This window comes from Shinella sp. (assembly GCF_052438155.1).
Lineage (GTDB): Bacteria > Pseudomonadota > Alphaproteobacteria > Rhizobiales > Rhizobiaceae > Shinella.
Window position 1 is genome coordinate 244,697 of the sequence record NZ_JBQVPI010000005.1, and the last position, 55,804, is coordinate 300,500.

General features: G+C 63.5%; 56 protein-coding genes and 2 pseudogenes (1 of these 58 only partly in view). 22 read left to right on the top strand and 36 right to left on the bottom strand.

Features of this window, described 5'->3' with window-relative positions; genetic code table 11:
• Positions 1–641 (bottom strand): metallophosphoesterase family protein (locus tag ACT6VE_RS12020; protein ID WP_444798840.1); only part of this gene is annotated, 641 nt, incomplete at its 3' end.
• 34 nt (positions 642–675) lie between these two features.
• Entirely contained in the window at positions 676–1,767 is a 1,092-nt protein-coding gene (locus ACT6VE_RS12025) for a glycoside hydrolase family 25 protein (protein WP_444798841.1), read from the bottom strand.
• A gap of 196 nt (positions 1,768–1,963) precedes the next feature.
• Here ACT6VE_RS12025 and ACT6VE_RS12030 point away from each other — a divergent pair, with 196 nt between their 5' ends.
• From ACT6VE_RS12030 to ACT6VE_RS12050, 5 genes are all read left to right on the top strand, one after another.
• The gene (locus ACT6VE_RS12030) at positions 1,964–2,509 is read left to right on the top strand and encodes a BA14K family protein (protein ID WP_444798989.1); all 546 of its coding nucleotides are present in this window, start codon (positions 1,964–1,966) and stop codon (positions 2,507–2,509) included.
• Between the two features lie 189 nt (positions 2,510–2,698).
• Positions 2,699–4,471: an acyl-CoA dehydrogenase gene (locus ACT6VE_RS12035; protein WP_444798842.1), complete on the top strand. Its 1,773-nt coding sequence runs from the start codon at positions 2,699–2,701 to the stop codon at positions 4,469–4,471.
• Between the two features lie 10 nt (positions 4,472–4,481).
• The gene (locus ACT6VE_RS12040) at positions 4,482–5,237 is read left to right on the top strand and encodes a crotonase/enoyl-CoA hydratase family protein (RefSeq protein WP_444798843.1); all 756 of its coding nucleotides are present in this window, start codon (positions 4,482–4,484) and stop codon (positions 5,235–5,237) included.
• A gap of 199 nt (positions 5,238–5,436) precedes the next feature.
• Positions 5,437–7,530 (top strand): methyl-accepting chemotaxis protein McpU, encoded by a 2,094-nt coding sequence (gene mcpU, locus ACT6VE_RS12045; RefSeq protein WP_444798844.1) that lies wholly within the window; start codon positions 5,437–5,439, stop codon positions 7,528–7,530.
• A 151-nt stretch (positions 7,531–7,681) separates the two neighbouring features.
• Entirely contained in the window at positions 7,682–8,440 is a 759-nt protein-coding gene (locus ACT6VE_RS12050) for an SDR family oxidoreductase (RefSeq protein WP_444798845.1), read from the top strand.
• A 16-nt stretch (positions 8,441–8,456) separates the two neighbouring features.
• Here the strand turns inward: ACT6VE_RS12050 and ACT6VE_RS12055 are convergent, their stop codons facing one another.
• The gene (locus ACT6VE_RS12055; protein ID WP_444798846.1) at positions 8,457–9,707 is read right to left on the bottom strand and encodes a class I SAM-dependent RNA methyltransferase; all 1,251 of its coding nucleotides are present in this window, start codon (positions 9,705–9,707) and stop codon (positions 8,457–8,459) included.
• Positions 9,704–10,456, bottom strand: coding sequence for a TlyA family RNA methyltransferase (locus tag ACT6VE_RS12060; RefSeq protein WP_444798847.1), 753 nt, complete (start codon positions 10,454–10,456; stop codon positions 9,704–9,706). The genes ACT6VE_RS12055 and ACT6VE_RS12060 overlap by 4 nt, the downstream gene beginning before the upstream one ends.
• Before the next feature lie 246 nt (positions 10,457–10,702).
• Here ACT6VE_RS12060 and ACT6VE_RS12065 point away from each other — a divergent pair, with 246 nt between their 5' ends.
• Positions 10,703–12,892 (top strand): methyl-accepting chemotaxis protein, encoded by a 2,190-nt coding sequence (locus ACT6VE_RS12065; protein WP_444798848.1) that lies wholly within the window; start codon positions 10,703–10,705, stop codon positions 12,890–12,892.
• Positions 12,893–12,955: 63 nt separating this feature from the next.
• On the opposite strand, the gene ACT6VE_RS12070 is transcribed toward ACT6VE_RS12065, so the two are convergent.
• The gene (locus tag ACT6VE_RS12070; protein ID WP_444798849.1) at positions 12,956–13,273 is read right to left on the bottom strand and encodes a hypothetical protein; all 318 of its coding nucleotides are present in this window, start codon (positions 13,271–13,273) and stop codon (positions 12,956–12,958) included.
• 220 nt (positions 13,274–13,493) lie between these two features.
• Complete coding sequence (locus ACT6VE_RS12075; RefSeq protein ID WP_444798850.1) at positions 13,494–13,952, bottom strand: hypothetical protein; 459 nt, start codon at positions 13,950–13,952, stop codon at positions 13,494–13,496.
• 295 nt (positions 13,953–14,247) lie between these two features.
• Between ACT6VE_RS12075 and ACT6VE_RS12080 the strand changes: the two genes are divergently transcribed.
• The 3 genes from ACT6VE_RS12080 to ACT6VE_RS12090 all read left to right on the top strand — a co-directional run bounded on the left by ACT6VE_RS12080 (position 14,248) and on the right by ACT6VE_RS12090 (position 16,080).
• On the top strand, positions 14,248–15,258 hold the full coding sequence (locus tag ACT6VE_RS12080; protein WP_444798851.1) for a DUF4424 domain-containing protein: 1,011 nt from the start codon (positions 14,248–14,250) through the stop codon (positions 15,256–15,258).
• Positions 15,259–15,334: 76 nt separating this feature from the next.
• Entirely contained in the window at positions 15,335–15,556 is a 222-nt protein-coding gene (locus ACT6VE_RS12085; RefSeq protein WP_444798852.1) for a hypothetical protein, read from the top strand.
• Positions 15,557–15,567: 11 nt separating this feature from the next.
• Positions 15,568–16,080 (top strand): Clp protease N-terminal domain-containing protein, encoded by a 513-nt coding sequence (locus ACT6VE_RS12090; RefSeq protein ID WP_444798853.1) that lies wholly within the window; start codon positions 15,568–15,570, stop codon positions 16,078–16,080.
• 12 nt (positions 16,081–16,092) lie between these two features.
• On the opposite strand, the gene dxs is transcribed toward ACT6VE_RS12090, so the two are convergent.
• From dxs to ACT6VE_RS12125, 7 genes are all read right to left on the bottom strand, one after another.
• Positions 16,093–18,012: a 1-deoxy-D-xylulose-5-phosphate synthase gene (dxs, locus tag ACT6VE_RS12095; protein ID WP_444798854.1), complete on the bottom strand. Its 1,920-nt coding sequence runs from the start codon at positions 18,010–18,012 to the stop codon at positions 16,093–16,095.
• Positions 18,013–18,275: 263 nt separating this feature from the next.
• Positions 18,276–18,680: a DUF1801 domain-containing protein gene (locus tag ACT6VE_RS12100; RefSeq protein WP_444798855.1), complete on the bottom strand. Its 405-nt coding sequence runs from the start codon at positions 18,678–18,680 to the stop codon at positions 18,276–18,278.
• 19 nt (positions 18,681–18,699) lie between these two features.
• Entirely contained in the window at positions 18,700–19,122 is a 423-nt protein-coding gene (locus ACT6VE_RS12105; RefSeq protein ID WP_444798856.1) for a DUF1801 domain-containing protein, read from the bottom strand.
• A 9-nt stretch (positions 19,123–19,131) separates the two neighbouring features.
• Positions 19,132–19,338 (bottom strand): hypothetical protein, encoded by a 207-nt coding sequence (locus ACT6VE_RS12110; RefSeq protein ID WP_444798857.1) that lies wholly within the window; start codon positions 19,336–19,338, stop codon positions 19,132–19,134.
• Positions 19,339–19,350: 12 nt separating this feature from the next.
• Entirely contained in the window at positions 19,351–19,779 is a 429-nt protein-coding gene (locus ACT6VE_RS12115) for an SRPBCC family protein (protein WP_444798858.1), read from the bottom strand.
• On the bottom strand, positions 19,776–20,099 hold the full coding sequence (locus tag ACT6VE_RS12120; protein WP_444798859.1) for an ArsR/SmtB family transcription factor: 324 nt from the start codon (positions 20,097–20,099) through the stop codon (positions 19,776–19,778). Before ACT6VE_RS12120 ends, ACT6VE_RS12115 begins: the two co-directional genes overlap by 4 nt.
• Positions 20,100–20,281: 182 nt before the next feature.
• Positions 20,282–21,205, bottom strand: a complete 924-nt coding sequence (locus tag ACT6VE_RS12125; RefSeq protein ID WP_069059590.1) for a pirin family protein — start codon at positions 21,203–21,205, stop codon at positions 20,282–20,284.
• A 161-nt stretch (positions 21,206–21,366) separates the two neighbouring features.
• Here ACT6VE_RS12125 and ACT6VE_RS12130 point away from each other — a divergent pair, with 161 nt between their 5' ends.
• On the top strand, positions 21,367–21,753 hold the full coding sequence (locus ACT6VE_RS12130) for an ester cyclase (protein WP_444798860.1): 387 nt from the start codon (positions 21,367–21,369) through the stop codon (positions 21,751–21,753).
• A gap of 91 nt (positions 21,754–21,844) precedes the next feature.
• Here the strand turns inward: ACT6VE_RS12130 and ACT6VE_RS12135 are convergent, their stop codons facing one another.
• From ACT6VE_RS12135 to ACT6VE_RS12150, 4 genes are all read right to left on the bottom strand, one after another.
• Entirely contained in the window at positions 21,845–24,001 is a 2,157-nt protein-coding gene (locus ACT6VE_RS12135) for a calcium-binding protein (RefSeq protein WP_444798861.1), read from the bottom strand.
• 232 nt (positions 24,002–24,233) lie between these two features.
• On the bottom strand, positions 24,234–24,491 hold the full coding sequence (locus ACT6VE_RS12140) for an exodeoxyribonuclease VII small subunit (RefSeq protein ID WP_069059587.1): 258 nt from the start codon (positions 24,489–24,491) through the stop codon (positions 24,234–24,236).
• A 2-nt stretch (positions 24,492–24,493) separates the two neighbouring features.
• Positions 24,494–25,420, bottom strand: a complete 927-nt coding sequence (locus ACT6VE_RS12145; protein ID WP_444798862.1) for a histone deacetylase family protein — start codon at positions 25,418–25,420, stop codon at positions 24,494–24,496.
• A 69-nt stretch (positions 25,421–25,489) separates the two neighbouring features.
• Positions 25,490–26,440 (bottom strand): zinc-dependent alcohol dehydrogenase family protein, encoded by a 951-nt coding sequence (locus tag ACT6VE_RS12150; protein WP_444798863.1) that lies wholly within the window; start codon positions 26,438–26,440, stop codon positions 25,490–25,492.
• Positions 26,441–26,460: 20 nt separating this feature from the next.
• Here ACT6VE_RS12150 and ACT6VE_RS12155 point away from each other — a divergent pair, with 20 nt between their 5' ends.
• Positions 26,461–26,862, top strand: coding sequence for an acyl-CoA thioesterase (locus ACT6VE_RS12155; protein ID WP_444798864.1), 402 nt, complete (start codon positions 26,461–26,463; stop codon positions 26,860–26,862).
• On the opposite strand, the gene ACT6VE_RS12160 is transcribed toward ACT6VE_RS12155, so the two are convergent.
• From ACT6VE_RS12160 to ACT6VE_RS12185, 6 genes are read right to left on the bottom strand one after another with little or no spacing between them, the layout of a single operon-like run.
• The gene (locus ACT6VE_RS12160) at positions 26,848–27,243 is read right to left on the bottom strand and encodes a GFA family protein (protein ID WP_444798865.1); all 396 of its coding nucleotides are present in this window, start codon (positions 27,241–27,243) and stop codon (positions 26,848–26,850) included. The two genes, ACT6VE_RS12155 and ACT6VE_RS12160, sit on opposite strands and share 15 nt — an antisense overlap.
• Positions 27,240–28,433 carry a thiolase family protein gene (locus ACT6VE_RS12165; RefSeq protein ID WP_444798866.1) on the bottom strand — a complete coding sequence of 398 codons (1,194 nt, stop codon included), beginning with the start codon at positions 28,431–28,433 and terminating at the stop codon, positions 27,240–27,242. The genes ACT6VE_RS12160 and ACT6VE_RS12165 overlap by 4 nt, the downstream gene beginning before the upstream one ends.
• Positions 28,411–29,898 carry a class I adenylate-forming enzyme family protein gene (locus ACT6VE_RS12170; protein ID WP_444798867.1) on the bottom strand — a complete coding sequence of 496 codons (1,488 nt, stop codon included), beginning with the start codon at positions 29,896–29,898 and terminating at the stop codon, positions 28,411–28,413. The genes ACT6VE_RS12165 and ACT6VE_RS12170 overlap by 23 nt, the downstream gene beginning before the upstream one ends.
• A gap of 4 nt (positions 29,899–29,902) precedes the next feature.
• The gene (locus tag ACT6VE_RS12175) at positions 29,903–30,466 is read right to left on the bottom strand and encodes a biotin transporter BioY (protein ID WP_444798868.1); all 564 of its coding nucleotides are present in this window, start codon (positions 30,464–30,466) and stop codon (positions 29,903–29,905) included.
• Positions 30,467–30,502: 36 nt separating this feature from the next.
• Positions 30,503–31,108, bottom strand: a complete 606-nt coding sequence (locus ACT6VE_RS12180) for an energy-coupling factor transporter transmembrane component T family protein (protein ID WP_069059579.1) — start codon at positions 31,106–31,108, stop codon at positions 30,503–30,505.
• Positions 31,102–31,782 carry an energy-coupling factor ABC transporter ATP-binding protein gene (locus tag ACT6VE_RS12185; protein ID WP_444798869.1) on the bottom strand — a complete coding sequence of 227 codons (681 nt, stop codon included), beginning with the start codon at positions 31,780–31,782 and terminating at the stop codon, positions 31,102–31,104. Before ACT6VE_RS12185 ends, ACT6VE_RS12180 begins: the two co-directional genes overlap by 7 nt.
• A 193-nt stretch (positions 31,783–31,975) precedes the next feature.
• Here ACT6VE_RS12185 and ACT6VE_RS12190 point away from each other — a divergent pair, with 193 nt between their 5' ends.
• Both ACT6VE_RS12190 and ACT6VE_RS12195 read left to right on the top strand, forming a co-directional pair.
• Positions 31,976–33,175, top strand: coding sequence for a winged helix-turn-helix domain-containing protein (locus tag ACT6VE_RS12190; protein ID WP_444798870.1), 1,200 nt, complete (start codon positions 31,976–31,978; stop codon positions 33,173–33,175).
• Between the two features lie 102 nt (positions 33,176–33,277).
• Positions 33,278–34,177, top strand: a complete 900-nt coding sequence (locus ACT6VE_RS12195) for a hypothetical protein (RefSeq protein WP_444798871.1) — start codon at positions 33,278–33,280, stop codon at positions 34,175–34,177.
• Between the two features lie 17 nt (positions 34,178–34,194).
• On the opposite strand, the pseudogene ACT6VE_RS12200 reads toward ACT6VE_RS12195, so the two are convergent.
• The 5 genes and pseudogenes from ACT6VE_RS12200 to ACT6VE_RS12220 all read right to left on the bottom strand — a co-directional run bounded on the left by ACT6VE_RS12200 (position 34,195) and on the right by ACT6VE_RS12220 (position 41,764).
• Positions 34,195–35,153: pseudogene (locus ACT6VE_RS12200) on the bottom strand (hypothetical protein).
• Positions 35,154–35,249: 96 nt separating this feature from the next.
• A complete protein-coding gene (gene ribB, locus ACT6VE_RS12205) occupies positions 35,250–36,350 on the bottom strand; it encodes a 3,4-dihydroxy-2-butanone-4-phosphate synthase (RefSeq protein ID WP_444798872.1) in 1,101 nt (366 codons plus the stop codon).
• 9 nt (positions 36,351–36,359) lie between these two features.
• A complete protein-coding gene (gene aroC, locus ACT6VE_RS12210) occupies positions 36,360–37,457 on the bottom strand; it encodes a chorismate synthase (protein WP_444798873.1) in 1,098 nt (365 codons plus the stop codon).
• A gap of 108 nt (positions 37,458–37,565) precedes the next feature.
• Positions 37,566–38,045 (bottom strand): hypothetical protein, encoded by a 480-nt coding sequence (locus ACT6VE_RS12215; RefSeq protein ID WP_444798874.1) that lies wholly within the window; start codon positions 38,043–38,045, stop codon positions 37,566–37,568.
• Between the two features lie 170 nt (positions 38,046–38,215).
• The gene (locus tag ACT6VE_RS12220) at positions 38,216–41,764 is read right to left on the bottom strand and encodes a bifunctional diguanylate cyclase/phosphodiesterase (RefSeq protein WP_444798875.1); all 3,549 of its coding nucleotides are present in this window, start codon (positions 41,762–41,764) and stop codon (positions 38,216–38,218) included.
• 276 nt (positions 41,765–42,040) lie between these two features.
• Between ACT6VE_RS12220 and ACT6VE_RS12225 the strand changes: the two genes are divergently transcribed.
• Positions 42,041–42,301: a DUF1344 domain-containing protein gene (locus ACT6VE_RS12225; RefSeq protein WP_069061489.1), complete on the top strand. Its 261-nt coding sequence runs from the start codon at positions 42,041–42,043 to the stop codon at positions 42,299–42,301.
• Between the two features lie 15 nt (positions 42,302–42,316).
• Here ACT6VE_RS12225 and ACT6VE_RS12230 read toward each other — a convergent pair whose 3' ends face one another.
• The 4 genes from ACT6VE_RS12230 to ACT6VE_RS12245 all read right to left on the bottom strand — a co-directional run bounded on the left by ACT6VE_RS12230 (position 42,317) and on the right by ACT6VE_RS12245 (position 45,476).
• The gene (locus ACT6VE_RS12230; protein ID WP_444798876.1) at positions 42,317–42,898 is read right to left on the bottom strand and encodes a histidine phosphatase family protein; all 582 of its coding nucleotides are present in this window, start codon (positions 42,896–42,898) and stop codon (positions 42,317–42,319) included.
• Positions 42,899–42,920: 22 nt separating this feature from the next.
• Positions 42,921–43,739 (bottom strand): enoyl-ACP reductase FabI, encoded by an 819-nt coding sequence (gene fabI, locus ACT6VE_RS12235; RefSeq protein ID WP_069059569.1) that lies wholly within the window; start codon positions 43,737–43,739, stop codon positions 42,921–42,923.
• A 132-nt stretch (positions 43,740–43,871) separates the two neighbouring features.
• Positions 43,872–44,918: a DnaJ C-terminal domain-containing protein gene (locus ACT6VE_RS12240; RefSeq protein ID WP_444798877.1), complete on the bottom strand. Its 1,047-nt coding sequence runs from the start codon at positions 44,916–44,918 to the stop codon at positions 43,872–43,874.
• Positions 44,919–45,032: 114 nt separating this feature from the next.
• Positions 45,033–45,476: an RT0821/Lpp0805 family surface protein gene (locus tag ACT6VE_RS12245; RefSeq protein WP_444798878.1), complete on the bottom strand. Its 444-nt coding sequence runs from the start codon at positions 45,474–45,476 to the stop codon at positions 45,033–45,035.
• Between the two features lie 44 nt (positions 45,477–45,520).
• Between ACT6VE_RS12245 and pdxH the strand changes: the two genes are divergently transcribed.
• A complete protein-coding gene (pdxH, locus tag ACT6VE_RS12250) occupies positions 45,521–46,141 on the top strand; it encodes a pyridoxamine 5'-phosphate oxidase (protein ID WP_444798879.1) in 621 nt (206 codons plus the stop codon).
• Between the two features lie 6 nt (positions 46,142–46,147).
• Here pdxH and ACT6VE_RS12255 read toward each other — a convergent pair whose 3' ends face one another.
• A complete protein-coding gene (locus ACT6VE_RS12255; RefSeq protein WP_444798880.1) occupies positions 46,148–47,203 on the bottom strand; it encodes a polysaccharide deacetylase family protein in 1,056 nt (351 codons plus the stop codon).
• 33 nt (positions 47,204–47,236) lie between these two features.
• Positions 47,237–47,395 (bottom strand): hypothetical protein, encoded by a 159-nt coding sequence (locus ACT6VE_RS12260; RefSeq protein ID WP_171902406.1) that lies wholly within the window; start codon positions 47,393–47,395, stop codon positions 47,237–47,239.
• A 72-nt stretch (positions 47,396–47,467) separates the two neighbouring features.
• On the opposite strand from ACT6VE_RS12260, the gene ACT6VE_RS12265 reads away from it, so the two are divergent.
• Positions 47,468–48,373, top strand: a complete 906-nt coding sequence (locus ACT6VE_RS12265) for a LysR substrate-binding domain-containing protein (RefSeq protein WP_069059564.1) — start codon at positions 47,468–47,470, stop codon at positions 48,371–48,373.
• Here the strand turns inward: ACT6VE_RS12265 and tldD are convergent.
• Both tldD and ACT6VE_RS12275 read right to left on the bottom strand, forming a co-directional pair.
• Positions 48,370–49,785: a metalloprotease TldD gene (tldD, locus tag ACT6VE_RS12270; protein ID WP_444798881.1), complete on the bottom strand. Its 1,416-nt coding sequence runs from the start codon at positions 49,783–49,785 to the stop codon at positions 48,370–48,372. The two genes, ACT6VE_RS12265 and tldD, sit on opposite strands and share 4 nt — an antisense overlap.
• A 78-nt stretch (positions 49,786–49,863) precedes the next feature.
• Positions 49,864–50,298, bottom strand: a pseudogene (locus tag ACT6VE_RS12275) (invasion associated locus B family protein); the annotation flags it as partial.
• Positions 50,299–50,790: 492 nt separating this feature from the next.
• Between ACT6VE_RS12275 and coxB the strand changes: the two are divergent.
• From coxB to ACT6VE_RS12305, 6 genes are all read left to right on the top strand, one after another.
• Entirely contained in the window at positions 50,791–51,675 is an 885-nt protein-coding gene (gene coxB, locus ACT6VE_RS12280; RefSeq protein WP_444798882.1) for a cytochrome c oxidase subunit II, read from the top strand.
• A gap of 19 nt (positions 51,676–51,694) precedes the next feature.
• Positions 51,695–53,362, top strand: a complete 1,668-nt coding sequence (gene ctaD, locus ACT6VE_RS12285) for a cytochrome c oxidase subunit I (RefSeq protein WP_444798883.1) — start codon at positions 51,695–51,697, stop codon at positions 53,360–53,362.
• Positions 53,363–53,428: 66 nt separating this feature from the next.
• Entirely contained in the window at positions 53,429–54,370 is a 942-nt protein-coding gene (locus ACT6VE_RS12290) for a heme o synthase (RefSeq protein WP_444798884.1), read from the top strand.
• 2 nt (positions 54,371–54,372) lie between these two features.
• The gene (locus ACT6VE_RS12295) at positions 54,373–54,513 is read left to right on the top strand and encodes a hypothetical protein (protein ID WP_444798885.1); all 141 of its coding nucleotides are present in this window, start codon (positions 54,373–54,375) and stop codon (positions 54,511–54,513) included.
• A 2-nt stretch (positions 54,514–54,515) separates the two neighbouring features.
• On the top strand, positions 54,516–55,121 hold the full coding sequence (locus tag ACT6VE_RS12300; RefSeq protein ID WP_444798886.1) for a cytochrome c oxidase assembly protein: 606 nt from the start codon (positions 54,516–54,518) through the stop codon (positions 55,119–55,121).
• A gap of 58 nt (positions 55,122–55,179) precedes the next feature.
• A protein-coding gene (locus ACT6VE_RS12305) for a cytochrome c oxidase subunit 3 (protein ID WP_444798887.1) crosses the window boundary here: on the top strand, positions 55,180–55,804 show its 5' portion. It continues 254 nt past the right edge of the window; 625 of the gene's 879 nt are visible here — the first part of the coding sequence; it begins with the start codon at positions 55,180–55,182; the stop codon falls past the right edge of the window.

Here is a 55,804-nt window from a genome sequence, read left to right on the forward strand (position 1 = left end):
CCCCCCCCTATTGTTTGTAGTCCGCCGGCCCCCCCGGCGATCGCGTCGTCGAAAACCGCGCAGACCAGTTTTCCGCCGAAAACACAGGCACCATCGATATTCGTGCGGTTGTGAACCGTCACCGGATTGGATTTCGACGGCGTGTGTCCGTGTACCAGGTGCTTGCCCCAATAGTCTTCTGGCTCATCGGATCGAAACCGTAGCCACAGCAGGTCGCGCCTGCCTTGCTGATCCAGCGGGAAGGCGGGGGATACGCCGGCGTGGACGAACAGCGTGTGCGCGTCGACATGCATGAGCGGCAGCTTTGCCGCCCAGCCGAGACAGGTGGCCGGCACCCTGCCGCCGAACGACATTTCGGTTTCGAGGCCGCCATTGTCGAGCCACCAGTCGCGGTCACTGCGCCCGTAATAGGCCCCGCACATCATGTCCTCATGGTTGCCCATCAGGCATATCCACCGGAAATTGGCGGAGGGGCCGGCCATCAGCCGGTCGAGCACCGCGCTGCTGTCCGGCCCGCGATCGATATAGTCTCCCAGAAAGACCACTGTGCCCGACGCGGCATAGGCGTCGATACGGGCGAGCAGCCTGTTCAGCGGGTCGATGCAGCCATGGATGTCGCCGACGGCGAACGTATAGGTCATTCGGACACTGTTCTTGCGGGACCGGAGCTGGTCCTCAGAAATCCTGGTAGTTCATCGGCGTGACCTCGACCATGCGAGGCCCGAGCAGGGTGGTCGTGGTGCCGTTCGCCATGATGCCGGCGTGAACCTCCGCGCTGACCGTCATCGGGAACGGCGTCTTACCGTCGGCGAGCGTGACGATGCCAGTCGTTTGAGCCCCCGTGCCGACAGAGGCGGTCGCTTCGGCCGTGACGTTGAGCGCGCCACCGCTCGGAATGGAAGCAGTGAGAATGTCGTCCACAGGCTCCAACGGTTTTTCCGGCAGTAGCGCCCCGAACGTCCACGCCTTTTGCAGCTCTGCTTTGGTCATAGGCGCGACATTGACGTCGATGTCGTTTTCCGCCCCCTTGACGCGATAGGGGCAGCGGCGCTTGGAGCAGTTTGCGGCGGCGGAGAACTGCCAGAGCGCATAATTGTCCCAGTTGCCCATAGGGAACGCGCCCTCGATGCCCGGCTTGTAGCGGGCATACCAGAGCGGCAGGCGCGAGAGGATGCGGTATTTGTCGCGGTTGAGCGCGATGTGCCGAGCGGTGGAATGGTTGGTATAGAGTACCGGGTAACGGCCGGTGCGCGTCTTCACATGGCCGGCAAAGACCTGCGCATCCTCGAGCGACATATAGTTTTCCGCATCGATGCCCTCGATGTCGAGCACCATCATCTCGTCGTCCTGCGGCTTGGCATAGTCGAGGAAATGATTGGCCTGGTCGATGGGATTGCCCGGGCGGGCGAGGTGATAGGCGCCCCACAGCAGCCCTTTGGCGCGGGCAAGCAGGCGGCGCGTTTCGTAGAGTTCGCGGCTCACGGCATATTTGCGCCACATGGTCTTGCAGTGCGCCACCGTGTCGCCGCTGTGCTCGCCCTTGCAGCTATAGCTTTCCGGCAGGCCGTCGGAGGCTTTCGAAATGAAGCCGGCGATGCGCTTGTCGGACAGCATCTCGGACCAGTCGATCTCGTTCAGCTCGTAGGCGTCGATGACGATGGCGTTTTCCGGCGCCTTCCACGGTTCCACATCCGCCGCCTCGGCGGGAAAAGACAGGGCCGCCAGCGCCATGAAGGCGGCCAGGCCGGAAAGGTGCTTGGGGTTCATGGACGCTCCTGTAGGGTTCCTGCGCCTCCGCAAGCGGCTATCGTGCGACAGACATGGTTAACGGATGGCTAATGCTGGCGGCGCATTGAATAGGAAGGCCGGCAAACACATATGGAACGAAAGGGACTTCAAGGCGTTTCAGGTTCAAATTGCCGTTTGAGCAAGGCTTGAGAGGCATTGACTAGGGAGAAGTGTGATGAAGTTGCTGAGAAAAGTTATCGTCGTCGCGATGTCGGCTTTGTTTGCCGCAACGCCCGTCGTGCCCGCAAACGCGATGCCGGTCGCGAGTTCCGTCAGCCAGCCCATCACGTCCGCCGGCGGAAGCGATGTGCAATTGGTGCGTGATCGCGATCACCGCCGCTGGATCAAACGTGGCGATCGCGGATGGCGCGGCGATCGCGGCTGGCGTGGTGACCGCGGATGGCGGGAGGGCCGTAGATGGGACCGGAATCGCCATGTCGGCTGGCGTGATCGCGGCGATCGTCGTGGCTGGTACAGCGGCCATAGAGGCTATCGTTACCAGCGCCGCGGCTATCGTTATCATGACGGCTATTGGTTCCCGCTGGCAGCGTTTGGCGCCGGTGCCATTATCGGTGGCGCAATTGCCAACGACCGCGGTTATGTCGGCGGCGGTTCGCATGTGAACTGGTGCGCCAATCGCTATCGTTCCTATCGCGCATACGACAACACGTTCCAGCCTTACAACGGCCCGCGCCAGCAGTGCATTTCGCCGTATAGCTGACGGGCTTTCATAAAGGTGCCGGATTGCCCCGGCACAGCAAACAGGTCGACCGGTTCACCAACCGGCCGGCCTTTTTGCATTCCAGGCTTTGGTCTGCATTATTGACGTTTACGTAAAAATCAATAATCTGCCGGCCAGCAAATCGCCGTGCCCGCTTGTTCGGGGAGGGCGCATGGGAGGAGGATAGAGATGTACAAGGCGCCGGTCGAGGAGATTGCGTTCACGCTGAAACACGTCGCGGGGCTGACGCCGGCGCTTGACGGGGGCCATCTCGGCGACCTCACCGACGACCTCGTGGATGCCATCCTGTCCGAAGCCGGCCGGTTCGCCACCGAGGAAGTCGCGCCGCTCGCGGCGATCGGTGACACGCAAGGTGCGCGTTTCGTCGATGGCAAGGTCTCCATGCCCGATGGCTGGCCGGCGCTCTACAAGGCCTGGGCGGAAGGCGGCTGGAATTCGCTGACGGCCTCGCCGGATTTCGGCGGCCAGGGTCTGCCGCATATGCTGCATGTCGCAGCGCTTGAAATGTGGAACAGCGGCTCCATGGCCTTTGCCATCGGCCCGACGCTGACGATCGGCGCGATCGAGGCGCTGACGGCGCACGGTTCCGACCACCTCAAGAACACCTACCTGCCCAAAATGGTCTCCGGCGAGTGGATGGGTTCGATGAACCTCACCGAACCGCATGCCGGCTCGGATCTCGGCGTCATGAAGACCCGCGCCGAACGCCGCGACGACGGCACCTACCGTCTCTTTGGCCAGAAGATCTTCATCACCTATGGCGAGCACGATTTTACCGACAATATCGTGCATCTGGTGCTTGCCCGCCTGCCGGATGCGCCGGCCGGCACGCGCGGCATCTCGCTCTTCCTCGTACCGAAATTCCTTGTGAACGAAGACGGTTCGCTGGGGCCTCGCAACGATGCGCATTGCCATTCCATCGAACACAAGCTCGGCATCCACGGTTCGCCGACCTGCACCATGATCTACGGCGACGGCCGCTTCGGTGACGAGCCGGGCGCCATCGGCTGGCTGATCGGCGAGGAGAACCGCGGCCTCGCCTGCATGTTCACCATGATGAACAACGCCCGCCTTGCCGTCGGCATGCAGGGCGTGGCGATTGCCGAAGCCGCGACGCAGAAGGCGATCGCCTATGCGAAGGAGCGCACGCAGGGCAAGGCGCCCGGCTGGCAGGGGTCCGGCATGAGCCCGATCATCGAGCACCCGGACGTCGCCCGCATGCTGCTGACCATGAAGGTGCTGACCCAGGGTGCGCGGGCCATCACCTATGCCTGCGCCCACGCCGTCGATCTGTCGCATGGCGATGATGCAAAACACTGGGTCGACCGCGCCAGCCTGCTCACCCCCATCGCGAAAAGTTTTGCCACGGATGCCGGCGTCGATGTTTCCTCGCTCGGCGTGCAGGTGCATGGCGGCATGGGCTTCATCGAGGAGACGGGTGCCGCCCGCCTCTATCGCGACGCCCGTATCGCGCCGATCTACGAGGGCACGAACGGCATCCAGGCCATCGACCTCGTGACCCGCAAGCTGCCGCTCGCCGAGGGTAGTCACATCCGCGGCTTCATCGCCGAACTGCGCGACATTGCAGCGAGGGCCCGCGCGGCGAACACGCCTGAACTCGGCGACACCGGCGCGCGCCTGGAAGCCAGCATCGCAGACCTCGAAGCCGCCACCGAATGGCTGCTTGCCACGCTCGCCGAGGGCAAGCAGGCCGAAGCGCTGGCCGGCGCCACGCCGTATCAACGGCTCTTCGGTCTGGTGCTGACCGGCGCCTATCTCGCCAAGGGCGCGCTCGCCGATGGCGGCGATGGCCGCAATGGCGAACGCGCAGCACTCTGCCGCTTTGCGGCGGAGAATGTCATCGGGGAAACGGTCGCGCTCAAGGACCGTGTCATGAGCGGTGCCGCAAGCCTTGCGGCGGCGCGCGCGGTTCTGGGCTGAAGGAAAAAACATGACCGACCATATTCTGATCGAGCGCCCGGAAAATGCTCCCGGTGTGCAGGTAATCCGCCTCAACCGCGTGGAAAAGAAGAACGCCATCACCCGCGCCATGTACCAGGCGATGACGGATGCGCTGAAGTCGGGCGACGCGGATGAAAGCGTGCGCGCCACCGTCTTCCTCGGCTCGGAAGGCTGCTTTTCCGCCGGCAACGACCTCAACGATTTCATGGCGTTTGCCATGGGCGGCACGATGGGCCGCGAGGTCATCGACTTTCTCCATGCGCTTGCCGCCCATACGAAGCCGCTCGTCTCCGGCGTCGATGGCCTGGCGATCGGCATCGGCACGACGATCCATCTGCATTGCGACCTGACCTACGCCTCGATCCGCACGGAATTCCGCACGCCCTTTGTCGATCTGGCGCTGGTGCCGGAAGCGGCCTCCAGCCTGCTTGCACCACGCCTGATGGGTCACCAGCGCGCCTTCGCACTGCTTGCTGCGGGTGACGGTTTTTCCGCGACGGCCGCGCGTGACGCGGGGCTCATCTACGCCGTCGTCGAGCCGGCCGCGGTGGAAGAGCAGGCGCTGGCGGCCGCAAAGCGCTTGGCCGCCAAGCCCCCGCAGGCGCTGGCCATCGCGCGCAACCTCATCCGCGGCGACCGGGCCGACATTGCCGCCCGGATCGACGAGGAGGCGGGACACTTCGCGGCACAGCTAAAAAGCCCGGAAGCCCGCGCCGCCTTCGAGGCCTTTATGGCGCGGCGCTGAGGGTGCATTCGGCAAGCCGCTTGCGATTTGTGGTCTGTCAATTTTAACAGGCCCTTAAACACGTTTTCCTATGGTACGGCCATTCTCCGGCGTCCTGCCGGCGGCCGCATGATGCGTCCGATCCTCGCCCTCCGGCATGCCATTCAGCATCGCGTTCCCGCCCTCTGGCGGAGCGCGCCCCGAAGGAACATCGCGCCCCATGTCCAAGCGCTCCAATCTGATGACGCGCATCCTCGTCGTCGCGTCTCTCGTCGTCATTGCCGCCTTTACCGGCTTCTCCCTTTACATCGATAGCCTGCAACGCAGCGTGCTGACGAATTCCGTCGAGGAAAGCATCGACAGCTCCGGCAAGCAAGCCGCCCAGAGCATCGCCAACTGGCTGAACGCCCGCATGGCGCTGACCGAAATGGCGGGCAATGCCGCAGGCAAGGCCGCCGATCCCGCCGGCATCGAGGCGGTGCTGCAAAACGACGTGCTGGTCGGCCAGTTCATGACCACCTACGTCGGCGATGAAGCGGGCATCTTCACCCAATGGCCGAAGTCGGAAATGCCGGAGGGCTACGATCCGCGCCAGCGCCCCTGGTATCAGGATGCCGTCAAGGCGAACGGCAGCGTGCTGACGGAGCCCTATATCGATGCCTCCACCAACGACCTGATCATCAGCGCCGCCGTGCCGGTCAAGCGCGATGGCACGCTCGTCGGTGTCGCCGGCAGCGACTTCTCGCTGAAATCCCTCGTCGAGATGGTCAATTCGGTCGATCTCGGCGGCATGGGCTTCGCCTTTCTGGTCAACAAGGACGGTCAGGTTCTCGTCCACCAGGACAAGGCGCTCGTCACCAAGACGCTTGGCGATGCCTTCCCGGAGGCGACGCCCGCGATCGGCGGCGGCATCGCGCACACGACCTATGCCGGCAAGCCGGTGCTCGTCTCCTTCGTGCCGGTCACGCGCCTGCCGTCGGTGGAATGGTATCTCGGTTTCACCATCGACAGCGGCATGGCTTTCGCGGCCATCGACCAGTTCCGCATTGCCGCGACGATCGCCACCGTGCTCGCCGTCATCGTTATGATGGGCTTCCTCGCCACCGTGCTGTCGCGCCTCGTCGTGCGCCCGGTCAAGGAGATGACCCTCGCCATGGACAAGCTTGCTTCGGGTGACGTGCGCACGGAAATCCCTGGCCAGGACCGCACCGACGAGATCGGCCAGATGGCCGCCGCCGTCGCCGTGTTCCGCGACAATGCCATCGAGCGCACCCGCCTCGAAAACGCCGCCGAGGAGGGCCGCGTGCTGTCCGAAAGCGAGCGCCGCGAGCGCGAGGCCGCCAAGGCCCGCGAAGCCGCCGAAATCCACCACGCCGTCGAAGCGCTGGCGGACGGTCTCGGGCGTCTGGCGGATGGCGATCTCGCCCACCGCATCGATGCCCCCTTCGCCGGCCATCTCGATCGCCTGCGCACAGACTTCAACCACTCCGTCACCAAGCTGCACACGGCGATGACGACGGTCGGCCAGAATGCCCGCGCCATCGACGCCGGCGCCATGGAAATCCGCACGGCTGCCGACGACCTCGCCCGCCGGACGGAGCAGCAGGCCGCCTCCGTCGAGGAGACCGCCGCCGCGCTGGAGGAGATCACCACCACCGTGAAGGATTCCACCCGCCGCGCGGAAGAGGTCGGCTCGCTGGTCTCGCGCACCCGCACCGGTGCCGAAAAGTCGGGCGAGGTGGTGCGTCGCGCCGTCTCCGCCATGCAGGGCATCGAAAGGTCCTCGAGCGAGATCACCAACATCATCGGCGTGATCGACGACATCGCCTTCCAGACCAACCTGCTGGCGCTGAATGCCGGCGTGGAAGCGGCGCGTGCCGGCGAAGCCGGCAAGGGCTTTGCGGTCGTCGCACAGGAGGTGCGCGAGCTTGCCCAGCGCTCGGCCAATGCCGCCAAGGAGATCAAGGCGCTGATCACCACGTCCAGCGATCAGGTCCGCTCAGGCGTGTCGCTGGTCGATGAGACGGGCGCTGCTCTCGAAGCCATCGTGCGCGAGGTGCAGGAGATCAACGGCCACGTCAACGCCATTGTCACCGCCGCCCGCGAGCAGTCGACTGGTCTCCAGGAGATCAACACCGCCGTCAACACGATGGACCAGGGCACGCAGCAGAACGCCGCCATGGTGGAGGAACAGACCGCCGCCAGCCACGGCCTCGCCGCCGAAGCCGCAGCGCTCAACGCACTGCTGGCGCAGTTCCGGCTCGGGCAGGGTGGCGCAACCTACGCCGCCAACCCGGTACGCCGCGCGGCCTGATTGGCTGAATCTCAGAAAGAAAGGCCCGGGATCGCTCCCGGGCTTTTTAGTTTTTTGAGTTATCTAATGATGCCAAGGGGTTGTGCCCGCGACGGCGGCTGCCCATCTATGAGCCGATAGATCACTTTGCAGATATTCGGAGACTCGGAAATTGGCTGAATTGCTGGGGCGAACGGTCGTCATCACGGGTGCCGGCCGTGGGTTAGGGGCGGCGCTTGCCATGTCTCTGGCGGAGGCTGGGTGCAATATCGTCCTGTGCGGCCGCACCCTCGCGGCGCTTGAAGCGGTGGCTGACGGGATTGCGGGCGCGACGGGTCGACGCCCCGCCTGCATCACCGTCGATCTGGCCGAGAGCACAAGCGTGCGCCAGGCGGTCGAGGCGATCGTCGGCGCGCATGAACATATCGACCTGCTGATCAACAACGGCGCGATGTGGCTGGAGGCGCGCGACGAGCCGTACACGGCCGAGGAGGTCCTCGGCGTTATCAACTCCGCCGTCACCGGCACATTCCTGTTCAGCCAGGGTCTTCTGCCGCTTCTCCGGCGCTCCGCCAACCCGGATATCGTGACCATCGGCTCGGTAAGCGGCCTGCCGAATGGGCTGCTCGATGGCGTTTCCGTTCCCTTCTACGCCGCCAAGCGGGGCCAGACGGCGGTTGCGGAAGGGCTGCGGCAAATGCTGGCGGGGACACCGGTCCGCTCGATCATCCTGCACCCACCCGACCTGGACGACATCCAGCCGGGCGAACCGGCATGGGCCGAGGCGCCCGAGCGAGCCAAGAGCGCGCGCGCCACCAACCGCGATGTGGTGGAAGCAGTCCTCTTCGCCGTCACGCGTCCGCGCAACATCTCGCTCTCCATCGTGCTGGACGCGGATGATGGCGGGGTGTTTCCCACGCAGATACGCTGAGGCGGATTGCGGTCGCCTACCTGTCGAGAACCGCCACGGCCTCGACATGGGCCGACCAGAGGAACTGGTCGATCGGCGTCACCATGCGAATGCGATAGCCGGCAGCGGTCAGGATCGACAGGTCGCGGGCAAGGCTGACGGGATTGCACGACACGGCGACGATGGTTTTGACGCCGGAACGGGCGAGTTCCTTGCACTGGTCTTCTGCCCCCGCGCGCGGCGGATCGAACACGACGGCGTCGTAGACCTTCAGTTCGGAGGCCATCAGCGGTCGGCGGAAGAGGTCGCGCCTTTCCACCGTCACGGGCTTCAGGCCCTGCGTGTTCCGGGCAGCATGATCCAGCGCCTTCAGCGCCTTTTCCTCGCCTTCCACCGCATGCACCTTGGCCTGCCGGGCGATGCGCAAGGCAAACGTGCCGGAGCCGGCGAACAGGTCGGCAACGCGCTTGGCCTTGCCGAGGGCCGCCAGCACCAGTTCGGACATGGCATCCTCGGCGGGCTTCGTCGCCTGCGTGAAACCGCCGGCGGGCGGCGAGACGCGCACTCCGGCGAAATCGATCTCCGGTTTCTGGGGCTCGATGAGGATTTCACCGTCGCTGGAAACGCGCGCGATGCCACGCAGGGCCAGCACACATTCGGTGACGGTGCGGCGCTCCTTGTCTCCCACCTTCTTCACGCCTTCGAAGGCGAGGTCGAGGCCGGGGGCGGTTTCAAGTACGGTCACGCGGAACGGTTCGGCCGAGGTCGCGATAGCGCCGGCGACCCGGCGGATCGCCTCGAGCTGAGAGATGATGCCGTCACTGCTGATCGGACAGTGGTCGATCGAGACGATATGGTGGCTGCCGGCCTGGTTGAAGCCGAGCAGCACGCCCTTTTCCGTCTTGCGCGCGGTGAAGACGACGCGGCGGCGTTCACCCGGCCGGGCGATGACAAGCGGCGCCACATCCGGCGTCAGGCCCTTCGACTTGAGCGCCTGCACGAGCAGGCTGCGCTTGAAATCGTGGTAGAGCGCATCGCCGGCATGCTGCAAGGTGCAGCCGCCGCAGGTGCCGTTCTTTCCATCAGGTCCGAAATGCACGCAGGGCGGCTCGACCCGTTCTGGCGAGGCGACCGACATGGACATGACGGTGCCATGGTTCTTCGCGCGTGCGACGGCGACCGTCTCGCCGGGCAGGGTGAAGGGCACGTAGACCGGGCCGTCCGCCGTCTCGGCAATGCCGTCACCGCCACTGCCAAGGCGGGCGATGGTGAGCGTCTCCGCCGTCATGGCTTGCGGCCTCCGAGAAGAAATTCGACATTGCCGTCGCCACCGGTGATGGGCGAGGGGATGAGACCGAGGCTCTGCCAGCCCATGTCTTCCGTGAGCCAGCGTTCCAGCTCGGCTGCAACCGCAGGCGCGCTTTCAGGATCCTTGAGGAGCCCCGCCTTGCTGATCGCCTCGCGGCCCGCTTCGAACTGCGGCTTGACGAGCAGCACGCAGAAGGCGCCCGGTTCGGCAAAGGTCAGGGCCGGCGGCAGCGCCAGCTTCAGCGAGATGAAGGAAACGTCCGAGACGACCGCGCCGATCGTGCGGCCTTCGAGATCGTCCTCGTCGAGCACGCGCGCGTTCAGGCCCTCGTAATTGGTGATGCGCTCGTCCGCTCGCAGTCGCGGGTGAAGCTGGTCATGGCCGACATCGACCGCGATGACATGCGCAGCACCCCGCTCCAGCAGGATATCCGTGAAGCCGCCCGTCGAGGCGCCGATGTCGAGACAGTCGAGGCCGGCGGGATCGAGCCCGAATTCGTCGAGCGCAGCCTTCAGCTTCAGCGCCGCGCGCGAGACATAGGCCTGGGCGGGATCGTCGATTTCGATGACGGCGGAGGCGGGGAAGGTGGAACTCGGCTTGGTGACGACGCGGCCGTTGACGCGCACGGTACCGCGCGAAATTGCATCGCGCGCCCGCGAACGGCTGGCAACGAGGCCGGCATTCAGCAGGAGCTGGTCGAGGCGGATGGTTTCTACAGATTGGGACATTGCCTCTCATGACGCCTTGCGCCGCGGGTGGCAAGCCCCGTCCGGCGCATTCCACCTCACATGATTCGTTGAGGGCGGGCGGAAACACAAGAAGCGGCAATCCTACATTCACGTTTCCTTAAATTATGACAGTCAGGATTCATTAAGCATATGCTGGCATGAGGCCGGTGCCTGGCCCCATGCGACGGGGACTTTTCGAACATTTTTGTGGATTGGACCCGTGGCGAGCGGGCGCAAGGAGCACGCATGACCCTACGTCTGTCCCACCGGATCGGCCTGATGGCGCCGATTGCCGTCGCGGGCATTCTTCTTATAGTCGGCATCTTTTCCGTCGAGCAGCGTATTGCCGATGACTATCGCACAAGGGTGGAGCGCCATCGCAGCGCCGAGACGGAGCTGCGCGCGCTGGAGATCGAGTTCCTGCAAAACCGCCGGGCTGAAAAGGATTTTCTGCTGCGGCGCGATGAAAAATACGTCGCCGCCCACAAGGAGATTTCTGCCCGCGCGGAAACGACGCTCGCCACGCTGGGTGGTCTTGTCGAGAACCCCGCGACCCGCGCCGACCTCCAGAAAATTTCCGACGGCTACACCACCTATCAGCAGAGCTTTGCAACGCTCGCTGAGGCCAGCATCGCGCTTGGCCTCGATCCGTCCTCGGGTCGCGAAGGCGCCATGCGCGCGGCGGTGCACTCCATCGAGGAACTGCTGAAATCCGTCGATGACAAGGGCCTTCAGGCGAGCATGCTGACAATGCGCCGCCACGAGAAGGATTTTATCATGCGGCGCGATGCGAAATACCTCGCCAAGCATGCGGAAGAGCGCGCGGCCTTTGCCAAGACGCCGGCCGAAAAATTCGGCGGCGCGGCAAACCAGGCGACGATCCTCAAGGCGCTCGACGACTACGGCAAGGCCTTCGATGACTATGCCGCCATCGCCGGCACGGAAGCCGCCGCCAGCAAGGGCGTTTCCGACGCCTTCGCCGCCGTCGAACCGATCTTCGACCAGATGGCATCCGGCATTGCGAGCGACAAGGCGAAGGCCGAAGCGGACAGCGCGGCTGCCCTCGCCAAGACCCGTAGCATCGCGATTGCCGCTATTCTTGCCGCCATCGCCGCCATTGCCGCGACCGTCCTTCTCATCGGCCGGTCGGTCTCCCGGCCGATCGTCGCCACAACGAAGGCGATGACGCTGCTTGCTGGCGGTGACACGGCTTCGGCCATCCCCTATGCCGGCCGCCGCGACGAGATCGGCGAGATGGCCGGCGCGGTGGAAGTCTTCCGCCAGGCCGCCATCGCCAATCGCCGACTGGAAGCGGAAGCTGCGGAAAACCGCAGCCGCGCCGAAGCGGAGCGGATTCGCCTGCAGGAAGATGCGGAAGCCGCCGCCCAGGCGCGGCTCCAGCAGGCGACCTCCGGCCTTGCCGGCGGCCTGCGCCGCCTGGCTGCCGGCGATCTCAGCTTCCAGCTCACCGAATCCTTCGCTCCGGATTTCGAGCAGTTGCGCCACGACCTCAACACGGCGGTCGCCCAGCTTGGCGAGACGCTCGGCGCGGTGGCGGCCTCGAGCGGCTCGATCGACAGCGGCTCGCGCGAGATCAGCATGAGCGCCGACGACCTTTCCAAGCGTACCGAGCAGCAGGCCGCCTCGCTGGAAGAGACCGCCGCAGCTCTCGACGAGATCACCGCCAACGTCGCCAATTCGACGAAGCGGGCCGACGAGGCGCGCACCGTCGCCGGCGAAGCCAACAGCAGTGCCCAGAAATCCGGCGAGATCGTCGCCGGTGCCATCGAGGCGATGAAGCGCATCGAGCACTCGTCCGGCCAGATTTCCAACATCATCGGGGTGATCGACGAGATCGCCTTCCAGACCAACCTGCTCGCCCTCAACGCCGGCGTCGAGGCGGCACGAGCTGGCGAGGCAGGCAAGGGGTTTGCGGTCGTGGCGCAGGAGGTGCGGGAACTGGCGCAGCGTTCGGCTCAGGCCGCCCGCGAAATCAAGGAACTCATCCGCAAGTCCAGCACCGAGGTCGAGGGCGGCGTGCGGCTGGTGCAGGATACCGGCGCCTCGCTCCAGGCAATCAGCGTGCATGTCGGGACCATCAACCAGCACATGGATGCCATTGCCATTTCCGCCCGCGAGCAGTCGGTCGGCCTCAGCGAAGTCAACACGGCGGTCAACCAGATGGACCAGGTGACGCAGCGCAACGCCGCGATGGTTGAGGAGACGAATGCCGCCAGCGCGTCTCTTGCCAACGAAGCCGTGCGGCTGCGCGAGCAGATTTCCCGCTTCGCGCTGCCCAATGCCGCCAACGACACTGGAGCGCGCGACTTGCGCGCCGTCCATCGCCAGATGGAGACGGCAGCGCGGCCCGCCTACCGATCTGCACCGGCGGCCCGCGGAAATGCCGCTGTCGCACAGGAATGGACGGAATTCTGAGGCAGTAAAAAACCAAGCAAAACGCCCCGGTGATAGGCCGGAGCGTTTTGCTTGGAACAGGGCTCAGAGCCAGATGATGCGGCCGGCGAAACCAGCCAGCGAATCGAGGTCGGCGAGGGCGGAAATGCCCTGCGGCTGCATCTCGCGCCGGGCTTCGCGCACGAGCCCCGGATCATCGCCGATATTATGCGTCTTGCGAATATCCGGCAGCTTCTTCTGCAGGATGGCGATCGCCGCCGCCTCGATGGCGGGGTCGTGCGCTGGCCGCTCTTCGGCGGCTGCGATGGAGGCATGGCAAAGCGTGGCGGCAAGAGCCGCAAGCAACGCATATCGCATGGTGGAAATCCCTGTCCGGTCGTTCTTGTCGTTGCTGCAACTCATAACAGCCGGAGGTTTCCGGACGCCCAAGGGACGTGGTTACGGGGTGGCAAAACGGCATGGTTGAGAAAGCGTGCACCATGTACCGCAGACTGGACGGCGAACTGCGGTCGCACCGCCGGGTTCGCCGTGACCGGGTTTCTAGGGCTCCATCAAAAGCGTTCTTCCGCGAATGCGGGGACCGTTCAAACCGCGGCACGCGCGCCCGACCAGATGGCGCGGTTTAGTTTGGGCCGTCCTGGATGGTCTCCACCTTTACATCAAAATTCTTGCAGTCATTGTCCGTGCAGATGCCGCTAATCCAGACCTGGCCATCGCCGAACATGACGCCCTGATAGTTGACGAAGAGATCCCCATACTTCTGGTCGGTGACCGCCTTGGCAATGCGGGGGGTGATGATGCCGCTATAGTGTTTCTCGAACGCGGCTGCGGATTTGACGTTGGTTTCCTTGCCGTTGATCTTGACGCCGATCGGGTAGCTCACCAGTGCGGCGACGCCTTTGGCATCCTGTGCTGCGACAGCCTTTTGCAGGGCGACGATGACCGCCTGGTACTTCGTGTGATCTCCCAGCAGTTGATCAATCGACTGATTGACGCTGCTTTCATCGGCAAAGGCGGGCGCCATGCCGGCGATGATCAGTGGCGCAGCGAGAAGCAGATGACGAATTCGGTTAGCGTTCATAGCCTTGTCCTTTGATGGATTCCGATTTCACGACGCGACAGGAAAGGGCGTTGGAGGTGGGTGACATCAACATCATAGAGGCCGATGTCTGGGAGGGCGTGGTCTTTCGGTTTCAGTGTTATCAAGCGCTTTAAAGCTGTTTTGCAATCTTAGCGTGTTGAAACACCTTGTCACGCACAAATGTGATCCCCGTCTTTGACGGCACGAAACGGGGCTGTGCTGGCATCGCGCCTTCGGCTTGCCGCGACCGAGGAATTCGGCTCATATCGCACGCACCAATGCTTCGAGGACGCCCATGAAAAATGCTCTGCGCCTTCTACCGCTTCTCCTTGCCCTCTCGGCGACGCCGGCCTTTGCCAACGATACGATGGCGGAGCTGAAGACCGGCGGGCTGACCTTCGTGCGCACGCCGGACGTGGAGATGACGAGCGAGGCACTGTTCATTTCGCCGGAGGAAATCCGCGTCGACTACGTGTTCACCAACACGTCAGGCAAGGAGGTCTCCGGCCTCGTCGCCTTCCCGATGCCCGATATCGGCGGCGATCCCTATGCCAACATCGCGATCGACGATTTCGAGACGGACAACTACCTCGCCTTCACGGCGTCGCAGGATGGCAAGGCAGTCACCACCAATCTCCAGCAGCGCGCCTATGCCTCCGACATCGACGTAACCGAGGACCTGAAGGCACAGGGCATTCCGCTGCTGCCCTACGCCAAGGCGACGAAGGAAGCGTTGAAGAAACTGCCGGACGACGTGGCGGCGGACTGGATCGCCCGGGGCCTGATCTTCATCGACACCTATGACGACGACGGCACCGGCATGAAGGATTACCGCACGCCGCTCTGGTCGCTGAAATCCGTCTACTGGTGGCGCACGACTTTCCCTTCCGGCAGGGAGGTGAAGGTGCAGCATCGCTACAGGCCGAGCGTCGGCGGCACGGTCGGCATTTCCTTCCTGGAGGAGGGCAAGGCGAAGGGCGAGCGCTACGCGGACTATGTGAAGCGCTACTGCATCGAAGACAGCATCGTGCGCCGCGCCGAACAGGCCGAAAAGGACATGCAGGCCGGTAAACCCTATCTCACCGAGAGCTGGATTTCCTACATCCTGACCACCGGCGCCAACTGGAACGGCCCGATCAAGGACTTTTCGCTGACCATCGACAAGGGCGCTGCGGAAAACCTCGTCAGCTTCTGCGGCGAGGGCGTGAAGAAGACCGGCCCGACGACCTTCGAGATGAAGGCAAAGGATTTCTCGCCGGACAAGGATATCGACATCCTGCTGCTGAAGCCGAGCGGCGCCCAGTAGGGCAGGGCTTCCTTGTAGGATGGGTATTTCGTCAACCATCATTGACGGACACCTCATCGTCAACTAAGGTTGACGAATGGTCGATATAAGCAGCCTGCCCGATCCCGAAGACCCGGAGACCGCCTTGGCGGCTGTGATCGCGCTCCGTCGCCTCGCGGACGGACTGGAGCGGCGTGCCGTGCGGTCGGCCTTGCGACAGGGCTGGTCCTGGGCGCGGATCGCGCAGGCGCTCGGCGTCACCAAGCAGGCCGCCCATAAACGGCTCTCGGACATCGTCGCGAGCGATGATTCCCCATAGGAGGATGACCCATGTTCAATCGGATCAAGGCTCGCTTTGAAAGCATGGGCACGATCAGGGCCCTGTGCGAACAGGCGGAACAGCACGCAAGACAAGACCAGCAGCGCGAGCCCGGAGCGGAGCATTTTGTGCTCGCTGCACTCGACCTGCCGGATGGGACCGCCCGGCGGGCGTTCGAGGCGGTCGGCGCCGATGCCGCCGGCTTCCGACCGGCGATCGAGCGTCAGTATGGCGAGGCGCTCCGGCTGGTCGGCCTCGATCCAGCGGTGTCGGCGCATGCGACGGAGCCCGAGCCTCTGCCATCCCGGCATGGGGTATTCGATGCGGCGCCATCGGGCCAGGCGGTCATGCAGCGCCTGGCAGAGGGGCGCAAGGAGCACAATCCCCTGCTCGGCGCCCACGTCGTTTCGGTCGTGGCCCGCATGCCGCATGGCATTGCAGCGCGGGCGTTGCGCGTCATGGGCATAGACGCAAAGGCGCTTCAGGACGCAGCGGACCGCATCATCCGAGACGTGCAGGGATAGCCGAACCGGCGATCAGCCGGCCGCCACGACATCCACGGCCTTCTGGCCGAGCGCCTGGAAGACGGTGGAGACGATGCCGGCGCGGTCCAGGCCGGCCTTGGCATACATGGCGTCGGGCTTGGCCTGTTCCATCCAGATATCCGGCAGCACCAGCGGGCGCACCTTCAAGCCGTGGTCCAGCAGACCCTCCATGGCGAGGAACTGCAGCACATGGCTGCCGAAGCCGCCGACCGCGCCTTCCTCGATGGTGATCAGCACCTCGTGGTGGCGGGCAAGCTGGCGGATCAGGTCGTGATCGAGCGGTTTTGCGAAGCGCGCATCGGCAACCGTGGTGGAAAGCCCGGCGGCATCAAGGTCTTCGGCCGCTAGCAAACAGTCGGCGAGCCGTGTGCCGAAGGAAAGCAATGCGACCTTGGTGCCCTGCTTGACGACACGGCCTTTGCCGATTTCCAGAATTTCGCCGCGCACCGGCATGTCCACGCCGACACCTTCGCCGCGCGGATAGCGGAAGGAAATCGGGCCGTCGTCGTAGGCGGCGGCCGTGCGCACCATGTGCTTCAGCTCGGCCTCGTCGGCGGCGGCCATCACCACGAAGCCGGGCAGGGTGGCGAGATAGGTCGTGTCGAAGGAGCCGGCATGGGTCGGCCCATCGGCACCGACGAAACCGGCGCGGTCGATCGGGAAACGCACCGGCAGGCCCTGGATGGCCACGTCGTGCACGACCTGGTCGTAGCCGCGTTGCAGGAAGGTGGAGTAGAGAGCGCAGAACGGCTTGTAGCCCTCGGCGGCAAGGCCGGCGGCGAAGGTCACCGCGTGCTGCTCGGCAATGCCGACGTCGAAGGTGCGGGCCGGATAGGCGGCGGCGAGCTTGTCGAGGCCGGTGCCGTTCGGCATGGCGGCGGTGACGGCGACGATCTTCTCGTCGAAACCGGCTTCCTGCACCAGCGCTTCGGCGAAGACGGAGGTGTAGGCCGGCGCATTCGGCTTGGCCTTGGCCTGCGCGCCGGTGATGACGTCAAACGTGTTGACGCCGTGATATTTGTCGGCGGCCGCTTCGGCCGGCGGATAGCCCTTGCCTTTCTGGGTGACGACGTGGATCAGCACCGGGCCCTTGGAATTGTCGCGCACATTGCGCAGCACCGGCAGCAGGTGCTCGAAGGAGTGACCGTCGATCGGGCCGATATGGTAGAAACCCATTTCTTCGAAGAGTGTGCCGCCGGTGACATAACCGCGCGCATGCTCGACGGCACGGGTGATGGCGCGGTCGACCTTCTTGCCGAGATAGGCCGTCAGTTTCTTGCCGAAATCGCGGAAGCCCATATAGGTGCGGCCGGAGGCGAGGCGCGCGAGATAGGCACTCATCGCGCCTGTCGGCGGCGCGATCGACATGTCGTTGTCGTTGAGGATGACGATGAGGCGTGCATCGAGCGCGCCGGCATTGTTCAGCGCCTCGTAAGCCATGCCGGCCGACATCGCGCCGTCGCCGATGACGGCGATGACGTTACGATGCTCGCCGGAAAGATCGGCCGCCACCGCCATGCCGAGGCCGGCGGAAATCGAGGTGGAAGAGTGGGCGGCGCCGAACGGGTCGTATTCGCTTTCCGCGCGGCGGGTGAAGCCGGACAGGCCGTCTTCCTGGCGCAGCGTGCGGATGCGGTCGCGCCGGCCGGTGAGGATCTTGTGCGGATAGCACTGGTGGCCGACGTCGAAGATCAGCCGGTCCTTCGGCGTGTCGAAAACCTTGTGGATGGCGATGGTCAGTTCCACCACGCCGAGGCCTGCACCAAGGTGCCCGCCGGTGCGCGACACGGCATCGATCATTTCCGCGCGAAGCTCGCTGGCGAGTTGCGGCAGGTCACGATCGTCGACGGCCTTCAGGTCTGCGGGAATGCGAACCTTGTCGAGCAGCGGGGTGGCTGGCGTTTGTGTCACTCTCATGCCTCGTTGTCACGCCCGCTGGCGATGGCTCCCTTGCGGAGGCACGGCCCGGGCATGCGGTCTATATAGTGCGCTAGCCTGTCACATGCAGAATGCGGCGCGCGATTTCAACCGTTTCAGCAAGTCTAGAGCGTATTTCGCCGGATTGATACTATGCAAACCGACGCAGGGCCGCCTTCTGTCCGGCAATTCGGGCATTTTGCAGACAGCGTTGGACCCTGTTGCAGGAGCGCAATTTTTTGTGAGAGCGAAGCGGGCTACTTCTTCTTGCCGGCGCGTGACGACTGATTGAGTGCGACGGCCGCGCGGACCAGCGCTTTCAAGGCCTCTTCGTTGATCGCTTCGCCCTCATGGAAATCGATGGCGCGGCGCGTGTTGCCCTCAAGGCTGGAGTTGAAGAGGCCGGCCGGATCCTCGATCGACGCACCCTTGGCAAAGGTCATCTTCACCACCGCCTTGTAGGTCTCGCCGGTGCAGATGATGCCGTCGTGCTCCCAGACCGGAACGCCGCGCCACTTCCACTCCTCGACGACCTCGGGGTCCGCCTCTTTCACAAGCGCGCGCAGCCGGGCAAGCGTCCCGCCGCGCCAGTCGGCGAGGTCTTCGATCCTCTTGTCGATCTGCCTGGAAGGGGATTCCGTGTCGCTGCCGGCCTGGTCCATGGTCGTATCCTCTCGTTTCCTACAGCCGCTCGCCGGGAAGCTCACTCGCCTGCTTTATCCAGCTGGCAAGCTGCGTTTCGTCGAGATCGTCATCCTCATGAATGTGAAAATATCGCGTTTCCGGTGTCTTGGAGGCGACCGGCGGCACAGGATCGAGCGAGGTGCCGCGAAAGAACGTCAGCTTGATGTATTTCGCAAAGCAGTGATAGCTGAGGAACCAGCCTTCGCCCTCGATGCCGTAGAACGGCGAGTTCCATTTCACCGCCTTGTAGACATTCGGCACGCTTTTCTCGACCAACGCATCGAGCCTGCGGCCGACATCACTCTTCCAGCCGGGCATGGCGGCGATGTAGGCCTGGATCGGGCCATCGCCGTAACCTTTGGCAATCTGCGGATTGCCGCCCGAGAGAAGCACGGGCTTTTCCGGTGTCTTGTCTGCCATGAGGTTCTCCTAGCTCCGCTGTGCCCGGGTCAGATAGGGCAGGGCGAAGAGGTAGAGGCCGCTGAGCAACAGCAGGATGAGGGGGAAGAGCGCAAGCAGGCCGACCCAGATGGCCGGCTCCGTCTGCGTCATCGCCGCGATGTTGACGATCACGGCGAGCGTGAAGACGATCGACAGCCAGCGGTGAACCTGGCGGATCCGCATGTTCCAGCGCATTGCCGTTCCTCCTTATTCCATTCCCGCCAGAACCCGTTCGAGGTTCGTGAAATGCGCCTGCCAGCCGTGGCGGGCGCCACCGAAGGCCTGCTTCTGTTCCGGCCGGAAGCCTGACTGCTCCATGCGCAGAAGCGTGCCGTTGGCCGTCGGCGTGAGCGTGAAGGATACCACGCTGCGCAGATCAAAGGCAGGATCGTCGTGCAGGTGGTTCCAGGTATAGGTCAGCGTTTTGCCGGGCTCGACGGTCAAGACCTCGCAATCGACACCGCCCCAGTCGCCGCTGAGCCGGAACGTTTTACCGACGGCGGGCTGAAAATCCTCGTTCCGCATCAGCCATTCCGTAATCAGGTGCGGTTGGGTCAGTGCACGCCAGAGCTTTTCCGGCGGGTGGGCGATATCGCGCTCGACGACGACGGAACGCGTCTCTGATGCAACGGTCATTGGTCCATTCTCCTCAGCAAATTTTCAAGATCATCGAACCGCGATTCCCAGAACCTCGCCATCTGGCTGGTCCAGTCGATCAGCGGGGCAAGCGCGCCGAGCTGGGCGCTGTAATGCGTCTGGCGACCCTCGTGGCGGTCGCGCACGAGGCCGGCCTGCTTGAGCAGGCTGAGGTGTTTGGAAACGACCGGCTGCGAGACGCCGGCCTGGGCCGTCAGTGCGCCGACGGTCTTTTCGCCTTCGCGGCAAAGCCGCTCGAACAGCGCCCGGCGCGTCGGGTCCGCCAGCGTGCGGAACAGGGTGTCTTGCAGTTCGGTCACTAATCCATACCTCAGTGGCTATGGATTTTCTTATAGCTGCATGGCTATGAATTAGTCAAGCCCTCTTGTTTCCCCTTCGTCATCCGCGGCCCGGAGCGCGCCGATGAGCAAGTCCGGAGATAGCGTGAGCTGGCGGGAGAGATGCAAAACGCACCGCCGCTAAATAGCCAACCACCTATGCGTCACCCCGCCGGCAGCGGCACGAATTCTTCCTCGTCGCCGGGCACGATATCGAAACGGCCGGTGCGCCATTCTTCCTTGGCCTGCTCGATGCGCTCCTTGGAGGAGGAGACGAAGTTCCACCAGATATAGCGTTTCGAGCCGAGTGCCGCGCCACCGAACAGCATGATGTGACAGCCCTGCGGCCCCGCCTTCAAGGTAATCGCATCGCCGGGGCGGAAGACGAGCAGACGGTCCGCTTCGAACACATCGCCGGCCACGTCGAGCGTGCCTGAAAGCACGTAGACCGCGCGCTCTTCCCAATCTGCCGCAAGCGGCGCGGCGGCGCCGGGCGCCAGCATCAGGTCGGTGTAGAGCGTATCGGTCGGCACGCTGACGGGCGAGGCGTGCCCCTCGTATTTGCCGATGATCGTGCGTCCGGTAATACCGTCGGCCGAGAAAGCCGGAAGCTCGGCCTTTGTCGTGTGGGCAAAGACCGGCGCCATCTCCTCATGGCTGTCGGGCAAGGCGAGCCATGTCTGAAGGCCGGAAATGGATTGCGGATGGCCGCGCAGGTTTTCCGGTGAGCGCTCCGAATGCACGATGCCGCGCCCGGCCGTCATCAGATTCAGGTCGCCGGGAGCGATCACCATCTCGGTGCCGAGACTGTCGCGGTGCTTGATCTCGCCGTCGAAGAGATAGGTGACGGTGGAAAGCCCGATATGCGGATGCGGCTTGACGTCGATCGCCTCGCCGGCGCGCAGCAGCGCCGGGCCCATCCGGTCGAAGAAGATGAACGGGCCGACCAGCCGCCGCTTGGCTGTCGGTAGCGCGCGCCGCACCTCCAGCCCGCCGATATCGCTGGTGCGCGGAATGATCAGCAACTCCAGCGCGTCGCACGCCGGCGCATCGCCAGCCTCGGGGTCCTTGCCGGGAAAGAAGCTCACTACGCCCTCCTGTCGTTGGTTGTTGACCATATGCTAACCGGGGCAGAGAGGGAGGGATAGGGCAGCCGCTGTTGACGCTGTGGTCAGGCTTTCATGCCTCTGGCCTTTATTGCGGGCCGCGCCATATTGGAGACATCCACTGCCGGAAGCAGGAAAAACGCATGACCAAGGACGAAATTGCAGCCCTCTTTCGCGGCTATATCGGCTGTCTCAACAAGCAGGATTGGCCGAACCTCGGCAGCTTCGTCCACGAGGACGTGCATTACAACGCCGCGCGTATCGGCCTGCCGGGCTACCGCACCATGCTGGAAGGCGATTTTCGCGCCATTCCGGACCTGCGCTTCACCATCGATTTCCTGGTGTGCGACCCGCCGCACATCGCCAGCCGGCTGCTGTTCGATTGCACACCGGTCGGCACCCTGTTCGGCCTGCCGGTCAACGGCCGAAAGGTCTCGTTTACGGAGAATGTCTTCTACGAATTCGAGGATGCGCGCATCCGCAATGTCTGGTCGATCATCGACAAGGCCGCGATCGCCGCACAACTCTGAGGCTCACGCCCCGTCGAGCGGCTCCGTGCCCTGCGGCTTGCCGGGAAAGGGCCTCATGATCGTCTCCTATGCGTGACGGGGCGCTTGAAGACTATAGTATGAAATCACTTTGCGTGAGGGTCACTGTTCCGGCGAGTATAATACCAAGATCTGCAACGCCATCACCGCCCACGTCGAGCTGCACATGGGTCTTGCCAGTCGAAACAAAGCTGCGCACCTCTCCTACCTTGCCGGTGAAGGCGCTGGCTCCAACGAAGGAATATGCAGGTGATCCCTCATGCAGGAGATGGATCTTGTCGCCTTCGCTTTGTTTGAAGTCCGTGATGACGTCGCGTGCGCCCGCTGTCGGAAGCGAATCGGAGGCATCGGCGAAAACGAAATGATCCGCACCCTTGCCGCCTGTAAGTCTGTCCGAACCCTCGTTGCCGGTCAGAGCGTCGTCGCCGTCGCCGCCACGCAACGTGTCGTTTGCGCGTCCGCCGGAAAGGACATCGTCGCCCTTTCCGCCGATGATCCGAACGGAAGCCCTGGCGGCATGCCCATCAGCGACCAGGCTATCATTGGCACCAAGCCGGCTGCCATTAATCGTTATAGCTTCGAATGTCGCTAGAACGACCTCCGTTTTATCGTCGCTGGAGGATGTATTGACGATCTTCAATTCCTCCACGCCGGTGATGTTGCGGCCGAGCGTGCTCTTGCGTCCTTCCAGAACGAGGATCGTATCAAACCCGTCTCCACCTGTTATGGTGTCAATAGTGGTCAACCCGCTCGAATTTGAGAACCGCCTTTTGCTGGTAAGCGAGTAGTCGAAGATATCATTACCCATGCCGCCGGAAAGAGTGTCTATTCCTGGCGAGCGAACAGCAATATGCACCGAATATCTAGTATCCGTCACGCCCGAGGCGTCGATTTTTACCGTACCGCCGGACATGCCGGCTTTATTCTGGATCCACAGCCGCCCGTTTTCGTCATGGTTTTTCTTCAGAAACGCTTGACCGACGGTAAAGGTAGCCTCGTTTTCGAGGAAGTCGATAACTTCAATGCCAGAGACGGTCATGGTATCCAGTATATCTGCCGGAATGTTTCGTCCTGAAATCTGTATCGTGTCGATTCCGGCGCCCCCCGCAACCAAGCCTGTATTGTATTTCGGGTTCCAGTACTCCCATGACAGCTTGAAGACGTCGTTCCCTTCGCCGCCATACATTTTGTCGACACCGGGTCTGCCTGTGAACGACCACAGGATTTGATAATCACCGGCGTAAATGCTGGAATCGCCGATAAAGGTGTCATTTCCTGAGCCGCCGTAAAGCCGGTCTGCTCCGCCTCCGCCGACCAGAATATCATTTCCCTTGCCGCCGGACAGGCGGTCATCGGCGGCGCCGCCGATCAGGATATCTCCAGCGTTGCCACCCGTAACGTCGAGCATGCTCAGAGAAGATTTAATTCCCGACCCATCGATGATCAGCTTCCCGTCAACGGGCTTTGGCGCCTTCTCTGTCCCATAGTTACGATCCGTAGAGATTTCGATCGCGTTGCGACCCACATAACGGCTGCTATCGCCAAAATCGATTGTTCGAGACTGCCCCGCGGATAAATCCGTGACGACGATTTTCTCGACATTCTTGACTGCGGTCAGCGTAGTAAAGCCATTCGGGGTGGTCTTTTCCTTACCGTTCACGGTCGTCGTGCCGCCTGCGCCAACCAGGACGATGGTATCGGTTCCGGCTCCGCCGTCGATTCTGTCGTCTATCAGCGAGTTGGCGTAGTAGACAAACCTGTCGTTTTTGCTGCCGGTTCGCAGGTTGTCGTAGCTGTCCCGATCGAATTCATCGATTGCGTAGCGTCCCATGGAGCCGTAAATGTCGAACGACATGTTCGTGACGGTGGAGGCAGAGAGTTCCAGTCGTCCGCCATCGAGGTCGAGCCTGGACGCATCCAGAGTGAATTGCACGACCTTGTTCATTTTGAAGAAGGTGTTGTCGAAAGCCAGCTTGAAACCGGCGTGATCGTGTCCTTGGTCGTTCCGCGAAATGAGAGCGATGCCTTGGATATTCGAGAGGCTTGGCCAGTCGGTTTGGAAAATCTTCCATGGCTGGGCAAAATCGTTGATCAGAACCAGGGCGTTGTCGCCCCCGCCACCGCGGACCTTGTCGGTTGGCGTCATGAAGCCGGGAAAGAAATAGAAATAGTCGTCTTCGCTTCCGCCGACGAAACGGTCGATACCCTCGGTGCCGGTAAATTCAGCCATTGCAAGCAGCCCCTTTATGCCAACGCGTTCTTCTTATGGGGTTATGCCGATGCGCAGGCACGCTATCCACTCAATGAATCGAGGGCAGTCCAAAACGTGATTCGATCAAGGGCTCCAGCGCTGTACGATGCATAAATGTGCAAAGACAGTTCTAGCCGCCGATCATACGGTGGCTAGAGGTAAAATTGCAGCGTGTTTTATGTCAAGAAAAAATTCAACCTTCGCGGGTCAATTACGCCCCATCGAGCGGCTCCGTGCCCTGCGGCTTGCCGGCGCGGTCGAGGCGGATCTTTTCGATGCGGTTTTCGGCGGCCGACAGCAGCGTCTCGCAATGTTTCTTCAGTGCTTCGCCACGCTCGTAGATCTCGATCGAGCGGTCGAGCGGCACGTCGCCGCGCTCGAGGGCGGCGACGATCTTTTCCAGTTCCTCGACGGCCTGCTCGAAGGAGAGGGCCGAAACATCCGGGGCGGCAGGGGCGGGGTTGCTCATGGTCAGCCTCTCATCAGGCGGTAGATATGGGTGGCGGCGGATTCGGCCAGGCCCGTGAGGTCGTAGCCGCCTTCCAGCAGGCTGACCACCCGGTTGTTCGCCGATTTTTCGGAAAGTTCCATCAGCTTTGCCGTCGCCCAGTCGAAATCGTCGGCGACGAGGTTGATCTGCGCCAGCGGGTCGCGGTGATGCGCATCGAAGCCGGCGGAGATGATGATGATATCAGGCTTGAAGTCCGCGACGCGCGGCAGCACGCGCGACCTGAAGGCCTCGCGAAAATGGTCGCTGCCGTCATTGGCGGAAAGCGGCGCATTGACGATGTTGCCGGCGCCCGTCTCGTCCTTCGCGCCGCTGCCGGGATAGAGCGGCATCTGGTGCGTCGAACAGAACAGCACGGATCGGTCGTCGTAGAAAATGTCCTGCGTGCCGTTGCCGTGGTGCACGTCCCAGTCGACGATGGCGACGCGCTCGGCGCCGTGCGCTTTCTGGGCATGGCGGGCGGCGATGGCGGCATTGTTGAAGAAGCAGAAGCCCATCGCCTTGTTGCGCTCGGCATGGTGGCCGGGCGGCCGGGCGGCGACGAAGGCGTTGTCCGCCTTGCCGGAAAACACGGCGTCCACGGCGGCGATCGCACCACCAATGCCCGTCAGCGCGGCCTGGAAGCTGGCGGGGCTGGCATAGGTATCCGCCTCGACCTGGTTGATGCCCTCTTCGGGAATCGCCGACATCACCGCCCTGAGATGGCTTTCCGGATGGGCGAGCAGCACGAAATCCTCGTTCGCCTGCGGGGCCTTTTCGCGCACGAGGGGCGCAAAGCGCTCATGCTCCAGCGCAAGATTGATCGCCCGGATGCGGTCCGACCGCTCCGGGTGGCCCTCAGGCGTGTGGTGCTCGAGGAAGATCGGGTTCTCGAAGAGAAACGTCGTCATGGCCGGAAGCTACCCATTGCGGTTGGCGAGGTCCACGGGAAATGGGCCAATGTCCACCCTTTTCAACCGTCACGGCGCAAGGAGCAGTTTTCCGCTGCGCGCCGGATCGTCCTGCCGGGCAAGCGCTGCGGCAAGCGCGGACAAGGCGAAAACCCTGTCGACGGCGGAACCGAGCACACCGGCGCGGATGCCGGCAAAGCTGCGTGCAAAGGCCGCCTCGATCTCGGCGCGCGGGGCGGAATGCACCCAGTTGCGTAGCCAGAGGAAGGAGAAGGCGACGGCTTCACGGCGCTCGGCAACCAGCATCGGATCGAGTTGCAGGCCGGAGAGCGCACCATACTGGATGAAGGCACCACCGGGGCGGATGTGCCGGAACAGCGCATTGCCGAGCTCTCCGCCGACAGCATCGAGAACCGCGTCGAGCGGCGGTGAGGATTGCACGACGACATCGCCCGAAAAGCTTTCCTGCAGCCGTGTCGCGGTCGCGGCGCTGCGCACGAGGGCGACGGGCTGAAAACCGGCCTCCGCCAGCAGCACCAGCAGCATCTTGCCGATCGCCGAGGCGGCGGCGGTGACACCGATGCGCTGGCCGCGCGCGCTGCCGAAATGCGCCTGCACGGCATCGACCAGCTGGAAGGCCGTCAGCGGATTGACATAGGCCATGGCCGCCTGGTCGTCGGAAAGATCGTCGGGCACCGCAAAACACCGCTCAGCCGGGCGGACGAGATAGTTCTGCCACAGCCCGCTCGCACCGATCGGCAGCACGCGCTGGCCGGGCGCAAGGTCGATGACGCCCTCGCCAAGCCCAACGATTTCGCCGACACCTTCGAAACCGGGCACGAAGGGCAGGGCGGTGCGGCTGCGATAGGCGCCGGTGACGGGAATGAGGTCGGAGGGGTTGATGGCCGCGCGCAGGATACGGATCTCCATCTCGCCGGGGCCGGGTGCGGACCGCTCCGTCTCTTCGAGGCCGATCACTTGCCGGGGATCGCCGAACGCTCTAACAACGGCACGAAGCATGGTTTATCCCGGGGGTCGACGTGGAACAGACGGCAGACATCACGGTGAGCGATATCAGGATACCCTTCCGCGATATAGACATGCACGGGCATATGCACAATGCCGCTTACTACGCCCATGCCGAAGCCGCCGTCGCCGGCCTCTGGCGACACCGGCCGGGCGGTGCGAACGATCCGGTCTATTTCGTGCGCAAATCCGGCTGCACCTTCCACCGTGGCCTCCGGCTCGACGATCTCGCCCGCCTGAAGGTCTCGGTCGCGCGCATCGGCGCGACCTCGCTGAGCTTCGCCGTCGCAATGTCCTGCGAGGGCGCTCCGGTCGCCGATCTGGAGATTGTCTGGGTCGCCGTCGATCCGGCGACCCGCCAGCCCGTCAATGTGCCGCAGCCGGTGCGCGACTGGCTGAAATCATTCCTCGCCTGACGCCGTCTCGACCTGCAGCCAACCCGGCCGGCAATCCTCGAATGAATGGTATTGCGGCGCCAGCGCCGGATCGGCCGGATCGTCGAAGCCGCCGATGAGCAGCGCCACGACCGGTTCGTCGTCGATCGCGCCGATGGAACTGCCGCAGGCCGGGCAGAAGGCGCGGCTGGAATAGTCGGAGGAGCGCCAGGTCGAGGGTGTTCCGCCGGTACCCGTCCATTGCAGGCGCTCTGCGGGAAACTCCACCCAGGCGGCGGTCGGCGCGCCGGTATGCTGCTGGCAGAAGCGGCAGGAGCAGGTATGCGGCTTTTCCGCCGGTCCCGTCGCCTCGAAACGGACGGCGCCGCACAGGCAGCCGCCGGAATAAATCTTGTCGCTCAAATCGTTCCTCCCGTTTTTTGAAACAAAGTCGCAATGCCCATGCCGCCGCCGATGCCCATCATGGCGAGCGCCAAGGTCCCCGCATCGGCCGCCCGCATCTGCGCGAAAAGCCGTGTGACGAGGATCGCGCCGGACGCGCCATAGGGATGGCCGAGCGCCAGCGCGCCACCGCCGCGGTTGACAGTCGCGGGATCGACCCCGAGCGCGTCAAGGCTTGCCAGCACCTGCGAGGCAAAGGCCTCGTTGAATTCGATGAACGGGATTGCCGCGACGTCGAGCCCCGGATTGCGCGCAACGAGTTTTTGCATCGCCGGCACCGGCCCGAGGCCGAGCAGGTTGGGGTCGACGCCCGCGACCGCGCTGTCGACGATCTCCAGCAGAACCGACAGGCCTAGATTGCGCGCCTCGGCAAGCGAGGTGACCAGAACGACCGATGCGCCATCATTCACCGGGCAGGCATTGCCAGCCGTCACGGTGCCGTCAGGCCGAAAGACGGGTTTGAGCGCGGCCAACTTTTCCAGCGAGGTGTTTTCACGCGGGCATTCGTCGCGGGAGACCATGCCGGAGGGCGTCTCGACCGGTACGATCTCGCCGTCAAACTGGCCTGTCTTTGCGGCCGCGACGGCGCGGCGGTGGCTTTCCAGCGCGAAGGCATCCTGCCGCGCGCGGTTGATGCCGGCGTGTGCAGCGACATTCTCGGCGGCGATGCCCATGTCCGGATCGCCGACGGTATCCGGCGCCATGCGGGCGCGGCGCACCGGCTCCGGTTCACCGTCGGGCGTGGTGGACGGGCGAAAGCGCAAATGCGCCCGGCTGCTGCTCTCCGTGCCGCCGGCAAGGTAGAAGCGGCCGGCGCCCGCCTGCACGAGCCGGGCCGCCAGCGCGATTGCCTCCAGCCCCGAGCCGCATTGCCGGTCCACCGTCATGCCAGGCACGCTGACCGGCAGGCCCGCCTCCAGCGCGGCGAGGCGGGCGAGATTGCCCGCACTGTTGGCGGCATTGCCGAGGATCACGTCGTCCACGGCCTCGGGCGCAAGACCGGTGTCTGTGAGGATGCGGCGTATGAGCGGCGCGGCAAGGCTCGCCGGCTCGATAGCCGAAAGCGAACCGTTGACGCGGCCGATCGGCGTGCGAAACGCCGCGGCGATGACGGGAATGCGGCTGGGGTCAGAAGAGCCGTTCGAGCGCATTGCTGCCCTCCACCACCCACTGCCGCACCGTCTTCGCCTCGACCTTGCCGGAGGGCGTCACCGGCATGGCGCGGCAAAGCCAGAGACGGCGCGGCTGCTTGTAGCGTGGCAGCACCTCGGCCATTGCCGCCGCCAGGCCGTCCGGCGTCAGGCCCGCTCCGCCCGGTTCGATGACGGCGACCAGCTCGCTGCCGAGATCGGCATGTTCGACACCGAAGACATGGGCGGCGCGAACATGCGGCAGGCCGAGGAGCGCTGCTTCCACTTCGGACGGATAGATATTGTTGCCGCCCGAAAGGACCATGCCGCCGGAGCGGCCGAGGAGATGCAGCCTGCCGTCCGCCTCGAGAAATCCAAGGTCGCCCACGGTGGCAAGGCTGCCGAAACGGGCAAGTCCCGCGCCATCGCCCGCACCCAGATAGCCGGTAGCGACAAGCGGGCTTTCGACGAAGATGGTGCCGGTTTCGCCCGCGGGCAGCGCCTTGCCGGCGCCATCCAGAATGGAGAGCCGAACGCCGGGAAACGCCGTGCCAACGGCGGTGGAGGAAGCGGGATCGCCCGGCGCGGTGGCCGTGATGAAGCCGAGCTCCGAGGCCCCGTAATATTCGCGAAGCGCAGCCCCTGGAAATGTCTTGCTGCACAGCGCGTGGTCGGCAGCCGTCAATTTGGCGCCGGCAATGGTGATCGCCGTCACTCTTTCCGCGCCGTCGCTCTCGCAAAGCCGGCGCAGCATCGTGGGTACGAGGACCAGGCGGCGCACGCCGTTGCACCGGATGGTTTTCAGCGCCTCCGCGGCATCGAAATGCCGGGCGGAATGGAAGGTACCGCCGGCAAGCAGCGTTTCCGTCATTGCGTAGAGTGCAAGTCCGTGGGCGAGGGGACCGGGCGCACAGGTGCTCGTCGTCGCGTCGATGCCGAAGAAGGGGGCACCGGTTGCGAGGCTGGCGCGCCAGGAGCGGCGATCACGGATGATCGGTTTCGGGTCGGCGGTGGTGCCGGAAGTGAAGACGATCAGGAACGGATCGTCGCCATTGCCCTCCGGGAGCGGCGGCGCGTCGAGGGAGACTTCTTCGACGATGATCGCGCTGTTGCCATCGCGTGGGCTGCGGGCAAGAAGGTCACGGCCGTCTGCGGTGACGATGAGATCGGGATCGAGCTTTTCGATCATCCGGCGGCGAACCGGTTCCGGCAGGTGCGGATCGATCAGGGCGGCGCAATTGTTGCCGGCCGTCGCTGCGGCGAAGGCGGCGGGAAAGAGCGCGTGGTTACCGGTGGCGATGGCGATGAGCCGGTTTTGCGGCCCGATCGTACTGCGGCCTTCAGGCGTCAGGTTGGAGAACGCTGCGAAGAGACGCCGTGCCGTTGCAGTCAGCGCACGGTAGGAGAGAACCCGGTCCTCCAGATGGAAGGCCGGGTTCGTGGGATGGTTGGCGGCGTGCTGTTCGAGTGCGCCGGAAAGCGGCATGGGCTCAGGCGCGCTGCGGCAGGAGCGGATAGCCCGCGAGCACGGCGCGGCCGGCCAGCATGGCAACGAACGCCTTGATGAGGTCGCCGGGAATGAAGACGAGCGATGCGAGGGCCGTCTCGAAGAACGCCTTGCCGCTCATGTAGACGAGCCACGGAATACCGAAGAGATAGACGACGGCGATGCCGCCGACGACGGATGCACCCAGGAAGGCGAGAAACTGCGTGAGCTCCCCCTGGTCTTCCCGAACGAAGCGCTCGGCGATCAGGCCGCAGACGAGGGCGCCGAAGACCCAGCCGACGAGGTAGCCGCCGGTCGGGCTTGCGAAAATGGCAAGGCCACCGCGACCGCCGGAGAGAACCGGCAGGCCGATCGCCACGAGCAGCAGGACGAGCAGCACGGCGCCAGCACCGCGCTTGGCGCCGAGGATGCAGCCGGCCAGCATGACGCCGAGCGACTGCGCGGTGATCGGCACCGGTATGAAACCGAGCGTGATCGGCGGCAGCAGGCCCAGCACCACGATGATCGCGGCGAAGAGGGCGACGAGGACGATGTCTCTGGTGGTCATGTCGAGGTTCCCGGATGGACAAAATTGGGTTGGCATTTAGTGCCGCCGAAAACCGCGGGCGTCAATCGCCATGGCGATCGTATCCGCATCCTTCAGCGTCAGGATGATAAGCGGCGTCAGCGTGGAAAGCGGTCGCACCGGCAGGCCGCGCGCCCTGTGCGCGTCGGCGATATCCTGATAGCGCGCAAAAATCTCGGGTACGAAACGGATGACGAGGCCGACGGCAAGGCTGACATCCGCCGCCCGCACGAAACCGAATCGCTCCAGCGGCGTGATGAGCCGGGTGATCTCGTCCATGAAGGCGGAAATGCCCGTCGTCGCGGTGACGGCGGCGGCCAGCAGCACCAGCGTGGACAGGCGGCAAAACACGACGAGCGCCTCGTGCAGCGAATGAAAGAGATAGTTCGCCACTGCGACGATCAGCACCGTGAACAGCACGAACCGTGTGCGCCGCGCTGCTTCCCGGATGCCGATGCCGGTCGACAGATAGAGCCCTGCAGCCAGCACAAGCGCGGGTACGAGAAGGCGCAGGTCCGAGGTAACGAAGAGCACGATGGCCGCGACGAAAAGCACAATCAGCTTGCCGCGCACGGGCATGCGGTGCAGCAGCGAGGTGCCCTCGATGTCGAGCCCGTTCAGCATGCGGCGATTTCCCGGTAGGCGCGGATTGCCGCGGCGGGGTCGCTGTCTGCGGCAAGCCGCCCTTCGTGGAAGACCAGCACACGGTCGAAGCCTTCGAGCAGCGCAAGGTCGTGCGTGATCACGAGCACCTGCTCCGGCAGACCTTCGATGGTGCGCGCGATGAGCGAGCGGTTCTTCAGGTCGAGCTGGTTGGTCGGCTCGTCGAGGATCAGAAGCTCCGGGCCGGTGACGAGCACGCTCGCAATGGCGCCAAGCTGCGTTTCTCCGCCGGAAAGCTCATGGACACGCCGGCGCGCCAGGTGCGAAATGCCGAAACGCGCAAGCACCGCCTCGGTCTTCTCCGCGATCTCGACCTTGCCGAAGCCGCGATTCTTCAGGCCGAAGGCGATGTCTTCCGAGAGGATCGGCAGGATCATCTGGTGCTGCGGGTTCTGGAAGATGAAGCCGGTTTTTCCGCGCGCGGCAACCTCGTCCGCCATCGTATCGAGCCCGCCCACCGTCACCCTGCCGGTCGTCGGTTTGACGAGGCCGTTGATTAGCCGTGCCATGGTCGTCTTGCCGGAACCGTTGAGGCCGACGACACCGATGCGCTGCTCGGCAAGCCGTAAATCCAGCGGCTGGAGCGCGGTGCGTCCGGCATAACTCACCGTGGCGGCAGAGAAAACGATGTCCAAGAGCGGGGTCCCGGTTCGCAGATGGGTGGTGGACCTATAAGCAATTCCACGGGAAGTGCGAAGCGCTTTTGTGTCGGTGCCTGCAATAATGTTGAACAATCGACGGAAAATGTTGAAGGAGCTCGTATCTGCCTGATGTCCGCCGACAGAAAATGATTGGAACAAAACAGGAATATGTGTCTATCATCCAGCCATGACGATTCTGCTTTCTAATGCCGAGGCCCGGCGCATCTTCCTCGCCCGCCAGGGCCTCAGCGGGCCACCCGGTCGCCTGCTCGGCAAGGCAGGGCTATTGCAGCTCATCCACGATATCGGCTTCGTGCAGGTGGACAGCATCGCCACCGTCGAACGGGCACATCACCAGATCCTCTTCTCGCGCAACCAGACATACCGGCGCGAGCACCTGACGGAACTGCTGGAGACGGATGGAGAGCTCTTCGAGCACTGGACGCACGATGCCTCCATCATCCCGAGTGAATTCTACCGCTATTGGAAACACCGCTTCCGCCGCAAGGAAGCGTCGATCCTGGAACGGTGGCGCAGATGGCAGGGCGAGGGTTTTGACGCCACATTCGAGGAAACCTACGAGCGCATCGCCTCCGGCGGCCCCGTCCTGTCGCGCGATCTGAAGACGGACGAGCACAAGTCCGGCGGCTGGTGGAACTGGCATCCGAACAAGACGGCGCTCGAATTTCTCTGGCACACCGGCAGGCTGGCAATCGCCCGGCGGGAAAACTTTCAGAAGGTCTATGACCTTACCGAACGGGTCGTGCCGGCGCATCACCATGAGCCGGATGTCGAACATGACGCCTTCGTCGACTGGGCCTGCCGCAGCGCGCTGACAAGGCTGGGCTTTGCCACCCATGGCGAGCTTGCCGCCTTCTGGGCGCTGATCTCGCCGGAGGAGGCGAAAACCTGGGTGGAAACGCACCGCGACGAGTTGCGCCCCGTTGCCATCGAGACGGCGGATGGCGACAAGCCGCGTGCCTCCCATGCCTTTGCCGATTTCCCGCAAAACCTCGGCGATATCCCCGAGCCGCCCGCAAGACTACGCGTGCTCTCGCCCTTCGATCCGCTGATCCGTGACCGCAACCGCACGGAACGGCTGTTCGGCTATTTCTATCGCATCGAAGTCTTCGTACCGGAGCCCAAGCGGCAATACGGCTACTACGTCTTCCCGCTGCTCGAAGGCGACCGCCTCGTCGGCCGCATCGACATGAAGGCCGACCGCAAGGCCGGCACGCTCGACGTCAAGCGGCTGTGGTGGGAACCGAAGGTCCGCGCCTCGGCCGGTCGGCTCGAGAAGCTGGACGCCGAACTGGCCCGGCTGGCGAAGTTCTCGGGCGTGGAGGAGGTGCGGTATCTCGATGGGTGGCGCGGGGGCGAAGGTTAGTTCTGCCCCCCGGCCGGTCGGCACGCGCAAAAGATAGCCGCTTGTTCTCATCGCCGATATTTTCTGCAATTATCGATTGAGGCGCGGGCGGGAGAGAGCAGCTTGCAGGACGTGACGAAGGAGGAAAACCGGCGCCGGAGAAGCTTCATCGGGGCGGTTTTCCGACGTGTCTTTTTTCATCTGCTCCAAGGAATCCGGTCGCTTGCAACGCCGAAGGGAATACTCGCCCTCATCCCCATCGTCATTTCGGTCTTTGCCTATGTGAAGGCATCCTATCAGCCGACGACGATACGGATGATTGTGAGTACGCCGATACAGGTCGTCCGTTCGGTCATGACGAGCGGAGAAAACAAGGGTGGAGCCGACTACTACATTCCGTCGTTCGAGGCGTTCATAACATCGGACGGGTCTGAGCCGGTTTTTCTCTACAGACTGGTGATGAACATCGTTGCGCGAGAGCCGGGCGGTACCTTCCAGCCGAATTGCGACTACTGGTTCCCTGATCCTAAAAATCCGTCTTCGTCTGAGATACGCCAGCATATGCGTCTAGGTTACTCCGTCCTCAACAAGACATACGCATACGACTTGAAAGACGGTCTCGTCAGCATGCCCAACAGCGTGTTGCCCGTGAAGATCGAGCCCACGGAGGATATCGATCCCGACGGCACCGCATATCTTTCTGCGGGGCTTGGTGCGACGCGCGTGGGGCTGACCGCGGACCACGCGATCAACATCTACGAAAGAGACAAAAAACCGGACTTGGAAATCTGCTTTGCCGGCCAGGCGTTTTCGGCCGGCGTGCCGAGGGTCGATTTCAGGTGGGATTCGATGTCGGGTGACAGGGTGTTCACCAGCACCAATGAACGAACGTTCGGGCAGCTTCCGCATGTGCCGGATACGGCGGCGGTTCCAGCAAAGAAAATCACCACCTACACCGTTTCGGGCGGCGTGCTTTACAGTGGTATTGAGCTCGTCCGGTTCAGCCGCCTGAATCTGTTCTGACCGCACCCAACAAAGGGCTACGCCGAGACCGGCCGTCCGCCGAAGGCGCCTCTGGCGCTTTCCGTCAACGCCCGGAATTTCTCCGATGCGCCGGCGAGCTTTGCGTCCCATTCCGGGTCCGGCACCTGGCCGCGGATCGTTTCGAAATATACGGCCATCAGCGCGGTGATCGCGAAGGGCTCCAGCACTGCCGCCTTGAAGGCCCAGGCGAAGACGATCGCGATGATGAAGCTGTAGCCGGCGATCTCGCCGGGGAAGACGTAGAGGATGGCAGCCGCCGGCGCGAGGGCCAGCAGGAAAACACCGATGGAGAGGATCCACAGGAAGATGGAGAGCCAGACGGCGTTCTTCACCATCTTCAGCCCGTTCTGCGCATAGAGCACGAGGCCGCGGCGCGAACTTTCCCAGGCATTGTCGCTTTTGGTGCGGATGTTGTAGCCGAGGATGATCTCGTCGACATAGGTCAGCGACAGGCGGATGACCGTATTGGCAAAGCGCGCGATGCCGTCGAGGCCCGGGATCGGCAGGAAGGCGGCAACGCCGCCGATGAGCCCCGTGATGGCGGCGATGACGCCCTTGATGAGTTGGTCGAGCGCAAAAAGCATGTTCGCCTCGCCGAAGCGGGCGGTGACGATCTCGCGGCCGTAGGCAACCTGCCCCTTGCCGTCCGGCAGGGCCTCGCCGTCGATCAGCTTGACGATGACGGCGATATGCGCGGTCTTGACCATGTAGAGCAGCCATTCCCGCGCCCAGTAGACGGCCGTTCCGACCAACCCCATGCCGAAGAACCCGCCCCAGACCGCGAAGGATTCCGGGCTATCGCTGACCGAGCCCACGCCATAGCCGATGCCGGCACCCACCCCCGTTGCCAGGATGAAGGCAAGCGTGATCGAGAAGTAGATCACCATCCGGGTCACATGAAGGGCATGGTCTTCAGCAGAATGCCGATGGTCTTGCCGATGCTGAAGTCCCACATGCCCTTATCGCCCCCAAATGAAATCCCGCGATCCCCGATCGTCGCGTGAAGTGCAAACGTTTTGGGGACGCGGGATATTCGGGCGCTATGAGGCGATCAGCAGAGGTCCGTCGCGCTGATCTGGATGCCGAACCCTTCGAGGCCGACATAGTGGCGCTCGCGGGAGGCCAGCAGGCGGATCGAGGTGATGCCGAGATCCTTCAGGATCTGCGCGCCGAGACCGATTTCCAGCCATTCGCTTTCGCGAGCCTGCGCTTCGTCGTGGCCTTCGCCCTCATGCTTGCTTCTGCGGGCGGTCTGCGAGGCACCGACGCCAACCGAGCCCTCGCGCAGATAGACGATGACGCCGCGGCCTTCGCCGGCAATGCGCTTCATGATGCCGTCGATCTGGCGGTCCGCGCCGAAAACGTCGCCGCCGACATTTTCGAGATGCAGGCGCACTGGGATGTCGACACCGTCGCGGATGTCGCCGAAGACGACGGCGAGGTGGTGCATCGGATCCCAGGGCAGCCTGTAGGTCATCGCCTTGGCCCGGCCATAGGGCGTGTCGATGGTAAAGCTGTCGACCTGCTCGATCAGTGTTTCCTTGCGCTGGCGATAGGCGATGAGGTCGGCGACGGAGACCTGCTTGAGGCCATGCGTCTCGGCAAAGCTCGCCACCTGCGGACCGCGCATCACCGTGCCGTCATCGTTGACGAGTTCGCTGATCACGCCGATCGGCGGCAGGCTGGCGAGCTTGCAGAGATCGACGGCGGCTTCCGTATGGCCGGAGCGCATCAGCACGCCGCCTTCGCGTGCGACGAGCGGGAAGATGTGGCCGGGGCGCACGAAATCCGTCGGACCAACATTCGGATTGGCGAGGTTGCGCACCGTCAGCGTGCGGTCGTCGGCGGAAATGCCGGTGGTCGTGCCATGCTTGAAATCGACGGAAACGGTGAAGGCGGTGGTGTGCGCTGAATCGTTTTCCGCCACCATGGCGTTGAGGTTGAGGCGCTTGGCCTCCTCGCGCGGCATCGGCGTGCAGACGATGCCGGAGGTGTGGCGCACAATGAAGGCCATCTTTTCCGGCGTGCAATGCACGGCCGCGACGATCAGGTCGCCCTCGTTCTCGCGGCCGTCATCATCCATGACAACGACGATTTCGCCGGCCTCGAAGGCGCGGATGGCATCGACGACACGCTTCTGATCGTAGCTCATGGCAGGCTCCTATTTAAGACGGCCGGTTTGGCCCCGGTCGCGCAAGTAGTGATCGGCAACGGCGCAGGCAACCATGGCCTCGCCGATCGGCACGGCACGGATGCCGACGCAGGGATCGTGCCGGCCCTTGGTGCGCAGGTCGACATTGTTGCCGTCGGCGTCGATCGAGCGGCGCTCGGTGAGAATGGAGGAGGTCGGCTTGATGGCAAAGCGCGCAATCACCGGCTGGCCGGTGGAGATGCCGCCCAGGATGCCGCCGGCATGGTTGGACAGGAAGATCGGATTGCCGTCATTGCCCATGCGCATCTCGTCGGCGTTTTCTTCGCCGCTCAGTTCGGCGGAGGCAAACCCGTCGCCGATCTCGACGCCCTTCACGGCGTTGATCGACATCAGGAGGGAGGCGATGTCCTGGTCGAGCTTGCCGTAGATCGGCGCGCCGATGCCGGCCGGCACGCCTTCGGCAACGACTTCCACAACGGCGCCGATGGAGGAGCCGGCCTTGCGGACGCTGTCGAGATACGCTTCCCAGACGGGAACGATGGCGGGGTCGGGCGCGAAGAACGGGTTGTTGTTGACCTCGTTCCAGTCCCAGTTGTTGCGGTCGATCTTGTGCTTGCCGATCTGCACCAGTGCTGCGCGGACAGTGAGGCCCGGCACCACCTTGCGGGCAAGGCCGCCGGCGGCGACGCGCGCCGCCGTCTCGCGGGCGGAGGAGCGGCCGCCACCGCGATAGTCGCGGATGCCGTATTTGGTGTCATAGGTGTAGTCGGCGTGACCGGGGCGATACTGCCGTGCGATCTCGCCGTAATCCTTCGAGCGCTGGTCGGTGTTCTCGATCATCATGGAGACCGGCGTGCCGGTGGTGATCATCGTCTCGCCGTCCTCGTCCATCATCACGCCGGAGAGCACCTTGACGAGGTCGTCCTCACGGCGCTGCGTCACGAAACGCGACTGGCCGGGTTTGCGCTTGTCGAGCCAGGCCTGGATTTCGGCCAGCGTGAAACGGATGCCGGGCGGGCAGCCGTCCACCACGCAGCCAAGCGCGATGCCATGGCTTTCGCCCCAGGTGGTGACGCGGAAAAGATGACCGAAAGTGTTGTGCGACATGAGCGGAACCGGACCCGATAGAAGTGGTCCCTCTCTTAGTGGAAAAGAGAGGGGTGGGACAAGGGTTTCGCACAGTATGTCGGCTTTTGCGCGAGCCGGCCGCTCGGGCTACGCCTTCGAAACGTTGGGTGAATAGGTTCCGTCGTCGGTCTCCGCATCCCGGCGCTCCTGAAGCCAGATGATGAACTGCGTCATCGACGTCGTCGTCTGGTCGCCATTCTTGCCGAAGAATGCGAATTCTTCTGTGCGGCCGCTGTGTCTCACATGAGCAAAAAGCTCGATTTGTTGCTCGACCTGCTCGTCGCTCAGGGCGGTGATATCGGCCTTGCCAATTGCCTCGCGTATCTTTGTGTCCGTGAAGTCCTTCGACCTGTCAGGTGGGATGAGGTGCAAGCCAGCCCTTACTCGCTTAGCATTTTCGATTGCGCGACCCACACTCTCTCGAGCCTCCGGTGGGAGTTCATCGAGAGTGCGGACAGCCGATGCTGGTGGAGTTCTCCAGTTCGAGAAATCTGAAATCTTTGGGCCAGATCTGTGCCGATCAAGCTCCGCCATAATGTTCGGGCCTATGGTGCTCGCATTCAACATATGGAGTTTCCCTAGATTGTGGGTTCGTTATGCCGATTCCAGCATAGCGCGAAATCCTTACGTATGGTTACCAAAGGATTTAGCCGGCAGGATCAGCATGGCGGCATAAACGAAGCTCTCGAAGGGACCCTGCCCGACGAGAGGGGAAGCCGCCGATTGAAGGAAGAGACCTAAGACGCCAGTTTCCAGCGCATTTCGCGGCCAAACGCCAGAAAGTCGTCGCGCGAAAGCGGTTTGGCGAAGGCGTAGCCCTGCAGGAGGTCGCAGCCTAGCAGGCCGAGCATTTCGGCGTGTTCCATGGTCTCGACGCCTTCGGCCACGATCTCGATGTTGAGCGAACGGCCGATCTCGATGATCGAGCGCACCAGCGCCTGTTCGTCGCGCGAGGACAGGATAGGCGCGACGAGCTGGCGGTCGATCTTCAGGCGCTTGGGCTTCAGCTTCAGCAGGCTGACGATCGAGGTATGGCCGGTGCCGAAATCGTCGATCTCTATGTCGATACCGAGCGCCTTGATGCGCTCGAGATTGGAGAGAACGATATCGTCGCTCTCGTCGAGGAAGATTGATTCGACCAGTTCGAAGGCGATCTGGCCGGGTTGGATGGAAAGGCCGGTGAGGCTGTCGATCAGGCTTTCGTCACGCAGGCGTTTGGCGGAGACGTTGACCGAGATCTTCGGCATGATCAGGCCCCGCGCCGCCCAGCGGGCACAATCGAGCAGCGCCTTTTCCAGCACGATGCGGTCGAGCGTCGCCATGACGTTGAGGTCCTCGGCGATCTTCAGGAAGCGATCGGGTGTCAGCAGGCCGTCGCGTGGATGGTTCCAGCGGATGAGCGCCTCGGCACCGGCGAGTTTCAGCGTGCCGGCATCGATCTGCGGCTGATAGTAGGGAACGAATTCGTTGTTCTCGATGCCGGACAGAATGTCGTCGGCGATGCGCTTGTTCGAGATGATTTCGGCTTGCAGCGCCTGCGTGAAGAATTCGTGCCGGTTGCGCCCCATCGCCTTGGCGCGGTAGAGCGCGATGTCGGCATTCACCAGCAGCTTGGCGGTGTCGACCGCCCGGCCTTCGGCAAGTGCGATGCCGATGCTGACACCGAAGCGGCAGAGATGGCCTTCATACTCGACGGGCTGCTGCATCAGCGTGATGATGCGGCGCGACAATCCGCTGAGATAGGCCTCGTCCGTCGTATCGGCCACCACCACGACAAATTCGTCGCCGCCGATGCGGGCGACAAGATCGCCTTCGCGCACGGAGGCGCGCAATATCCGCGAGGCATGGACGAGCAGGGCGTCGCCGGCCGCATGGCCGAGTGTGTCGTTGATCTGCTTGAAGCGGTCGAGGTCGATATGGAGGATGCCGACACGCACGTCTGCCGTCGCGCTGAGTGCGGCGATGGCGGTCAGTTCGTCGTCGAGCTTGCGGCGGTTGCCGAGGCTGGTCAGCGGGTCGTGCAGGGCGTTGTGCTCGATGCGGACCTTCGCCTGTTCCAGTTCCACGTTCTTTGCGTCGGTCTGCGTCTTGGCGGCCTTGAGGTGTTCGCGCAGTACGACATCCTCGGTGACGTCGAAGGCGAGACCGATGAGCCTGCGGGTGGCGCCATGGCCATAGTGGATCTTGCCGACGGAACGCACATGGCGGATTTCTCCGCTGGTCAGAACGACGCGCGCCTCGTGCACATAGGGCAGGTCCTGCGCGATGCAGCGTTCGACGTTCTCGATGATCGCTGCCCGGTCGTCCGGGTGCATGGCGCCAAGCCAGGCTTCCTGCGTAACGATGCCGTCAGTGAAGGTCAGCCCATAGAGCTGATGCATGCGGAGGTCCCAGAAGGTCCGGCCGCGGTTCAGGTCGGCTTCCCACAGGCCGCACTGGTAGGAGTCGAGCGCGAGGTCGAGGCGGCGGGTCGTTTGCTCCAGCTCGGTGTTCTGCAGCTCGGAGCGCTCCTTGGCCTCCTTGAGGCGGGCAGTCATCTGCACGTCGCTGGTGACGTCGAAGGCGAGGCCCACGAGCTTGCGGCGACCGTCCTGCCCGACATGGAGCTTGCCGACCGACTGCACATGGCGGATCGTTCCATCGGGGTGAACGACCCGTGAGGTGCGCATGTAGGGCACGTTTTCGCGGATGGTCTGGTCGGCCTTGCCTTCCGCCTCCTCCCGGTCGTCGGGATGGATGGCGTTGATCCAGGTGTCGTGCGTGATGCGGTTTCCCGTGTTGATGACACCGTAGAGCTGGTGCATGCGCTCGTCCCACAGGGTGAGCCCATCCTCCAGATCGGCCTCCCAGAGGCCGCATTCATAGGAATCGAGCGCCAGGTCGAGGCGCTGCGTCAACTTGGCAAGCTCGGCGTTCTGGATGTCGGCCTGTTCCTTGGCGGTCTTCAGCGCCTGGTTGAGCAGCACGTCCTCGGTGACGTCCCAGCTGATACCGGTCAGCTTGTCTTCGCCGTTCGGGCCGGCGAGGCGCGAGCCGACATTGCGGATATAGTGCCAGCTGCCGTCCGGCATGAGGATGCGATATTGCGACTTGTAGTCGCTGCCGCCGGCGCCGATCAGGTCCATCTGGGCCTTGGCAGTGGCGACGTCGTCCGGGTGTAGAACCGAGCGCCATTCTTGATCGTTCGGCGTCGCGTCTTCCGAAAAGCCGTGCAGGCGGTGCATCTGGGCATCCCAGTTGCGCGCACCGGTTGCAAGCTCGATTTCCCAGATGCCGATCTTGGAAGCATCAAGCGCAATGTCGAGGCGCTGCGAGAGCGACTTTACCTGACGTTCGCGCGCCCTGAGCCGGGCGATGTTGCGCTGGCGCTCGCTGACAAGGCCACCGGTCAGGAAGATCGGTACGATGATGATGAGAGCGGCGGCGATGATGATGAGCCGGATCTGCGTCAGGTTTTCCGGCGGATGCTGCCAGCCCTGCGCCGGAATGGCGGCCAGCTCCCAGCGTCCGCCTGGAAAATCCAGCACCTGGACAATGGGCGTGCTTTCGAAGATCTCGGCATCGCCGAAGAAGGGGTCGACAATGTTGTCCGGCACGCTGACATCGCGGATGGCCAGCTGGATATCGGCGGGATGTGCTGAAAAGCCGGGCGGGTTGTGCCGGTCGGGATCGATGAGGCCGGCATCGGTGAAGAGCTTGCGCTCGTCAATCACCCCGTCGATGTAACCCCAGAAGTAAGGCCGGGCGTCGACATTGGTGAAGACCGGCATGAAGAGGTTGAAGCCGCGCCCGCCCTTGGCGAATTCCACCGGCCCGAACATCAGAGGGCGCCCGCGCGAGCGGTCCGTTTGGGCGGCCATGCGGAAGGAGTTGAAGCGGCTGAAATTCGTGCCGAGATAATGCTGGTTGCCGTCGAGCGGGAAGGCCTGTGTGACCTTGCCGCCCGGCGCGACGCCGACACGGCGGAAATGGGTGTTCTGCAGCATCAGCTTGCGAGCGAAGACGTTGAATTGCAGGGTCGCCTGCTCTGGCGCCACGGCAAACATGTTGGCGACGCTGCGCAATGCCGCCACATCGCTGTTGACCTCGCTCTGCAGGCGGGCGCCGACGAGCGCAAGGTCGCCCGCGACGTGGTTTTGCAACTCGTTGCGATGGATGTGTTCGTTCTGCCGCTCGTAGATGATGCCCGCCGTCAGGATGACGCAGCCGGCAATCGCCGCCGGGACGAGCGACGGTCGCGCCCATTCTGCGATGGACGCCAGATGACGGCGAAGGGCGGCAGGCAAGTGCAAAAGACAGTTCCCGATTGTTGCAAAACGGTACGGCTTGTTTCCTTAAAATTGCATTTATAAGCAGCTGAAATACTTGCATTTCCGCTCGGCAACGGGCGGTGGCGCCGCATTTGTCCGACAATCCGGGGGATGAGCGCTTCGCCCGTCTTGATTCGCGGGGTCTTTCCGGCCATCCATTTCACACGACCGCGGGGGCGGGCAAATTTCGCCATATTTGGGGGGCATCTGATGGCCAGCAAAAAGACCGATTCATTTCCAGGGATTCGCACGATGCGCCTTCTGATCGCCGCGCTGATGGCTATGGCTGTTTTCCTCTCGCCACTGACTGCATCGGCAGAAAGCGCCGACGTCGAGGCCACCATCACGAATGTCGATACGACAAACCTCAGCCTGTCGCTGGACGACGGCAAGAAGTACCAGGCGCCGGAAGAGTTCAATTTCGAAGGCCTGACGCCGGGCGTGAAGGTGCTGGTGTTCTACACCGAAGTGGATGGCAAGCGCGTCATCAACGACCTCGAAATCATCCAGTAGGGTTTGAGCCGCTCGTCAGAGCCAGTGCATGCCGGTCGCATCGATGCGCAGCAGCCGGTCCTGGTGGATCGGCGTGTTGGCCGCCTCTTCCTCACCCATGCCATGCAGGCGGAACGCCGCGCGGAAAACGCCTCCATGGCTGACGCAGACGGTCGGCTGGTGCACGTCAGCAAGCCATGAACCGATGCGCCAGGAGAGGATTTCGTAACTCTCGGCATCGTCGCCCGGCGGGATGAAGTTCCATTTCGCGTGGCGGCGCTCCTCGACGCGCTCCGGTGCCTGCGCTGCAAGCTCGGGCAGCGTATGGCCTTCCCAGTCGCCGAAGGAGACTTCGACGAGGCGCGGATCGGTGCGGTAGGCGAGGGGATCGAGGCCCATGGCACGGCGCAGGATTTCCATCGTCTCGCGCGTGCGCCCAAGCGGGCTTGCCACGAAATCGAAATCGGAAACCGTCTTGCCGAGAATGCCCTTGAGGGCCGTGCCGTTACCGGCCGCCTGCTTGCGGCCGGTGTCGTTCAGCGGGATGTCCTTCTGCCCTTGCAGCCTGCCTTCTGCATTCCACGCGGTCTGGCCGTGTCGGATCATGTAGATAAGCAAGGCAGAGGGTCCCGTGGTCCGTTTAATCCTTGGCGACGGAAATGTCCGGCGCGTCCACGGCCTTCATGCCAACGACATGATAGCCGCTGTCGGCATGGTGCGTTTCGCCGGTCACCGAGCGCGACAGGTCGGACAGCATGTAGAGGCCGACATCGCCCACTTCCTCGATGGTGACGGTACGGCGCAGCGGCGCGTTGTACTCGTTCCACTTGAGGATATAGCGGAAGTCGCCGATGCCGGCGGCCGCGAGCGTCTTGATCGGGCCGGCCGAAATGGCGTTGACGCGGATGTTCTTCGGGCCGAGGTCGACGGCGAGGTATTTCACGCTCGCCTCGAGTGCGGCCTTGGCAACGCCCATGACGTTGTAGTTCGGCATGACCTTTTCCGCGCCGTAATAGGTCAGCGTCAGCATGGAGCCGCCGTCGGTCATCAGCTTTTCCGCACGGCGGGCGACCGACGTGAAGGAATAGACCGAGATCTGCATCGTCTTGGCGAAGTTGCCCGGCGTCGTGTCGACATAGCGGCCGGTCAGCTCGTCCTTGTCGGAAAAGCCGATGGCGTGCACGATGAAGTCGATCTTGCCCCACATCTTCTCGACATTGTCGAAGACCGCGTCGATCGACGCTTCGTCGGAAACATCGCAATCGCCAGCCAGCACGGCGCCGATTTCGGCGGCCAGCGGCTCGACGCGCTTCTTCAACGCATCGCCCTGATAGGTGAAGGCGATCTCGGCGCCCTGTGCATGGATAGCCTTGGCGATGCCCCAGGCGATGGAACGGTTGTTGGCGACGCCCATGATGACGCCGCGCTTGCCCTTCATCAGACCAGATGCCTGAACCATGGTTTGCCCCCTGAACTTAAAGTCGAAACTGCCTATGGCATAGGCGGCACGGTGGTTCAAGCGCGGGAGGCTTCAGGAACTGTTAGTACCCGTAACAATGGGTGCATGTTTTACCGAAGCGTCACAAAAGGCTTAAAGATAAAGGCCTTCGCGCAGCGAACGCATGAGATCGATCATCTTGGCGTCCGGCTTTTCCCACAGCAAAAGGCGGATTTCGGCGATGAGATCGCCGCGCTCGCCGTTTTCCTTGACGAGGCCTTCGCCCGAAATGATGATCTTCTGGTCGGAGCCCGACCAGGCCGGCACCGTCACGGGAAGGGATCCGAGAGGCCCCTCGATCGTCGTTTCGCAACCGAGCACGGCGTTTTCGATGGTGATCGGCAGGTCGACCTTCAGGTCGAAGCCATCGACGCGGAAACGACCCGGCGCCACGCGCACGGTGATGATCGCATCGCCACGTCTCAGGTTTTCGAGGCGATAGCCCGCTTCCCGAAGGCGGATCACCTGGCCGTCCGTCGAGCCGGCGCCGATCGGCACGCGCAATGTCTGTCCGTCTGGTGTTTCAAGCGTCGGACGCACCCGGTTCAGGATATCCTCGACCGTGACGGTGACGTCGGCCACGAGATCCGGGGCCTTTTCCACCTTGGCGCGGCTGCCGCGGATGCGGCGGATGATGGCGGAGATGATCGCTGCCGCGGGCGCGGCGACGTGCGCCGGCGCCGTCTCGTCCAATGGGGTCTCGCCGCTGGCCTTGCGCATATCCTGTGCCGTGGCGGCGGTCGGCTGCTGAGCCTGCGGCTGCGGGCGGGCCTCCGGTTTTGCTTCCGCCGGCTGCCCGCGGGAATCGACGCCGAAGATGCGGGCGATCATGTCTTCCGCGCCTTCGTCCGCCATGCGTGGCGGGGCTTCGGCCTGGGCCTTGCGCTCGGCCTGCTGGCGACGCATCTGCTCCATGCGGCGAAGCTCGGCCTCGCGCTGATGGCGGTCGTAGCGGCTGCGTTTGTCCGGGTCGCGCAACAGGTCATAGGCCCGGCCGGCCTCGGTGAAGCGCACGGTTGCGTTGGGGTCGTCGTGATTCTGGTCGGGATGCACCGCTTTTGCGACCGAGCGCCAGGCGGCCTTGATTTCATCTTGTCCGGCGCTTCGCTTCACGCCGAGCACTGAATAGGGGTCACGCATAACTTCCACCCGTTGACGTTTTGCCGGTCACGATAGCGAGGAACGTCCTAATCTCTGGTTACGGGTCAGGGTTGAGAAATCGCAAAGATTTCGCGCGAGACCCGGTAGGCGGCCTCAACCCTGAAGGTCGAAGGCGAGCAGCATCCATTCGCCGGAACTGCCAAGGCAGGTGCGGCCGGTATAGTTGGCGATGCCCTGATAGGAATGTCTGGTGGTCACGAAGTCGCGGCAGGTGCGGCCGGCATTGTCGCGGTTTTCCGCGATGGTGCCGATCACGCCGGCGCTGCCCGAAGCGGAATTCGCCCAGGGAATGGCGCCGCCGGCGGTGCGTGCAAGATCGGCGGAGGACACGGCGTTGCGCACGGTGATCTCGTCGGTCAGCCGCTCCGCGCTGTTCGGCACGGCGCTGGTGCGCATGGTATCCACCTTGTCGTCAAACAGGTCGAGGCCACTCATGCAGCCGGATACGAGCGCACCGGACGTCATCACGGCAACGATCGCAAGGCAGCGCGCCCAGTATGGCTTTGTCTCCGGTCGCGACTTTGCTATGACGTCCACTCCAACCTGCTTCATGCAGCCAATAGATCGGCATTGAATCGAATATGAGCGAAAACGCGTTAACAAGCGGTGACTTCACCGAGGAAAACGAACCTTATTCCCTGTTCGGTACCTGGCTGGAAGAGGCCGGAAAGACCGAGCCGAACGATGCGAGCGCGCTGTCGCTGGCAACCGTCGACGAAACCGGATTGCCCAACGTGCGCATGGTCCTGCTCAAGGGATTTGACGAGCGCGGCTTCGTTTTCTACACGAATTTCGAAAGCCGAAAGGGCGAGGAACTGCTCTCCGCCCGCAAGGCCGCCATGTGCTTCCACTGGAAATCGCTGCGCCGCCAGGTGCGCATTCGCGGCGAAGTGGAGATCGTCACCGACGCCGAGGCCGACGAATATTACGCCTCGCGCCCGCGCGGCAGCCGCATCGGCGCCTGGGCATCAAAACAGTCGCGCCCGCTCGAAAGCCGCTTCGCGCTGGAAAAGGCCGTCGCCGAATACACCGCGCGCTACGCGATCGGCAACATCCCACGCCCGCCATACTGGTCCGGCTTCCGGATAAAGCCCGTCTCGATCGAGTTCTGGCACGACCGCGCCTTCCGCCTGCACGACCGCGTGGAATTCCGTCGTACCGAAGACGGCAAGGGCTGGACGAAGGTCCGGATGTATCCGTAAGAAAATCTAGCGTCGCAGCAGCCGGAACGGGATGCCGGAGGCCAGTGCGCCGACATATTTCGGTTTCTGGTAGAGCCCGTTCAGCGAGATGCGGGGAAGCGTCGTCGGCGCGTCGAAGGAGCGGGGCGAGAGCGTGCCGGGTTCCGTCGTCACTGCGAGGCGGAAGCCAAGCTCCTTGGCGATGCGGTGTTCGCGTGACGAGACGGCGGCGCGGTCGCCATAGGGGTAGGCGAAGGTTTCCGGGCGGTGGCCGATGATCGCGGCGATGCGGTCGGCCGATTCATCCATCTCGCGGCGGGCTTCCTCGTCGCTGAGGCGCGCCAGCGACCGGTGGCTGACCGTATGGGCGCCGATCGAGGCGAGGGGGTTGAGCACGAGGCTTTTCAACTCCGGTTCGCGCATGACGAGCCGTTCGGTGATCATCATCGGATCGATGCCGTGCGCCTTTGCGGCCGTATCGAGCCTTTCGATCGCGGCCGCCTCCTCTGTTTCCACCTGAACGAAGCGGGTCATCCGGCTGAAGGCTGCCTGCTTCTGGAAGGGCGTGGCAAGCGGCATGGTGACCGCGCCGGTGCCGAAATCGAACTCCAGATGCGGCGCCACGCGCAACAACTCCGTCAGCGTCTCCCACCAGATACCATGTGTCTTGCAGCAGAAGCCCGGCGCCACGAACACCGTGAACGGCACCTTGTGGCGGGTAAAGACCGGCTGGGCGTGCATGGCGTTGTTGCGATAGCCGTCGTCAAGCGTGAAGGCCGCAAAACGCTCGCCGGGCCGCGCAATGGCAAGACGCGCCGGCATGTCGGCAAGCGCCACGAACTGGTAGCCTTCCTCGCGCAGATGCTCGATCGCCGCCTCGAGGAATTCGGGGGTTATTTCCAAATGCGCATTGGGATCGAAGACGTGCGGCACCTTCGGGCGCACATGATGCAGCGTAAAGATCGCGCCCATGCCGCGCGCCGTGGACATCAGCCCGGCGCGGCCCGCAAAGTGCGCAAACTCCAGCCCGCCGGTGATGACGGCGCGCTTGAGCCCCTGGCGCATGACATTGCGGATTGGCATGTTTTTTCGGTCTTTCCTGTCGTTTCCTGGCCGTTATCGCATCCGGTCGGTATCCGATGGGTTAACAACGGCTTTCCTGTGGCGCGGCGGTGCCGCCCGCCCGGACTGGAAGGTGAGGATGCGAACCACCTCCATCATGATGGTTGTGACAGCGTCGAACATTGTCTCGTTCTCCATGCGTTTGAACTGCATGGATTGTCCGCCCGCTTGCCTCTTTCGCTCAAACGAGTTTATCGTCGATCTCGAATGACTTGAGGTTATGCGATGAAACGCGGACGGCTGCCCCTGACGGCGCTGAGAAGTTTCGAGGCGGCGGGCCGGCTTGGAAGTTTTACGCTTGCCGCCGACGAACTGCTGGTGTCGCAGGCCGCCGTCAGCCGGCAGGTGAAGGAGCTGGAGGCCGAACTCGGCAAGCAGCTGTTCGAGCGGCGCCACCGCAACGTCCGCCTGACACCATCCGGCCGCGCACTTCTCGACGTGCTGTCCCGCGCCTTCGATGCCATGGATGCCAGCCTGTCGGAAATTCGCGGTCGCCGGGGTGGCGGGCTGTTGGAAATCAGCGCAGAGCCCTCCTTCGCCGCCTGCTGGCTCGTGCCGCATCTCGACGATTTCCATGCCGACCATCCCGAGATCGACGTCGTGGTCGATTCCGACGCGCGGCTTATCGAGTTCCGCACGCAGGATGCCGAGATCGCCATTCGTCACGGGGCGGATGCAAAGGCCTGGCCGCGGGCCGTAGCCGACCACCTGGCGGATGTGGAAATGGTGCCGGTGATGATGCCGTGCCTGCTGGCGGATGGCCCGCCCCTGAACGAACCCGCCGACCTTCTGGCCTACACCCTGCTGCACGAGGAGAACCGCAGCGCCTGGCAGCACTGGTTTGCCACCGCAGGTCTGCCGGACGCGGCCCGCGGGCGCGCCCAGATTTTCACGGAAGGCAATCTGGTGCTGCAGGCGGCGCTACGTGGCCACGGCGTTGCCTTGGTCGACCGGTCCTTCGCCGCCGAGGATCTGGCCGAGGGCCGCCTGGTGCAGCCCTTCGACATCTCGATTCCCTTTGGCGCCTATTGGCTGGTCGCCCGCGACTTCAAACGCCTATCACCGGAGGCGCGCGCCTTCCGGGAATGGCTGTTGCAGAGTTTTGGCGTGGGAGGCGGGGAGGGCGTTTAAGCCTTCGTCCCACCCACCGTGATCTGGTCCATCCGAAGATGCGGCTGGCCGACGCCGACCGGCACCCATTGGCCGGCCTTGCCGCAATTGCCGATGCCGGTGTCGAGCTTGGTGTCGTTGCCGACCATCGAGACGCGGCGCATGGCGTCCGGGCCGTTGCCGATCAGCATGGCACCCTTGACCGGCGCCGTTACCTTGCCGTTTTCGATCAGGTAGGCTTCGGTGCAGCCGAAGACGAACTTGCCCGACGTGATGTCCACCTGGCCGCCGCCGAAGGAGACGGCGTAGATGCCGTTCTTCACCGAGGCGATGATCTCGTCCGGCGTCTTGTCGCCGGAGAGCATGTAGGTGTTGGTCATGCGCGGCATGGGGCGATAGGCATAGCCTTGCCGACGGCCGTTACCGGTCGCCTTCATGCCCATCAGGCGCGCATTCTGCCGGTCCTGCATGTAACCGACCAGCTTGCCGTCCTCGATCAGCACATTGTAGGCCGACGGGGTGCCTTCATCATCGACCGTGATCGAGCCGCGCCGGTTGTCGATCGTGCCGTCATCGACGACAGTGACGCCCTTGGAGGCGACCTGTTCGCCAAGCAGGCCGGCGAAGGCCGAGGTCTTCTTGCGGTTGAAGTCGCCCTCCAGGCCATGGCCGACGGCCTCGTGCAGCATAACGCCCGGCCAGCCGGAGGCGAGCACCACATCCATCGTGCCGGCCGGCGCCTCGACGGCTTCGAGATTGACCAGTGCCTGGCGCAGCGCATCGTCGGCGCCCGCCCGCCAGCTTTCCTGGGTTAGGAAGGCGTCGAAGGTCGTGCGGCCGCCGATGCCGTAGCTGCCGGTCTCCTGACGATCGCCAACACCTGCGACGACGGAAATGTTGATGCGGGTCATCGGGCGCACGTCGGTGACGCGGTGTCCGTCGGCGCGCAGGATGTTGACGACCTGCCAGCTCGCGGCGATCGATGCCGTCACCTGCCGCACCTTCGGGTCCTTGTCGCGCAGATAGGCGTCGATCTCGGTGAGCAGCGCCACCTTCTGCTCGAAGGTCGGCGCGCCGATCGGGTTGTCCGCGGTGTAAAGCTGGCGGTTCGTGCCCTGCGGCGCGTCCGTATAGTCGCCGGAGTAACCACGCGTCACGGCGCCGGCCGCATCGGAGGCCCGCTTCAGCGCGGCGAGCGTCATCTCGCCGGAATGCGCATAGCCGACCGCTTCGCCGGCAACGGCGCGCAGGCCAAAACCCTGGTCGGTGTTGAAGCTGCCGCCCTTGAGGCGGCCATTGTCGAAGGAGAGCGACTCGGCCTGTGCGTGCTCGAGGAAGAGCTCGCCGTCGTCCGCGTTTTTCAGCGTCTCCCGGAGCATCGCCTGCACGGACGCCTCGTCGGCATCGAAGAGGGAGAGGAGGTCGGTGTTCATGAGAGGCTCCGCAAGCATTTATGTACGGGCTTCATGTAAGTCCCCCGGCGGCGGGCGGCAAGCCCGCCGGGTGATTGCTTACGGCAGCGCGTCGTAGCCCTCGCCGAAACCCTTGAGGTCGACGGGGATGCCGATGCCTTCTTCCGGCGACTGGAAGACGATGAAGGTGGCGGTCGCGCCCGAGCGGAAGGTCTTGAGGAGTTCGTCCTCGAGAACCACTTCCGCGTAGCAGCCATCCGCGAAGCAGCGCACGAAGTAGGCGCGGCCGATATCCTTGCCGTCGACATTGAGGCCAAGTCCGTTCGGCAGCAACACGCCAAGGGGAGCCAGCACGCGAAGAATCTTCGCCTTGCGGTCGGCGGTCTTCAGCACGACGACGGAGAGGCCGAGTTCCGGCCGGTCTTCAGCCAGCACGTTCTGCATCAGCGCGCACTGTTCGCCGGAGGCGCCGGCCGGCTGATCGCAGACGATCGACCAGGCGCCATGGTTCGATTTCACCGTGCCGGGCTGCTGGGCCACTGAGGCGGACGGAAGCGCCGCGGCGCCGAGCCCGAGCGCGGCGAGGCCAAATGCCGCCCGGGACAGCCGGGAAAGGGAAGGAAAACCCATGAAAACCTCGAAAATCTCGAATCAGTCGCGGTATATTTGAAGGGGCGGCGGCGAAATGAAAAGCCCCAAGCGCTCCTTTCCGATTGATTGAAGGCGGAAATTGGACGTGGCGCGGACACTTTATAATATAGCGCGGCCTCGCCGTGCCGCCGCCGCGCAAAACGGCGAGGGAAGGGGCTTCGGCCGGGATCGCCGCGGCCAAACCTTTCATGCTATAGGGAAATGTGAAGAAACTGTGGGGTTCCGCCCTAGGCTTTTGCTTTTGCGCAAAAATGCCGCATGGGGGGTCGCCCATGGCGGTTGCGGCGAGCATGAAACTGTGGTTTTAAGCACTCAGTATAGCAGGGATTCTGCGCGCCTGTTTGATCCCAATCAAACGCCTTGGGGAGATACGTTGTGAAAAACAAAGCTTTTGCAGTTCTGGCCGCTCTCGGCTGTCTGCTTTTTGCTTCGACCGCTTTTGCTGATCAGCCGTTCGCGTGGCAGAAGGGCCTTCAGGCCCCCGCAACCGCGATGATGGAAGAGATTCGCTGGTTCGAGCAGTACACACTCTGGTTTATCGTACCGGTCACCCTGCTCGTCCTCGTCCTGCTCATCATCGTCGTCGTGAAGTTCCGCGAAAGCGCAAACCCGGTCCCGTCCAAGACCAGCCACAACACGGCGATCGAAATCGTCTGGACGCTCGGCCCGGTCGTTGCTCTCCTGTTTCTGGCGGTCCCCTCCTTCCAGCTCCTCAACAAGCAGCTTGCGCCCACCGAAGAGCCGGAATTGACCATCAAGGCGACCGGCTACCAGTGGTACTGGGGTTATGAATACCAGGTCGGCGAAAGCCCGCTCTCCTTCGACAGCCTGCTCCTGCAGGACAGCGACCGCGCCAGCGCCGGCAAGGAAGACAAGGCTGTCTATCCGCGCCTTCTCACTGTCGACAACGAACTCGTCGTTCCGGTCGGCAAACATGTCCGTCTCCTCGTCACCGCCGCCGACGTGATCCACGCCTACGCCATGCCGTCCTTCGGCATCAAGATCGATGCTGTTCCGGGCCGTCTGAACGAGACCTGGTTCAAGGCCGATCGCGAAGGCCTGTTCTACGGCCAGTGTTCCGAGCTCTGCGGCAAGGACCACGCGTTCATGCCGATCGCCATCCGCGTCGTCTCGCAGGAGAAGTACGATACCTGGCTTGCTGCCGCCGCGACGAATGTCGGCGAGGCAAACAAGGCCCTGATGGCGTCTGTCGACGGTGCGGACAAGTCCGTCAACGTCGCCCAGAACGCCGCGCAGTAATTCCAAGGGAGTCTGATCCATGGCCGGAACATCCGCTGCCCACGGCGATCACCACGATCACCACGAACACAAGCCGCTCACCTTCTTTCAGCGTTGGTTCCTCTCGACCAACCACAAGGATATCGGCACCCTCTACCTGATCTTCGCGATCTGTGCGGGCATCATCGGCGGCACGCTGTCGGTGGTGATGCGCATGGAGCTGCAGGAGCCGGGCATCCAGATCTTCCACGGCTTGGCCTCGATGGTCTACGGCTTCGAAGGTGACGCTGCCATCGACGGCGGCAAGCACATGTTCAACGTCTTCACGACGGCGCATGCGCTCATCATGATCTTCTTCATGGTCATGCCGGCGCTCATCGGCGGCTTCGCCAACTGGATGGTGCCGATCATGATCGGCGCGCCGGACATGGCGTTCCCGCGCATGAACAACATCTCGTTCTGGCTGATCATCCCGGCCTTCCTGCTCGTGCTGCTCTCGATGTTCGTCGAAGGTCCGGCGGGTGGTTATGGCGCAGGTGGCGGCTGGACGATCTATCCACCATTCTCCACTGCGGGCCAGCCTGGTCCTGCCATGGACTTCGTGATCCTCGGCCTGCACATTGCCGGCGCATCCTCGATCCTCGGTGCGATCAACTTCATCACCACGATCCTGAACATGCGCGCTCCGGGCATGACGCTGCACAAGATGCCGCTCTTCGCCTGGTCGGTTCTGATCACCGCCTTCCTGCTTCTGCTCTCGCTGCCGGTTCTGGCAGGCGGCATCACCATGCTGCTCACCGACCGCAACTTCGGCACGGCCTTCTTCGCGCCGGAAAACGGTGGTGACCCGATCCTCTTCCAGCATCTGTTCTGGTTCTTCGGTCACCCGGAAGTGTACATTCTGATCCTGCCCGGTTTCGGCATCGTCAGCCACATCGTGTCGACCTTCTCGCGGAAGCCGATCTTCGGCTATCTCGGCATGGCCTACGCCATGGTCGCCATCGGCGCCGTCGGCTTCATCGTGTGGGCGCACCACATGTACACGGTCGGCATGTCGCTCGACACGCAGCGCTACTTCGTCTTCGCCACGATGGTCATCGCGGTTCCGACGGGCATCAAGATCTTCTCGTGGATCGCGACGATGTGGGGTGGCTCGATCCGCTTCACGACGCCGATGGTCTGGGCGATCGGCTTCATCTTCCTGTTCACCGTCGGCGGCGTCACGGGCGTCCAGCTCGCAAACGCCGGCCTCGACCGCGCCCTGCACGACACCTACTACGTGGTTGCCCACTTCCACTACGTTCTGTCGCTCGGCGCCGTCTTCGCCATCTTCGCAGCTTGGTATTACTGGTTCCCGAAGATGACCGGCTACATGTACTCGGAATTCCTCGGCAAGCTGCACTTCTGGGTGATGTTCGTGGGCGTGAACCTCGTGTTCTTCCCGCAGCACTTCCTCGGCCTCGCCGGCATGCCGCGCCGCTACATCGACTATCCGGATGCATTCGCCGGCTGGAACGCGGTTTCGTCCTACGGTTCGTACATCTCGGCCTTCGGCGTCCTGATCTTCCTCTTCTGCGTCTTCGAAGCTTTCGCCAAGAAGCGCGTCGCTGGCGACAACCCGTGGGGTGAAGGTGCAAACACGCTGGAATGGCAGCTGTCTTCGCCGCCGCCGTTCCACCAGTGGGAACAGCTCCCGAAGATCAAGTAAGATCTTTCAACACTTGGGCCGCCGGCAACGGCGGCCCTGTCACTACCAAGAGACGACGGAAAGAACATGGCGGTCATCGAGCATCACGATACAGCAGCGGGCAGCGGCGAGGTCTATCTCTCCGAAGCATCGCCGCGTGACTTCTTCGAACTGCTGAAGCCGCGCGTCATGTCGCTCGTCGTCTTCACGGCCTTTGCCGGCCTGGTCGTCGCACCGGGCACGATCAATCCGTTCATCGGCGCCATAGCGATCCTCTGTATCGCCGTGGGCGCCGGTGCATCCGGTGCCCTCAACATGTGGTACGACGCGGATATCGACGCGATCATGACCCGCACGGCCACCCGTCCCATTCCCTCCGGCCGCATCCGCCCGGAAGAAGCGCTCGCCTTCGGCCTGACGCTCTCCGCGTTTTCGGTCGCGATCCTCGGTCTTGCCGTCAACTGGCTTGCCGCTGGCCTGCTCGCCTTCACCATTTTCTTCTACGCCGTCGTCTATACGATGTGGCTGAAGCGCTCGACGCCGCAGAACATCGTCATCGGCGGTGCTGCCGGCGCCTTCCCGCCGATGATCGGCTGGGCCTGTGTCACCGGCGGCGTCTCGATCGAGAGCACCGTGCTCTTCCTCATCACCTTCCTCTGGACGCCGGCGCATTTCTGGGCGCTCGCACTCTTCAAGATGCGCGACTACGAGGCCGTCGGCGTGCCGATGCTGCCGAACGTCTCGGGCGAGTGGACGACGAAGGTGCAGATCCTGATCTATGCCGTCCTGACCGCCGTCATCGCCGTCGTGCCGACCTTCCTCGGCTTTGCGAGCATCGGCTACGGTCTCTTTGCCGCAGCGCTTGGCCTCGGCTTCGTGTGGTACTCTGTCGGCGTGTTGCGCATGCCGGAAGGCGACCGCGCGATGGTGCCGGCCAAGAAACTTTTCGCCTTCTCCATCGTCTATCTGTTTGCGGTCTTCTCCGGCCTGATGGTCGATCACCTGATCGCGTCATTCGGATGGGTATAGTCATGGAAACGGTAAATCTTACGGAACGCCAGAAGAAGTCTCGCCGCGGCCGCAACATTGCGCTCGGCGTGGTGCTGCTGGGCCTCGTCGTGCTGTTCTACATTGTCACGCTGGTGAAGTTCGCCGGCGGAATGGCGGGCTGAGCATGAGCGAGACGCAAAAGACTGAAAAGACGAGAATGGGCAACGGCGCGGTCGTCGCGATGTGCTGTTCCTTCGTCATCGGCATGGGCGCAATGGCCTATGCCGCCGTGCCGCTCTACGAAATGTTCTGCAAGGTGACGGGTTACGGCGGCACGACGCAGCGCGTCGAGCAGGCGTCCGATGTCATCCTCGACAAGAAGATCAAGGTGCGGTTCGACGCCAATGTCGGCCCGGGCCTCGCCTGGACCTTCGAGCCGGTGCAGCGCGAAGTCGAGATGAAGATCGGCGAGACCGTTCAGGTCATGTACAAGGCCCGCAACATGGCCACGAAGGCGACGACCGGCCAGGCGACGTTCAACGTCACGCCGCAGGCCGCCGGCGCCTATTTCAACAAGGTCCAGTGCTTCTGCTTCACCGAGACAACGCTGAAGCCGGGCGAGGAACTCATCATGCCCGTGGTCTTCTTCGTCGATCCGGAGATCGTCAAGCCGGTCGAGACCAAGGGCATCCACACGATCACGCTGTCCTATACCTTCTATCCGCATGAGGCGTCGAAGCCGGTGGCTTCGGCTGTGGACGTGAAGACGGACGACGCGAACAAGCTTTGAAATACATACGTTTCCGGCTATGCCGGGAGCCGAACGCGATATATTCGGGGACAAGCAAATGGCCGATGCGCATCAGAAGAAACACGACTACCACATCATCGACCCCAGCCCGTGGCCGCTTCTCGCCTCCATCGGCGCCTTTGTCATGGCGCTCGGCGGCATCGGCTACATGCGCTACATTTCCGGCGGCGCGTTCCACCTGTTCGGCGCCAACCTCGCCAATCCGTGGATCTTCTATATCGGTCTGCTGATCGTGCTCTACACCATGTATGCCTGGTGGGCGGACACGGTGAAGGAAGCGCATGAGGGCCACCACACCCGCGTTGTCGCGCTGCACCTGCGCTACGGCATGATCATGTTCATCGCCTCCGAAGTGATGTTCTTCGTTGCCTGGTTCTGGGCCTTCTTCGACGCCAGCCTGTTCCCGGGCGAAGCCATCCAGGCTGCACGCGTCGAGCATACCGGCGGCGTCTGGCCGCCGCAGGGCATCGAGGTCCTCGACCCCTGGCACCTGCCGCTCTACAACACCGTCATCCTGCTGCTTTCGGGCACCTGCGTGACCTGGGCGCACCATGCCCTGCTGCACAACGACCGCAAGGGCCTCATCAATGGCCTCGCGCTGACCGTCGTGCTCGGCATGCTGTTCTCCTTCGTCCAGGCCTACGAATACGCCCACGCACCGT

Coding starts and splice junctions, on each gene's coding strand:
- ACT6VE_RS12025 (WP_444798841.1), bottom strand. CDS start 1,767: ATGAACCCCAAGCACCTTTCCGGCCTGGCCGCCTTCATGGCGCTGGCG.
- ACT6VE_RS12030 (WP_444798989.1), top strand. CDS start 1,964: ATGAAGTTGCTGAGAAAAGTTATCGTCGTCGCGATGTCGGCTTTGTTT.
- ACT6VE_RS12035 (WP_444798842.1), top strand. CDS start 2,699: ATGTACAAGGCGCCGGTCGAGGAGATTGCGTTCACGCTGAAACACGTC.
- ACT6VE_RS12040 (WP_444798843.1), top strand. CDS start 4,482: ATGACCGACCATATTCTGATCGAGCGCCCGGAAAATGCTCCCGGTGTG.
- mcpU (WP_444798844.1), top strand. CDS start 5,437: ATGTCCAAGCGCTCCAATCTGATGACGCGCATCCTCGTCGTCGCGTCT.
- ACT6VE_RS12055 (WP_444798846.1), bottom strand. CDS start 9,707: ATGACGGCGGAGACGCTCACCATCGCCCGCCTTGGCAGTGGCGGTGAC.
- ACT6VE_RS12060 (WP_444798847.1), bottom strand. CDS start 10,456: ATGTCCCAATCTGTAGAAACCATCCGCCTCGACCAGCTCCTGCTGAAT.
- ACT6VE_RS12065 (WP_444798848.1), top strand. CDS start 10,703: ATGACCCTACGTCTGTCCCACCGGATCGGCCTGATGGCGCCGATTGCC.
- ACT6VE_RS12070 (WP_444798849.1), bottom strand. CDS start 13,273: ATGAGTTGCAGCAACGACAAGAACGACCGGACAGGGATTTCCACCATG.
- ACT6VE_RS12075 (WP_444798850.1), bottom strand. CDS start 13,952: ATGAACGCTAACCGAATTCGTCATCTGCTTCTCGCTGCGCCACTGATC.
- ACT6VE_RS12080 (WP_444798851.1), top strand. CDS start 14,248: ATGAAAAATGCTCTGCGCCTTCTACCGCTTCTCCTTGCCCTCTCGGCG.
- ACT6VE_RS12085 (WP_444798852.1), top strand. CDS start 15,335: ATGGTCGATATAAGCAGCCTGCCCGATCCCGAAGACCCGGAGACCGCC.
- ACT6VE_RS12090 (WP_444798853.1), top strand. CDS start 15,568: ATGTTCAATCGGATCAAGGCTCGCTTTGAAAGCATGGGCACGATCAGG.
- ACT6VE_RS12100 (WP_444798855.1), bottom strand. CDS start 18,680: ATGGACCAGGCCGGCAGCGACACGGAATCCCCTTCCAGGCAGATCGAC.
- ACT6VE_RS12105 (WP_444798856.1), bottom strand. CDS start 19,122: ATGGCAGACAAGACACCGGAAAAGCCCGTGCTTCTCTCGGGCGGCAAT.
- ACT6VE_RS12110 (WP_444798857.1), bottom strand. CDS start 19,338: ATGCGCTGGAACATGCGGATCCGCCAGGTTCACCGCTGGCTGTCGATC.
- ACT6VE_RS12115 (WP_444798858.1), bottom strand. CDS start 19,779: ATGACCGTTGCATCAGAGACGCGTTCCGTCGTCGTCGAGCGCGATATC.
- ACT6VE_RS12130 (WP_444798860.1), top strand. CDS start 21,367: ATGACCAAGGACGAAATTGCAGCCCTCTTTCGCGGCTATATCGGCTGT.
- ACT6VE_RS12135 (WP_444798861.1), bottom strand. CDS start 24,001: ATGGCTGAATTTACCGGCACCGAGGGTATCGACCGTTTCGTCGGCGGA.
- ACT6VE_RS12140 (WP_069059587.1), bottom strand. CDS start 24,491: ATGAGCAACCCCGCCCCTGCCGCCCCGGATGTTTCGGCCCTCTCCTTC.
- ACT6VE_RS12145 (WP_444798862.1), bottom strand. CDS start 25,420: ATGACGACGTTTCTCTTCGAGAACCCGATCTTCCTCGAGCACCACACG.
- ACT6VE_RS12150 (WP_444798863.1), bottom strand. CDS start 26,440: ATGCTTCGTGCCGTTGTTAGAGCGTTCGGCGATCCCCGGCAAGTGATC.
- ACT6VE_RS12165 (WP_444798866.1), bottom strand. CDS start 28,433: ATGCGCTCGAACGGCTCTTCTGACCCCAGCCGCATTCCCGTCATCGCC.
- ACT6VE_RS12170 (WP_444798867.1), bottom strand. CDS start 29,898: ATGCCGCTTTCCGGCGCACTCGAACAGCACGCCGCCAACCATCCCACG.
- ACT6VE_RS12175 (WP_444798868.1), bottom strand. CDS start 30,466: ATGACCACCAGAGACATCGTCCTCGTCGCCCTCTTCGCCGCGATCATC.
- ACT6VE_RS12180 (WP_069059579.1), bottom strand. CDS start 31,108: ATGCTGAACGGGCTCGACATCGAGGGCACCTCGCTGCTGCACCGCATG.
- ACT6VE_RS12190 (WP_444798870.1), top strand. CDS start 31,976: ATGACGATTCTGCTTTCTAATGCCGAGGCCCGGCGCATCTTCCTCGCC.
- ribB (WP_444798872.1), bottom strand. CDS start 36,350: ATGAGCTACGATCAGAAGCGTGTCGTCGATGCCATCCGCGCCTTCGAG.
- aroC (WP_444798873.1), bottom strand. CDS start 37,457: ATGTCGCACAACACTTTCGGTCATCTTTTCCGCGTCACCACCTGGGGC.
- ACT6VE_RS12215 (WP_444798874.1), bottom strand. CDS start 38,045: ATGTTGAATGCGAGCACCATAGGCCCGAACATTATGGCGGAGCTTGAT.
- ACT6VE_RS12225 (WP_069061489.1), top strand. CDS start 42,041: ATGCGCCTTCTGATCGCCGCGCTGATGGCTATGGCTGTTTTCCTCTCG.
- fabI (WP_069059569.1), bottom strand. CDS start 43,739: ATGGTTCAGGCATCTGGTCTGATGAAGGGCAAGCGCGGCGTCATCATG.
- ACT6VE_RS12240 (WP_444798877.1), bottom strand. CDS start 44,918: ATGCGTGACCCCTATTCAGTGCTCGGCGTGAAGCGAAGCGCCGGACAA.
- pdxH (WP_444798879.1), top strand. CDS start 45,521: ATGAGCGAAAACGCGTTAACAAGCGGTGACTTCACCGAGGAAAACGAA.
- ACT6VE_RS12255 (WP_444798880.1), bottom strand. CDS start 47,203: ATGCCAATCCGCAATGTCATGCGCCAGGGGCTCAAGCGCGCCGTCATC.
- ACT6VE_RS12260 (WP_171902406.1), bottom strand. CDS start 47,395: ATGCAGTTCAAACGCATGGAGAACGAGACAATGTTCGACGCTGTCACA.
- ACT6VE_RS12265 (WP_069059564.1), top strand. CDS start 47,468: ATGAAACGCGGACGGCTGCCCCTGACGGCGCTGAGAAGTTTCGAGGCG.
- tldD (WP_444798881.1), bottom strand. CDS start 49,785: ATGAACACCGACCTCCTCTCCCTCTTCGATGCCGACGAGGCGTCCGTG.
- ctaD (WP_444798883.1), top strand. CDS start 51,695: ATGGCCGGAACATCCGCTGCCCACGGCGATCACCACGATCACCACGAA.
- ACT6VE_RS12290 (WP_444798884.1), top strand. CDS start 53,429: ATGGCGGTCATCGAGCATCACGATACAGCAGCGGGCAGCGGCGAGGTC.
- ACT6VE_RS12295 (WP_444798885.1), top strand. CDS start 54,373: ATGGAAACGGTAAATCTTACGGAACGCCAGAAGAAGTCTCGCCGCGGC.
- ACT6VE_RS12300 (WP_444798886.1), top strand. CDS start 54,516: ATGAGCGAGACGCAAAAGACTGAAAAGACGAGAATGGGCAACGGCGCG.